Below are 42,173 nucleotides of genomic sequence, written 5' to 3'. Positions count from 1 at the left end.
TTTGAGTAGAAAACTAAAATTAAGAACTTTTATTGTGGAATTTTCTAATTTCTGAATTAAGAGCCTAAATTATTTTTTTATGAATAATTCGGGTAAAACAATTCTTTCAGCAAAGAATAATATGATGAAGTAAAATTATCTCAATAAGGAGACCTTTGTTATGAAATATAAATTTAAAGATTTAGCATTAGGAGATTTAGATGTATTGATAAATAATTATATAATTTACTATAATGATGAAGGTGGAAAATGGACATATGATTTAGCGAAGAAAAGACTTGAACAAATTTTTCTGACTCCATATTTTTATGGTATTGGATTATATAATGAATCTGAATTGGCTGGTTTTGCAGTGGGTTGGTTTAAGCAATTTGATGACATACAGCTTTTTTATATGGAAGAAATACTTGTATTTAAGGAATTTCAAAATAAAGGATTGGGGACTAAAATAGTACAAGAACTAGAATCTATAGTAAAGGAAAAGGGTGCACAAAAAATAGATTTATCTACAACATACGAAGATGAGCACCAAAGATTTTATTCAAGACTTGGTTTTAAAAAGTCTGATTTTCTTATTCCTATGTATAAAAAGATTTGGTAGTATTGATAACACGAGTTTAAGATTCTGCACAAATTAGTTTTGATGTTAGAGGCTACATTTTTGACCAAAGTCATAGAGGAAAAATACTCTTCAAGAAAATCTACGCAAGTCATATAAAAACACACAGTTATTCCGAAGATATTAATTAGCCCATGACTCTAGGATAGATTTGTGGGTTTTATCATGGATGTATAATTGTGAGAATATTCATGAATTTATTGTGGGTATCAACCAAATGTTTTAGAATATAATTTAGAAGAATATTAAGTTTGAGTAGTAACTTATATTGTACGGTGGGGATGATATAAATACAGGGAATTACTAAAGGAGGTATTTATGTATGAAAACGTCCAAGGTTCAATTACTAAGAAACCCCGATATCCAACCGACAAGTGATGTTGTTGCAAAGGCGCTTGGCGAAGCGAACGCGCCATATATAAAGTTCCTAGACGAACTGGAAAATCATGATATTCAATTAGTATGGCGATACTACACTGATGGTAAATCATGGTTGGGAAAAGGACTACATAAGCGGATAGGTGTTCGAGGTGGACAAAGTGAAAAAACTGTTTTTTGGTTATCAATTTGGAATCGTTTTTTTAGAGTGACTATCTATATTCCTGAAAAATTCCGTTTAGATGTCTTTAATCTTCCACTTGATGATTATGTTAAGCAAATGATAACTGATTCCAAGCAAATGGGGAAACTGAAATTTTTCCCTCTTATTTTTGACTTAAATTCAGATGAGATGATTGAAATGGTTTTTGTTCTTATTGATTTTATAAAAAGCATTTAATAGTTGAATTCATTTAAGAATTATAAATGAGCATGGATTAATTTTACAATAACTGAAAGTCATAGCAGATAATGGAAAAAAGTTTTATTAGAATCAAATAATCGAAATTTTAACAGGAGGAATCATAATGGAATTCAGGAAAGAAGAATTAGAAATAGACGGAACATAAAGAAGTATGCAGTAAGGATTATGAGAAAGGTGGTACGGATTATTGAGAGTAAATAAAGTAATTATGAAAATAGGTGTAGTATCAATACTTTCAATTTTAATATGGAGATTTGTCCTATATTTAAATTTTTTATTTGCTGGAGTTGAGTATAATCGTACAACTCATTTCATAATAGCACTGGCAATTACAATACTAAGCTTTATTCTTATTAACACTGCCCGTATAAAAGATAAGATTTCTTGGAAGCAGATTGGAATGAGTAGGTTACGTACGAATACAATTTCGTTTTTAGTAGGCACAGCGATTTGGATTATTCCTGCATCTATAGGTCTGGTGATCTCTCTATTGGCAGGTTGGGCTGAAATTACAATAACAGCAGATTTAAGTCAACTTTTTTTAAGTGTAGTCATACTGTATATAATTATATTTTTGGTTGAAGCATTTCCTGAAGAACTTATTTTTAGGGGATATATCTATAGTCATTTAGATACGTTATTCCCCCACTGGCTAGTAATCATTATGCAGACATTTATTTTTTCATTATTTGCTTATTTTATTGGAGCCATGTACTCTTTTGAACAGATTATGTTTATTCCAGGCTTTGGATTTATGTTGGGTTATTTTAGAGCTAAATCAGGAAATGTTTGGACATCAATGGGATTTCATGCAGCAATTATGACAGCATCGCAAATATTAAGTCCAATTCATGGCAACTTTAATGTCAGTGGTATTTTTGCAGTCCGTTTTTTTGCTTTTAATCTCTTGCCATACATCTTTGGAGCCATTGCATTAGAATACATTTATCCAAAGCATAATTGGAGTGAAAAAATCAATTGATAAAGAATGAGAGACAAGTAATATGATTCAAACGTTGATAGTTGTATAGATAAAGGAGTATATTAATATTCATCTAGAGGATATTTGGGTTGAAAGCAAAGTTGTTAATAATACAATAAACTCATCTCAAAACATGTTGAGACGGTAGCATTGATGTCAAGAAAAACTATCTAATATATCAATGAAGTCATATATGTTGCTAGATGCAAAAAATCTTGAGCCTTTTATGCGTGGAAAAAGGTTTGAAAATTAATAGGAGGATTTAAAAATGGATTACAATAAAATGGCATTGGAGTTACACAAAAAATTGGTTGGAAAAATTTCAGTAACCAGCAAGGTTCCGGTAAAAACAAAGGATGATTTATCAATGGCTTATACACCAGGAGTAGCAGAGCCTTGCAGAGAGATACACAAAGACCCTTTGAAGGTATATGACTATACATCAAAATCAAACCTTATAGCAGTAGTGTCAGATGGTACAGCAGTACTTGGTCTTGGAGACATTGGAGCGGCAGCATCAATCCCAGTAATGGAAGGAAAATGCGTGCTGTTCAAAGAATTCGGAAATGTAGATGCCTTCCCTATATGTCTTGACACAACAGATACAGATGAAATAGTAAGAATAGTAAAGATGATGGAGCCAGTATTTGGAGGAATCAATCTTGAAGATATAGCGGCACCAAGATGCTTCGAAATAGAAGCAAAGCTCAAAGAAATAATGGACATACCTGTATTTCATGATGATCAGCATGGTACAGCAATAGTAACAACAGCAGCAATTATTAATGCCCTAAAGCTGGCGGAGAAAAAAATTGAGGATGTTACAGCTGTAATCAGCGGTTCAGGAGCTGCCGGTAACTCAATAGCAAAGCTTCTTTTAAGCCTTGGAATAAAAGACATATTTATGTGCGACAGGACAGGAATAATAAGCAAAAACAGAACAAACCTTGACAAATACAAGAAGGAGCTTTCAGAAATAACAAATAAAGCTGGAATAGACGGAAGTCTTGTCGATGCCATGAATGGGGCGGACATATTCATAGGGGTATCAGCTCCTGGAGCAGTATCAAAGAAAATGATAGAGTCTATGGCAGAAAAAGCAATAGTTCTGCCAATGGCAAACCCAACGCCAGAAATTATGCCGGATTTGGCAAAGGAAGGGGGAGCCTTTATAATAGGAACAGGAAGATCAGACTTCCCTAATCAGGTAAACAATGTGCTTGCATTCCCTGGAGTATTTAGAGGAGCTTTGGATGTAAGGTCATCAGAAATTAATGAGCCAATGAAGCTTGCAGCAGCACTGGCCTTGGCAGATTCTGTGGGAGAAAATCTTGATGTGGATTTCATACTTCCAAAAGCCTTTGATGAAGGTTATATGGAAAAAGTGGCTGAGGCTGTGAAAAAAGCCGCAATAGATTCAGGCGTTGCAAGGATATAAGCTAATACAAGGTGAAAAAGTGTTACCACAAGCATTTTGTATAAATTTTGGCAAATAATTTTCCCTATTTTTTGGAATATAACTTTCCATAAAATAGGGATTCTCTATTTGCCAAGCGATTAAGAACTTGCTTGAATCTTTTTTAGTACTATCCTAATAACTCCTGCCATTGTTGCTGAATTTAGGTAAGGATGGCCGTAATGATATGCCGTTTTCTTTATCTCTTCACGAAACAATTTTTCAAATTTATAGATATCTTCTATTTTATAAATTTTTAATTCTTCTTCAAAAGACCTACCATATATAAACTCATATTCTTTAAAAGCCTGTAACATCCAAAATGTATCATAGAAAGGTGTTCCATATGAACGAATCCAGTCCCACATTATTTCTGGATCAGTAACATTAGGATTTTCTATATGACATCTAGGACAGAGTAACACTAGATTTGAAGGCAAATCTGTTCCACCTAAAGAGTATGGTATAATATGACATCTTTCAAGCCGAGATTCATATCCACATCTCCAACATCTTTCATGAGCTTCTGCTGCATCTACACTTAATCCACATTCATCAACTCTAGAAAACCAATAATCAACGATTTCTTGATGCTTAGTTTTAATACTTCTCTTCATACATTTTCTCCTTTATCATAGATTTAGTAATAATATATTCTTTAATAACCTCATTATACCTTTTTAGGATTTAAATATCATACTCTTATCTAGTTCTTTAATGAATTTATTTTGTCGGATAATCCTCTCTTTTATATTCAAGTGGTTATTGTAATTTCAATAATTTTTTTACAGCATTTTTTGAAATTAGTAATATACTTTTTTAAAGTCATTGACTAGTTTATACTAGTTTTACAGAGGGGATCAAATTTATTGGTAATTGGGGCCAATATTAAGTGTAAATCAATATTTCCTAAAGATAATTACTGGGGAACTCGTAATATTAGGTATTTACTCAGGAAAAATCTACAAATGAATCAGGATAAAGGATGAAGGCTATACTTTTGAGACAATTTCCCAGCGAAGGCTAGGTAAAGACATAGTTATAATTAGTTTGTTATATAAGTGTTACAAAATTGACTTATAGGGTAGAAAACTAAGTAGCAGATCAGATAAAGCAGAAATGGAATGAGAATTCTTGGAAGCAGGTTATTTGATAAAAAGGAGATTGCTATGTTCAAAAAAGAAAAGATTCCACCAACAACTAAACGAGTCAGGCTAAATACGAGTGACAATTTAAATAAGAAAATTAAAGACAGAACTATCGACAATATAGAAAAATATAAGAATGTTGATGAGGAGGCTCTTACTAATCGTTTAAGAGTGTTAAACAAGGAATGGAATACAGAAAGAGTTCTGGAAGCTAACGCATCGACATTAATCCTAATTAGTACAATTTTAGGTTTACGTAAAAATCGTAATTGGTTTATTTTAACAAAACTAGTAAGTTTCTTCTTATTGCAGCATGCAGTGCAGGGATGGTGTCCACCTCTGCCTGTAATAAGACGCCTAGGAATAAGAACACCAGAAGAAATATCCAACGAGAAGACTGCAGTAAAATATTTACGTGGTGATTTTTCGTTTAAAAGTAATGACCCTGTGGAGATATTAGAGATGATAAGAAAAGACTGATTAAATTTATAATAGAAATTAGATTTTAATATAGGTTTTTAATTTATCCTCAGACATAAGTTTGGGGATTTTTTTTGCAGGCAAATAGCCTAAAAAATTGCTTGAAAATTTCAAAAAAATATAGACTTCTATAAATTATGTTATAATAACAAAGGTAAAGAAAATACTTTTATTATCATGATAAAAAATATTGTAAATGTGTAGGTTATAGGAGGAAATAAATGTATAAAAAGTTTATAAACATATTTTTATTAATGGTATTGCTAACAGCATTTGCTACAGTACCTGTAAATGCAGATGCGGCTGTAGGGGATACTATCATTTCACTTGGGGACAATCTTACTGAAAATGAAAAGCAGGCTATACTTGCAGAATTTAGGGCACCTGAAAATGCTCAGATGATAGTAACTACTAATGCCGAAGAGCACAAATATCTAGGTGATGTAATTCCTGCAAGCAGAATAGGAAACAACGCTATATCATCAATCATGATTACATATACCGAAAAGGGAAGCGGCCTTAGGGTAGAGACTAGTGATAAGATAACCTATATAACAGATGAAAATTATATAAACGCTTTAATTACTGTAGGGATTGAGGATGCTGATATCAAGGTGACTTCTCCTAGAAATGCAAGCGGAACAGCAGCACTTACAGGTATCATGAAAGCCTATGAAGTATCTACAGGAGAAATAATAGATGATGAGCTAAAGAAAGCTGCTAATGAAGAAATCATCCGTACTGTTGAGCTAGGTGAGCAGATAGGAAATGAAAGAGCTATTGAAGTAATAAATGAAATAAAGAAAGAGATTGCAAAAAAGAACCCTCAGTCAACAGATGAAATTAAGGAAATAGTTAATAATATTGTAAATAATAACAATATAAATCTATCTGAGGAGCAGATACAGCAGCTTGTATCATTATTTGATAAGCTGAAAAATCTAGATATTGACTGGAACAAAGTATCCAATCAGATAAGCAACATCGGCAATAAAGCTGCAGAATTTTTATCATCGGAACAGGGGCAAGGATTTTTGCAGAGATTGAAGCAATTTTTTAATGCCCTTATAGATTGGATTGCTTCGTTTGCTAAATAGTCAATTACAAAAAATCATAGAGCACCCTTAAAAGGGTGCTCTAGTTATTTTTAGGATAAATTATTTAGGGTTGTTTTTAATGACAATTAATTTTTAGACTCATTTTATTTAAAAGGATTTGAGTATTGATTCCAATTTTATGGAAAGAGATTTAGCGAGCTCAAAATCATTATCATTTAATGCCATATCAATCTCGATTTCGGCTTCCTTCTTCTTTTTTTCTATTTCCAGATAATCCTTATCGAAATGATTTTTATAGATCATCTGTCTGAATTTCTTCATATTAACTTTTCTAATATTTTTATCTTCAATCAAAAGAACATAATCCATACAATTTGATATAGTATAGAAATCATGAGAGACCATTAAAATAGCTCCCTTATAGCCTTCTATCGCTTTTTCCAAAGCTATCTGTGAGTATGTATCAAGATGGCTGGTTGGTTCATCAAGAATCAGCATATCTGTTTTTTCTTTTGAAAACTTGGCTATCTGAAGTATATTCTTTTCTCCTCCAGATAAAGAACCGATTTTTTTAGTGGCTATTTCTCCATCAAATCCATATTTTCTTATGCAAGATATTATCTCGTCATAAGTCTTGAATCCAGCATTAAAGAATTCTTCATTTACAGTACTTGATTCATCAAGTGTCTCTCCTTTAATCTGGGAAAGATAGGCGACATTGATTCCTTCATCAAACTTGATAGAAGGGTGGTCGTTTTTAGCTATATATTGTAATAAGGTAGTTTTTCCTGTCCCGTTTGGACCTATTATGGCTGCCTTATCGTTGGATTTAATCTCAAAGTTTATATTCTCCAAAAGAGCATCATCAAAGCTAATATTTAAATCACTGACCTCTAGGGCAATTTTTTCTTTATTTTCTATATTAATCTCATTTGAAGGGAATACTATATTTGGTTGATTGATATCTACAAACGGAGCTTTTATCCTTCTAGCAAGTAATCTTTCTTGGATTTTTACTCTGGAATTTACATGCTGACCGATGGAAGCATTGGCATTTTCCCCTGCAGCTGCTCTAAATTTATCGATTAGTAGCTCGTTTCTTTGAATTTCCTCAGTATCGGCATTAGCTAGTTCAAGAGTTTCTATCTTGCTTTGAAGCAAAGAAAATTTATAATCTATATATCTTCCATCAAATTCCTGAATCTCTGTGTTTTCAAGATGGATAATCTTATCAAAACAATGGTTTAGCAGATATCTATTGTGTGTAACTATCAGCATAGTACCTTTGTATGAATTTATAAGTTTTTTAAGGGAATTAAGATTATCAAAATCAAGAAAAACATCAGGCTCATCCATTATCATAAGGTCTGGAAGTGAGAGCATAGTTTTAATAATCTGTATAAGCTTGAATTCTCCACCGCTTATCTGAGAAATATTTAAATCTTTACAATTCATCAGACTTGATAGATTGAGTTTTTTATTTATGATATTTTCATAATTATCTCCTCCGATAGCCTCAAATGCATCAGAGATTTCCTGATATTTTTCCAGTAAAGGTTCCAAATCTGAAGAAGTGACCATCTCGTCACTAATCCTAAGTAGTTCACTCTCAAGATTAATGAAATCCTTGGCTATATATTCAAAAACTGTAAGGGAGCTATTTTTATCTGATTCATAAAACTGACGAACATAACCAATCTTGCAGTCAGGCTCTACTATTAGGCTACCATCAAACAGATATTTTTCTGAATCTATAATCATATCTATAAGTGTGCTCTTTCCAGTACCGCTGGCTCCTATTAAGGCGCAGTGCTGCCCTTTTTTTAATGTAAATGAAATTTTATTATAAAGATCCTTTTCTGGAGTAGAATAGGATAGGTCGTAGACTTGTATCATTTTATCACCCTTCTTCATTTTCTAAATGGATTTTACGCATAGAGCTCATTATATCATAAACTGCTGAGCTTAGGCTTTTTAAAGTTTTTAAAAATATCAGATTGAAAGTGGCAGCGATATTATTGTTCTATTTTAAATCCAAGGGGTATGAGTATTATATGGAAAATATAAATTTTATATAGAGCCGTGCTTTACTGCTAAAAACTATAAAAAAATTAGAATTAATGTCCTCAAATCATATAGTTATATAACTAAATAAAGGGGATTTTTAGTGGAGTGTGGTGAATTATATTAGGAGGATAAAAAATGAGAATAACTATAGGAGATTATCTAATAGCACGACTTAAAGAGCTAAAAATCAAGCATATCTTAGGAGTTCCAGGAGATTTCAATCTACAGTTTTTGGAGCAGATCAGGGCTACAGAAGGCATAGAATTTGTTGGCACTACAAATGAGTTAAATGGAGCATATGCAGCTGATGGTTATGCAAGAAGTCATGGGATATCGGCTCTTTGTATCACCTATGGAGTAGGAGACCTTGGAGCTATAGGCGGAGTTGCAGGGTCTAGTGCAGAGCATATACCTGTATTAGTAATTTCAGGTGCGCCACCTCTTTATGCTATGAAAGGAAACTACAGGGTTCATCACAGTCTAGGAGATGGAGATTTCAGTAATATTGCTGATGTTTATAGAGATTTTACTGCATGCCAAGTGAATATAACACCGGAAAATGCATCTTTTGAAATTGACCGTGCTATCTTAACTGCACTAAGGACCAGAAAACCAGTCAATATACAGCTTCCATCAAATATAACCTACCTTACTATTGAAACAGACATGGAGCATCTTGCTCCAATTATACCTTCCAGTGACCCTGAGCGTCTTAAATCAGCACTTGAAAAGACTATGAATATGTATAGGGCTGCGAAAAGGCCACTAGTCCTAGTGGATATGGATGTAGATAGGCTGCAAATGACGGATAGTTTAGAGGAATGGATTGAAAAAACAAGGGTACCTTTTGCTGCGATGAGTACAGGAAAAGCTATACTTTCGGAGCAACATCCTCTTTTTATCGGGACATACAAGGGAGATGATTCTGATCCTGGAGTTCAGGACCGAGTTGAAAATGCCGATTTTCTCCTTTGCGTATCACCACGATTTATAGAATGGAACTCAGGCCAATACAGCGTTAATCTACCTGAAGATAAGTTGGTAAGGCTTGCGAGAGATTATGTCCTTATTGGTGAGGAAGATTTTGAAGGAATCTATGGTAAGGAGCTAATGGAAGAAATTCTAAAGAATCTTATATCTAAACATGAAGAGGAAACTATTAAAAAGCCAGAAGTTGAAAAATTCCAGATTGAAAAGAATAAAAAGCTAACTCATAAGGATTTTTGGAAACAAATTGGCGGTTTCCTTAAAGAAGGAGATATGATTTTTGGAGAGACAGGTACTAGTAATCACGCTCTTATGGGAATACATCTACCAAATAAGAGCACTTATGTAGGATCACAGATTTGGGGAGCCATTGGTTTTACACTACCTGCATATTTTGGAAGCATGCTGGCTGACCCTAACCGCCGACAAATTCTCTTCATTGGAGATGGTTCCTTTCAGGTCACTGCTCAGGAGTTCTCTACTATTTTACGTCATAAGCAAAACCCTATAATCTTCCTAATCAACAATGATGGATATACTATTGAACGATATATTATGGGCATGGATGCTAAATATAATGATATTGCACCATGGAAATATAGTAAGCTTCATAAAGTGATGGCAGAAAATAGCCAGATAATAACTTTTGATGTGAACTCACAAGGAGAGTTAGAAGAGGCACTAAATAAAGCCGAAAAAGCTACAGAAGGAATCCTTATCGAAGTTCATTTGGACCCTAAAGATGCTCCAGAAGCCTTGAAAAAGTTTGGACCAACAGTTGCAAATTTTAACTTTGGAGAAAGAGGACCAGAGCAAGAAATTCCAAATAAGAAATAGGTCTTTGTGATTTTTCTCAATAGATTTATTAATGCTCAGTATATTTAATATACTGAGCATTTTTTCTAAAATTTTATATAAGGGGAAGTTTTTATGAGAATAGCCATATTTACCATTTAGATGAAGAAAAATAAAAAGACCGCAGATATACAATTCTGGGGATATTTTCATTACTTTTTACATTTATATATTTTTTAGGAATAATTTAGATTTTAAATATGAATTTAATAGTAAAAAAGGAGAGATTACAGTGAAGACAATTGAAGAAAAGCTTGCAAAATCCTTAACTGCTGAATCAATAGAGCTAATTCCTTATCTTCCATATTTATTGCAGGATTTATGGGAGCTAGGCTCATCACCTAGGGATATAATAGGCATGATTATTGATCATATTCTGGTATCGAATCAAACAAAAGTCCTTGATTTGGCATGTGGAAAGGGTGCAGTAAGTGTTAACTTAGCCAGTGAGTTTCGTTTTTTGGTTAAAGGAATAGACATCATTCCGGAATTTATTGATTTTGCAATTAATAAATCAAAAGAGTTTGGAGTTGGTGAACTATGTGAATTTGTTGTTGGAGATATCACAGAGTCAGTAAAGATTGAAAAGGGTTATGACATAGTTATTCTTGGGGCTGTTGGCGATGTACTCGGCAAACCAGAAGAGACGATAATCTTACTAAAAAATACAGTCAAAAAAGGTGGTTATATTATTATTGATGATGCCTATGGAAAGGACAATACAGATGCAAAATATCTCACTAAAAATCAGTGGCTTAAAATTTTTAAAAATACTGGTGTAAGACTTATTGATGAAAAGATTATTGAAGATGATGAGTTAGCTAGCATCAATGATGAACAACAAGAGTTTATAGTAAAAAGAGCCAATGAACTAAAAAAAGAGCTACCAGAAAAAGCGCATCTGTTTGAAAGCTATATAAAAAGCCAGCTAAAAGAATGTGAAGAGCTGGAAAATGACATTTCTGGAGTAACTTTGCTTTTAGGTGTAGATTAATTTACAGACTTTTGCACTCTTAACTAGAGTGCTATTTTTTTACTATTAATACCTCCATTTCTTTTATATTTAATTATAAAATGCAAAAATGCAACATATACTTTACATAAAACAACTTATATATTACAATATGTAATAAGAAGGAGGTTAAATATGAAAAACAAACGCATGAAGATAGCACGTGTAGAATGTGATATGAAACAGGAAGATTTGGCAAAAAAAGTTGGAGTGACAAGACAGACAATTGGATTAATTGAGTCTGGAAATTATAACCCGACACTAAATCTCTGTATCGCAATTTGCAAAGCTTTAGATAAAACATTAAATGATTTATTTTGGGAGGAAGAACAATGAAAAATAAAAGAAATCAAGATGAAAGAATTTTATCTCAAAGACGAAAAATACAAAGTGATGGATTCGGAATTTTATTCTTTGGCTTACTAATTTCGATAGTGCTACAAAAGTTTATATTTGATGCGCCATTTTCTCAGTATGCGTCAGAGTTCATACTTCTCATGATATCAGCAATTTATGTGGAAGCAAGAAACATTATAAACGGTAGCGGCACATATAATATGGATTTCAGTGGACAAATCCTTGTAGTGATTCATAGCGTTGTATCTGGTTTAGCCATTGCTGCTCTAGCAACTACATTCAATACTATAAATCTTGGAATAGAGCAAATGGGAGGAGCAGGAGGGATTGCAGTAGCATCACTTATAACCTTTGCTTTTGGCTCACTAATATCATTTATAGTTTTTCAAATCCTTTTTATGATAAATACAAAAAGGCAAAAACAAATTGATGAAAAGTATATTGATGCCCATGAGTAAAATTAATTATAGTGCATTAAAATTGGTTATAAAGCATTTTTTTATTATGATGGGGGTCTGTCTAATAGTATCTTTAGTTTTATATATATCAAGCCTCAATCAATCTATTAAACTCCATCAAAATGCATATAGAGATATTACAAGAAGCATTATCATTATGTATATTCTTTTCTTTGTTGGTTCCATAATTACTAAATATCTTCTAAATCGCTATATAATTGGAGAGAGTAAACAGGATGAAAAATTTAACATAAAGGAATATTTTGATAGAGTTACTCCGTATGAAACTATAGGTATTTCCTTTACCCTACTAACTATTATTAATAGTATAATGATGGTTACTGGAGTAGATACTCCTAAAGAAGGTGTGTTTGCATATGTGCATTTAATGATGAGACTAAGTATAATTACTTTAATTGTTGTTTTGATATCTTTTAGAGATATAAAAACATCACTCAATGAGTTTAAAATGGAAAATATATCTTTATCAAATATACTGTATGCTCCAAGAAAAGATTCTATTATTAGTATTTCCAAAGCTTATACAAACATATCTATCTTATACTGTTTAACTATGATATCTTTACAAAGAAAATTCACTTCATTGGGAGGAATAAACTTCTATTTGTCTTTGTTGGTTCTTTGGTTAATAATTTCAATACTAAGAATAATAACATCAGGATTTAAGGAACATAAATAAAACTTAAAATTATGATGATTTACCCTTTTCAAGTAAATAATCTGCATAGAGTTTTACTGCTTTAATTATTAATTATAAACAAATATCAGAAATAATATGATGATAAGGAAAGAATTGAAGTCATGCAAAAATTTGAAATATTTAAGAAGCAAAAACTTGTCTTTATTATTGTTAACAGACAAGTTTTTGCTTTTATTACTTTTATTACTTTTATTGCTTTTTACAAAGCTATTGGGCTTTATATTTTTTTATTTTGGCTCAAGAGGATATCCTTCATCTTTCCAAGCATCAAATCCTCCGTCTAAAGCTTTGACTGTTTTGAAGCCCGCATCAAGCATTTTTACAGCAGCACCGCTACTGGAGGCTTCTTTAGGTCATGTACAATAGGTGATCACATCGATATCTTTGTTAAGCTTATTCATTATATCATCTAATGTTTCAAAGGTAGCGCGGATTGAGCCGGTGATTTTTTTATCGCTATTACCATAAGCTTCATCATTTCTGATATCCACAATTTGAATAGGAGTTGCCTTTTCAATCAAATGTGATAATGTTTCAGGGCTAATTCTTTCAACATTTTCTGGTTTCATAATATTACTCCTTTATATTTTATTAAAGATGTCATATGACTCTTTAATATTTATAATACCCCTAGCAGGTATCAGGAAACATAATTGGTATATTTTTACAAGCTTTATATTAATCTCACCTGAATAAAAATCCGATTCACTCATTGAAAAAGGAAGTCTTAACCGATATAATTGATTCACAAAATAAATTAAAGAAGGTATATCATATATGAAACCAATAATAGAAGTAAGAAATTTTACAAAAAAATATGGAAATTTTATAGCTGTAGATGATATTTCATTTACCGTTGATGAAGGATCAGTATTTGCCTTTTTAGGTCCAAATGGAGCAGGAAAGAGTACGACTATAAATACATTATGTACAATATTTGAAAAAACATCTGGAACCCTTTTGATTGATGGAAAGGACGTTACTACTCAAAAAAATGATGTAAGGGCATCGATTGGAGTAGTATTTCAAGATTCGACACTTGATGCGAAAATGACAATAGAGGAAAATCTTAAAATGCACTGCGTTTTTTACAATATCCCCAAAAAAGAAGTAGAAGAACGTATACAATTTGTCCTCACTTTAGTTGATTTGTTAAAGGAAAGAAAAAAGCTAGTAGGCGCTCTATCTGGAGGTATGAAGCGAAGGGTAGAAATAGCTAGAGGGTTGATTCATTACCCAAAGGTACTTTTCTTAGATGAACCAACAACAGGACTTGATCCTCAGACACGAGCTCATATATGGGAATATATATTAAGACTCCAAAAAGAAAGAAATATTACAATCTTTCTTACAACGCATTATATGGAAGAAGCAGAAATATGCAATAAAATTGCAGTAATTGATGGAGGGAAGATAGTCGCCCACGATACTCCATATGCATTAAAAAAGAAATTTACGAAAGATAAGGCATATATATCTACTTCAAATGAATATGAACTAGAGCAGTTGCTTGAGAAATATCAACTGGAATATGTTAAGAAAAAGGGATATTATAAAGTCGATGCTGAAAACACTAATCATCTATTGCAGGTTCTGAGTCTTCAGAAAGAAGCAATTACTGATATTGAAATAAAAAAAGGCACTTTTAATGATGTTTTCATAGAGATAACTGGCAAAACGATTAGAGAGGACGCATAATATGAATACAGTATATGCATTATGGAAAAGAGGATTAAAAGCTTTTATAAGAAATAGGACTGGGCTTGTTTTTTCTCTTTTCTTTCCCTTTTTCTTTGTTTACGTATTTGGAGCAATATTTAAAACTGATTTTATAGAAGATCCAATAGCATATATGCTTTCCGGGATGGTAATAGCTACAGTATTTGAAAGTTCGCTAAATCTAGCTTCTTCAACCGTGGATGATATGGTCAGTGGATTTATGAAGGAGGCATTAGTATCACCAGCAAGAAGGATATCTGTAGCAGTGGGGCAGCTTCTCTCAGCGGCTACCGTGTCAACAGTGCAGGGGGTATTGATATTACTTATAGGTTTTTTTGTGGGAATTAGATTTACAATGTGGACTACTCCTATATTTGTACTTTTAGCGATGATTTGTGTAGGACTTGTTTTTTCTGGAGTAGGACTTTATCTAGCTACGATAGTTAGAAGTGGTCAAACCTTTCAGATTGTAAAAACTGCGGTAACAATGCCTATCACATTTCTCTCAGGAGCCTACATCCCAATATCAATGTTGCCTACTTCACTCAAATATATAGCATATTTTAATCCCATGACTTATGCTACGGCTTTTTTTCGTATGGTTGTTTTGGAAAAAACAAATCTTTCATCAGCAGAGCTTGCACAAGAAGGCTTGGCAATAGATATAAATGGATTTATTGTTACCCCTTTTATGTCATTTACTATTATAGTAGGCATTGGATTGATTTTTTTACTATTATCTACAAATTCGTTTATTAAAACTGATTTTTCACGTATAAGTAGAAGTTCTACTGATGCTAATGATTTGTGGAGTTAGATATACTTTTAATTAATTGGGGACAAGTTTATATAATAAATTTTTTTATGAAAAAGGAGTCCAGAAAATGGGAGATAAAGATAAAAAGATATGTAAGCTTGCTAAAGAAGATTATTTAAAGGACGAATTCAAGAAATATAAAGAGCTAGTAAAAGATGCACGGTATGTATGCCGAAAATGCGGAAGAGTAGCAGTAAAAGAAAAAAGACTATGTAAGCCAGAAAAAATGTAAAAATTATAAATTATCCTAATAAGTTTATTTTAAATTAATCTTAATAAAATTTTAATGTTCTACTAAGCTGTATTTTAGATTCCCTTGCTAATATCAAAGTAAGGAATCTATTATACAGTTTTTTTATTTGGGGGGAATTTATAATGAAACAAACTACAAGATTAAAAAAGATAGCTGCTTTTTTTGCTGGAATTATGGTTTTCAATATTGGTTTAATATTTGTTTCGCAAGCTTTAGCTTCAACACCTGTGATACGGGATGAAAAGGGAGATATACCATCAGAAAGTATTTCAGAGCTTATTGAAATCAAATTAAACGGAAGAAAACAGTGGATTTGTATTAGAGGGGAAGATAGAACTAATCCTATACTCTTATTCTTGGCTGGTGGCCCAGGTGGGACTCAGATGGCAGCAGTTAGACATGAACTTGAAGAACTGGAAAAACACTTTGTTGTTATTGGATGGGATCAACCTGGCTCTGGAAAGTCATACTATGCAGAGCCCATAAAAGATATTACTGCAGAAACATATATTGAGGATGGAAAAGCATTAACTCAGTATCTAATTGATCGTTTTGAACAAGAAAAAATTTATCTAGTTGGTGAATCTTGGGGTAGTGCCCTTGGAGTATTTCTAATTGAAAGATATCCTGATTTATATCATGCCTTTATTGGGACAGGTCAAATGATTGATTTTGCTGAAACGGAAAGACTTGATTATAAAAAGGCGATGGAAATTGCCATTGAAAACAATGATACTAAGATGATAGAAAAACTTGAGAAAAACGGAATGCCCCCATATTATGGGAAGAATGTTACTTTAAAAAGCGCTGTGTATCTAAACTATTTAGGCAATCACATGAATATGAATCCTGGGATAAAAAATTCTGGCTACAATACTTTTAGAGATATTGGATCTTCAGAGTACGGGATACTTGATAAGATTAATTTTATCCGTGGAATAATTAACACCTATAACAATGTATATCAACAATTATACACAATTGATTTGAGAAGAGATTATAAAAATCTTGATGTTCCAGTTTATTTCTTTTTAGGAAGACATGACATCAACGCTCCTACATCCTTAGTGGAAGAGTATATGGAAGTACTTAATGCTCCTAAAAAAGAGATAGTTTGGTTTGAGAATTCAGGACACAATCCATGGATAAATGAAACAAATAAATTTGTAGATGAACTTGTTAAACGTTTCTCTGATACAACTAATTAGAATAGAGGGCTTCATATGAACTGGTTAATTATTAAAAATGATTTCAAAAGAAATAAAGTAATTAATTTGGCATTGCTTTTATTTATAATTTTTTCAGCTAGCCTTGCTGTTTTGTCTGTTATAGTGGCTATGCAAACATTCACATCAATTTCTGCCTTATATGAAAAAGCTCAGCCACCTCATTTTCTTCAGATGCATAAAGGAGAAATTAATGAAGAAGAAATAAATCAGTTTATGTCAAATTATGAAGCTGTAACCTACTGGCAAACAGTTGCTATGATTAATATTCATGGTGAAAATCTTACTGTAAAAGGGAATGAAGAAGCATACAATCTTTCTGATTCTCGTCTTGGCATTGGATTTGTAAAGCAAAACGAAAGTAAGGATTTACTTCTAAATAATAAACATGAAAAAGTGATTCTTAATAAAGGGGAAATTGGGATTCCGGTACTTTTGAAGGAAATATATGATATGAAAATCGGAGACGATGTTATTTTGAACTATAATAACAATCAAGAAAAGTTTATCATTAAGGAATTTATTTTAGATTCCCAGATGAATTCCCCGATGGTCTCATCTACAAGGATACTTTTAAGTAATGAGGATTTTGACATTCTTAAAGACAAGGCTGGAGAGAATGAATATCTGGTTGAGGCTTATTTTTCAAATCCCAAAGACGCTAAAGATTTTCAAACATCTTATGAGAATCAAGGTCTCCCTCAGAGCGGTCAGGCAGTAACATATGCAATGATTTTTTTATTAAGTGCATTAACGGATATTACAACTCTATTTGTTTTACTTTTAGTAAGCATGATTTTAATTATAGTATCTTTTATTTGTATCAAATTTACAATCATGGCTGCTTTGGAAGAAGAAATAGGTGAAATTGGGACCATGAAGGCTATTGGGCTTTCGTTTGACGATATCAGTGATATTTATCTAAATAAATACAAGATTTTAGCTATGTTTGGAGTAATAATAGGATATATTTTAGCATTGTCAACTAGTGGGATATTTACTAATCATATCAGTACTACATTTGGAAATATGAGTATTTTGCCAATTACAATAATATCATCACTCTTTGTTGGATTAATAATTTTTCTTCTTATAAATTATTATTGCAAGAGAGTATTAAAGAAAATTAAAAAGATTACAGTTGTGGATGCATTGGTTAGAGGTAAGGGCTTTGATAAAGAGAAAAGCTATATAAAAGACGGATTATATAAATCAAAGAAACTTGCTGTCAACTCATTAATGGCAATAAGAGAGGTTTTCTACAAGTTTAAAAACTGGATAATAGTATGTACAGTTGTATCAGTTGCTGTACTAATGATTATGATTCCATTTAATTTAATGAATACCTTTGAGGCACCGGAATTTATAACATATATGGGAAGTTCTAGAGAAGATATTCTAATTCAAGTAGAAAATGGTGAACAGCTTGAGACTAACTATAAAAAAGTAATGCAGCTTTTGGAAAGTGATAATACAATTGAAAGTTATTATGAATACAAAAGGGTGAGAATTCAGACTACAAATTCTGCAGGTGAACTTATGAATATACATGTAGACAGCGGATATAATTCTGGAAATGATCTTAAGTATATTAGTGGGAATTCACCTGATGGGGAAAATGAAATTGCGATTTCTTATCTAAATGCTAATGAAATGGAAAAAAGTACAGGTGATAAAATATTACTTTTTTATAATGAAAAAGAAAAGGAAGTTGTGATTTCTGGAATATATCAAGACGTCACTAGCGGTGGCTATACTGCAAAATCAAAATATGATTTTTCAGAAGTGGCGAGTGAAAATTATTCATTTTCAGTTAATCTCAAAGATAATATAGAAATCCTAAAAGTGGCAGATTACTGGACTGAAATTATTGGACCAGGAGAAACAATCGGCCCAATGGAGGAATTCTTAAATCAGACTTTGGGAGGGGTAGTGAATCAGCTTAGGAATATTGTCTTTATAATCATCCTTTTGGGATCGTGTTTAGTAATGCTTATTACTTTTTTATTTTTAAAACTACGTCTTGCAAAGGATTTATCAGAAATTGCCATTTTAAAGGCTATAGGATTTTCTGAACGGGACATAAAAAAACAGTACTTGATAAAAACAGGTTATATTTCCGCAATCGGTGTTTTAGTAGGTATTATTTTAACAAATGCCTTAGGAGAAAAGGTAATTAGTCTTGCGTTAAGTATTTCAGGTCTTGGGGTGAAACATGTTGAGCTTACTATAAATTCTCTGGTTCAGTACATCATGCTTCCATCATTATTACTATCATTGATACTTCTCACTGCATATATTGTTCTTAGAGATGTAAAAAAATACAATATTATTTCTATTATTAATGAATAGTATCTCAGGGAGGATAACATGAAAACAATATTAGAAATCAAAGATTTATACAAAAGCTTTGAAGAAAAAGAAGTTTTAAGCAATATAAATTTAAAAGTTGAAGAGGGTGAATTCATAGCAATCATGGGGCAATCTGGCTCAGGAAAGTCTACACTGCTTTACTGTATTAGTGGAATGGATAGGCCTACTTCTGGAAATGTGATTTTTGATGGGGAAGATATTTCTAAGCTTAATGATGAAAAAATAAGTAAAATAAGACTGAAACAAATGGGATTTATTTTTCAAAATTCTTATCTTTTGAAAAATTTATCTATAAGGGATAATATTATACTACCTGGATTCAAGCTTGGTAATCTTTCCAGAGAAAATGTGAACAAGAATGCCGATGAGCTTATGAAAAAGACATGTATTGATAATATTGCAGGGCATGATATTAAAAAAGTATCAGGAGGACAGCTGCAACGTGCAGCGATATGCCGAGGCTTGATTAATAAGCCAGATGTTTTATTTGGAGATGAACCCACAGGAGCTTTAAATAGTAGTACCTCAAGAGAGGTATTGGATATTATAAATACTATTAATAAAGAGGGTACAACAGTCATCATTGTTACCCATGATGTGAAAGTGGCGGCTAGGGCAGATAAAGTAATTTTTCTTATGGATGGAAATATAAATGATGAGCTTTCATTAGGAAAGCATGAAGAAGATGAAGAAAAAACATTATCTAAAGAGAAAAGATTATATTTGTGGTTAGAAAAACAAGGATTCTAGGAAAAAGCCCATGTCTGAAAAAGTCAGATCATGGGCTTTGAAATTAGTTCATAAGTTTTGATTAATCAATTATTGCAATAAATTCAACTCTTTTAATATTATTATCAGGTTTAAAAGTACCATCTGGATGACCAGAGTCAGCATTTTAAGTTGAAGCCGTTTCTATATATGATTTAGCCACCTTGACGGATAAAACGTTTATTTCGCCATACATCAGGCGTAGGAGATTATTTTCAAGACCCTGTTGATAACGGAAAAACGATGTTAGAATTGATTATGTCAGGCCTAAGGTCGATATTTGTTCCAAGCTTTTTTTACTTCTTTCAAACTAATTTAAGTGTTTATTCCTTCTGCATATTGGTGTATTATTAGAGTATTCCATGGCTCGCACCTTCCTGGAGTTGGGTATTTCGTGGTGATTTAATTATATTACAGTATGGAAAGCTATGGAATTTTTTTATGGTTCAATGTGATTTTACAATTAAGCATTAAAAAAGCTCTTTAGAAAGCAAATGAAAAATTTGGAAAATTTTAAGAATATTGGGGGTGAATATAATAGAGCTTAAACAAATTGAGTATTTTGAGGCTGTAAGTCGATTGAAAAGCTATACCAAGGCAGCAAAAGAACTATTTATAACTCAACCCTCTATAACTGTTGCTATTAGAAAATTAGAAGAAGAGTTAGGCGTTAAGCTAATTGAAAGGGATAATAAGAATCTTTATCTTACAGAAGCTGGAGAAATTTTTTTAATCCATGCAAAAGAGGTACTAGATAAGATGAAAGAGACAACTCGAATAATGGCAGATATTCAATCAAATAATAAAAAAATACTTAAGTTTGCTTTTCCGCCAGCTATGGGAGCATGGTTGTGGTCTGAAATTTATCCTAATTTTACAAATAAATATCCTAATATAGATATTGAAATTGAAGATTTAGGAACAAAGGAAATTATAGATGCAATAAAAGAGGGAAAAATCGAACTAGGATTTGGAGTTCTTGATATGGTGGAAGATAAAGATATGGAGACTATGTTCGTTAAAAAAGGAGAAATAAAAGTCTTAATTAATAGCAATCATAGATTTAAAGACTTAGAAAAAATACCAATTGAATTTTTATATGATGAAACTTATATTCAGTATAAAAGAAATAAGACATTTATTGAGAAAAGAATGCTAGAAGAGTTTAAATCATACCAAATTAATCCTTCTATTATGTATGTAAAGGAACAATCCTCTGCTTATGATTTAGTTTCAAAATGTCATGGTTTTGCAGCTACACTAGATGATTCTATAAGTATACTTAAAAATAATACAAATATAATTTCTAAGCCACTAAAAAAATCTATTTATTTTCAGAGTGGGTTGATTTGGAATAAAGATAAATATTTATCAGAGGCCGCACGTAATTTTATTAAGTTCATAATAAAGTAAATTTATAAAAATTCATTCTATATCTAACTATTACCCCCTAAATCCCGATACGGAATTAGGGGGTTTATTATGTAAAATATTCATTATAGTTTTTGTTTATAGTTCTATACACAATAAATATTATACAAGATTCAGAATCTAAAGTATTATATATCTTAATAATAATGAATAAATATGAGAAAAGTATATTTAAAAATGCATAAATTTTAAGAATGTAAAAAATTAGATTAGCTTTTAAATATATTTATCAAATATCAAAAATTTTTAAAAATATTTGTTAAAAAATAATCAAAAATTAAAAAAGGGGGTGTGAATCTAGACTTTTGTTTTAAAGGAGAGTCTAGATTCAATAATATGAAATATAGCTATTTCCCAGGATGCACTTTAAAAACAAAAGCAAAAGACCTTGAAAAATTTGCAATTGATTCCGCAAATGTTTTAGGGATTGTCCTAGAAGAGCAGAAAGAATGGCAGTGCTGTGGTGCTATATATCCATTGTCAAAAGATGAAATTGCAACAAAACTATCTTCCGTAAGGAGTTTGGCAACTGCTCAGGAAAGAGATCAAAAGCTTGTAACCTTATGTACTGCCTGTCATCACGTAATAAAAAGAGTAAATGAAGATATGAAAACAGATGATAATATCAGGAAGAAAGTTAACAACTATCTCCAGTTACCAAATGAATATAGTGGTGAAGGTGAAGTCTATCATTTTATTGAGATAATTAAAGATGAAATAGGGTTTGATAATTTATCCCAGATGGTTAAGAAGCCTCTAACAGGTCGAAAAATTGGTGCATATTATGGATGTCTTCTCCTTCGTCCAAGCAATGTAATGAATTTTGATGATTCAGAAAATCCATCAGTTATAGAAGAATTTATAAAAGCACTTGGAGCAACACCAGTAAAGTATCCATATAGAACAGAGTGCTGCGGTGGTTATCACTCATTGGATAAAAAAAATATCTCAAAAGAAATGTCCTTAAATATTATTTCATCAGCACATAATAATAATATAGAAGAAATTGTTACGGCATGCCCACTTTGCAAATATAATCTAGAAATCATCGATGAGAAATCTGGAAATAAAATTACTATAAGCTATTTTACTGAGCTTTTAGCAGAGGCTTTAGGTGTTAAATAATATTAAAGGGGAGTTAATCAATGACTAGAATTAAGGTTAGTCCTAACAATAAAACTAAAGAATTAAATCAAATTCTTGAAATAAGTGGGGAGAATATACTTAATTGTATGCAATGTGGTAAGTGTTCAGCTAGCTGTCCAATAGGTAGTGATATGGATATATTGCCTCATCAAGTTGTAAGATTGCTTCAAATAGGAAGTATAGAAAAAATATTAAACAGTAGCTCTATATGGAACTGTGCATCATGTTTTACATGTGGGGCACGCTGTCCTAGAAATGTAGACATTTCAAAATTAATGGAAGGTATACGCCTTACTATTATAAGAAAAAAAGGAAAAAGTGAACTTAAAGTAGATGATATACCTATGAAGATTGATGAGAAAATACCTCAACAAGCTATTGTAAGTGGATTTCGTAAGTACAATAAATGATGGATTAATAGATTATTTTTTAGATTCTAAGTTAAAAAATTAACGTTAAGATTAAAACAATTTATTGTTTTAAGGGGGTATAAAATTGGCAAGGATTGGAGTTTTCGTTTGTTGGTGTGGTAGTAATATTGCAGGAACTGTTGATGTGGAGGAAGTAACAAGAGTTGCATCAAAAATGCCTGGAGTTGTATTTTCTAAAGATTACCAATATATGTGTTCTGAGATTGGACAAAATTTATTAAAAAATGCTATTAAAGAAGAGAGAATAGATAGAGCTGTAATAGCTGCCTGTTCTCCAAGGATGCATGAAGCTACTTTTAGAAAAGCTGCAAGTTCAGCTGGATTGAACCCATATTTAATTGAAATTGCGAATATAAGAGAACATTGTTCATGGGTTCATAAAAATAAGGAAGATGGAACAGAAAAAGCAATTGCCCTTGTAAGAGCTGCTGTAGCAAAAGCTACTTTAAATACTGAACTAATACCTGGTGAAATAGGTTTAGAAAAAAGAGCCTTAGTAATTGGAGGAGGAATTGCCGGGTTACAAACTGCACTTGATATTGCTGATGCAGGATATAAGGTTGATATCATTGAAAAAACTCCAAGTATCGGTGGGAAAATGGCGCAAATTGATAAGACTTTTCCAACACTTGATTGCTCTGCATGTATATTAACACCAAAAATGGTTGATGCAGCTACTCATGAAAATATTAATTTATATACATATAGTGAAGTAGAAGCCGTTAGTGGTTATGTAGGAAACTTTGAAGTGACTATCAATCAAAAAGCTAGAAGTGTAAATATGGATAAGTGTAGTGGATGCGGATTGTGTATAGAAAAATGCCCATCTAAAAAATCAAAAAGTGAATTTGAAGAAGGTCTCATAAATAGATCTGCGATTTATACACCTTTCCCTCAGGCGGTACCTAATGTACCAGTAATTGATAGAGGAGCTTGTATCAAATTTAAAACTGGAAAATGTGGTCTTTGCGAAAAAGTATGTACTGCAGGTGCAATAGATTTTAATCAGGAAGATAAAAAAGTAACTCAAAAATATGGAGCAATAATAGTTTCAACAGGTTATGACCTTATTAATTTAGACAAGTTTGGAGAGTATGGATATGCAGAGCATCCGGATATAATTACATCACTTGAGTTTGAAAGACTAACAAATGCAGCTGGTCCAACATCTGGAAAATTCATTCGACCTTCTAATAATCAAAAACCTAAAAATGTAGTATTTATTCAGTGCGTAGGATCAAGAGATAAAACAGTAAGAGGGAAATCCTACTGTTCTAAAATTTGCTGTATGTATACGGCTAAGCATGCAATGTTAATAAAAGATAAGTATCCTGATGTTGAGGTATATGTATTTTATATTGATGTTCGTACTCCTGGAAAAAACTTTGATGAATTCCAAAGAAGAGCTGTAGAAGAGTATGGAGTAAATTACATAAAAGGTATGGTTGGAAAGGTTTTTCCAGAGGGTGAAAACCTTAAAGTTAATGGAATAGATTCATTAACTGGAGATATTATATCAATTTATGCTGACATGGTTGTTTTGGCTTCAGCAACACAAGCAAAAGAAGATGCAGAAATCCTTGGAAGAAAGCTAAGTATAAGCACTGATACAAACAACTTCTTTACTGAAGCTCATCCTAAGCTTCGTCCAGTGGAAACACATTCTGCAGGGATTTATTTAGCAGGGGCATGTCAAGGGCCAAAAGATATACCTGAAACTGTTGCACAGGCAAGTGCTGCCGCAGCAAAAGCTATAATACTTTTAAGTAAAAATAAAATTGTTAATAATCCATGTGTTACAGAAGTTAATGAAGATATTTGTAGTGGATGTCTTGAATGTTCAAAAATATGCCCATATGAAGCTATATCCTCTAAGGAGACTGAGATAAAGACTCATACAAAATCTACAATAAAAACAGTTGCTCAAGTTAATGAAGCTCTTTGTCAGGGCTGTGGTGGATGTACTGTGACATGTCGTCCTGGTGCTATAGATTTAAAAGGGTTCACCAACAAACAGATTTTAGCGGAGGTGGATGCACTATGTTATTAGAAGAAAATAAAGACTCAAAAGTTGAAAATCAAGATTTCAAGCCATTGATAGTTGCTTTTTGCTGCAACTGGTGCAGTTATGCAGGAGCTGATTTGGCTGGGACGAGTAGGTTGAATTATCCTGCTAATATAAAAATTATAAAAGTTCCATGTTCATGTAGAGTGAATCCAAAATTTGTATTAAGAGCATTTCAAAATGGAGCTGATGGTGTTGTATGTGCAGGCTGTCACCCTGGAGACTGCCATTATTCAACAGGAAACTACTTTACAAGACGCCGCTTAACACTCTTCACAAACTTACTTGATTATATAGGTATAGAAAAAGAACGTTTTAAGGTTGATTGGATTTCAGCTGCAGAAGCTAATAAATTTGCATCAGTAATGAACGAGGTTTTAGAAAAGGTCCATAAACTTGGTCCAAATAGAAAGCTGAGGGATACAAGATGGAAGAGATAACTTTAAAGATTAGAGATATTGCTAAAGAACATCTTTCAAATAGAAAAGTTGATAAAATATTAGGGTTTTCAAAGGGAGATTTTCCTTATGAATCATGTCCTGTATTTATTTCGGATATAGATGAAATAGAAACATTAATTTGGGATTTATTTTGCGTCAATAATTTGAGCAAATATTTAATTGAAGAACTAAAAACAACTGAAAAAATAGGTGTTTTCATAAAAGGGTGCGATTCTTTAAGTTTTAATCAAATAGTTCAAGACAATAGAATAAATCCAGAAAACGTTGTAATTTTTGGAGTACCTTGTAATGGGATGCTCGATCCTAAAAAAATAAAAAAAATGGGATTATTAAAAGGAATTATGGATGTACAAAGAGATGAAGAAAATGTAATCTTTGTTACAAAAAATGGAGAAAATAATATTTCAGCAAAAGAAGTGAAATACGATAAATGTATTCTCTGTGAAAACCCTAATCCTGTAGTTTTTGATGAAATAATTGGAAACAAAATCACTAAAAAAGTAGATCAAGAAGATAAATTTCAGGATGTGGAGGAAATTGAAGCCATGTCTGCAGACGAAAAGTTTGATTATTGGTCTAATCAATTTTCAAAGTGTGTTAGATGTTATGCTTGTAGAAATATATGTCCAGCCTGTAATTGTCAAAAATGTATTTTTGAAAACGTAGAATCTGGAGTATCAAGTAAAGCAAAAGTTGATAGCGAAGATCAGTTTTTTCATATTATAAGAGCTTACCATGTGGCTGGTCGATGTGTGGATTGTGGTGAATGCAGTAGAGTCTGTCCAGAGGGGATTCCTCTTGAAAAACTAAATAAAAAGATAATAAAAGATATAACTCAGCTATATGGTGAATATGATGCGGGTTTAAGTTCAAAAGGGAAATCAACTCTAACTACATATGATTTAGAAGATATAGATCCTTTTGAAATACCTAAGGGGAGGAAGTAATGAAAAAAATTTTAAAAAACAAATTCTCTCAATTGTGCAATCATGTTAGCAAGGATTATGAATTATACGTACCTATTGAAAATGAAGGAATAGTTAACTTTTCTAGATGGGAAGATGAAGTAAATATAAATTTGGAAATAAAAACAAATACATCGCCGAAAAACTTTGTATTTCCTCAAAGTGAGACTTATTTAAAGTTTAAGTCTGAAGGCAAAAAACTTAAGATTGAAAGGGTTGATGAAGAAAGGGAAGATTATGTTCTCTTTGGGGTAAGACCTTGCGATGCTAAAGCATTTAATCTTATAGACCATGTTTTTTTAAGAGAACCGGTAGATAGGTTATACGAAGAAAAAAGAAATAAAGGAGTTATTATTTCAGCTGCATGTGTAGAGCCTGAAGAAACCTGCTTTTGCAGTTCTTTCGACATAAACCCAGAAGAGTTAAAAAATGGTTCAGATATATTTATATGGACTCTTGAGAATTCAATTATCTGGAAGCCACTAACAGAAAAAGGGGAAGAATTAACTAAAAAACTAGAGGATATTTTAGAGGATGTAAATGAGAAGGATTTAAAGGAATTGGAAATAGTAAAAGAGAACATAAGAAAAAAAATTAAGGAACTTCCATTAGCGAGTCTAAATCCCCAAACGATTCAAGGTGATTTAAATGAATTATTTGAATCTGAAGTTTGGGATCAAGTGAGTAAAAGCTGTTTAGGTTGTGGGGCTTGTACATATGTATGCCCAACATGCCACTGTTATGATATTCAAGATTTTGATGGTCAAAAAAATAGCCTGAGATTTCGTTGTTGGGATTCTTGTATGTTTTCTGACTTTACCCTAATGGCTCATGGAAATCCAAGAGTCAACCAAAAAGAAAGGTTCAGACAAAGATTCATGCATAAATTAGTATATTATCCAAATAATCATGGGGAGTATGCCTGTGTTGGATGCGGAAGATGTATAGAAAAATGCCCTGTAAATATGAATATAGTTAAAGTTATTAAAAAGTTAGGTGGTGAAATATAATGGCTTGTGGATGTGATAATCACATAGATCCTTTAATACCAGAGATTGCAGTAATAAAGGATATTAGAATTGATACAAGGGATGTCTCAACTTTTAGAGTTGAAAATCCAAAAAGTGGCAGATGTTTTGATTTTAAGCCTGGCCAATGCGCCATGATATCAATTCCACCTATAGGAGAGGCAATATTTTCCATAACATCTTCTCCAACAGAGAAAAATTTTATGGAATTCAGTATAAAAAGGTGCGGACTTGTTACAGATTATTTGCATGAACTTGAAATAGAAAGTGAAATTGGTATTAGAGGTCCATATGGAAATAATTTTCCTGTAAATGATGAACTTAAAGGGAAGGATATTTTATTTATAGCAGGTGGAATAGGGCTAGCACCTCTTAGGTCGGTTATAAATTATACAATGGACAATAGGGCTGATTATGGGAAAATTGACATAGTTTATGGTGCTAGAACTTCAAAAGATTTGGTACACAGAAAAGATATCTTTGAGAATTGGCCAACTAAAAAGGATACAAAGGTATATTTAACGGTTGATAGAGAAGAAAAAGATTGGGATGGGCATGTAGGGTTTGTGCCTAACTATATAAAAGAACTTAATTTTGATACAAACAAAGTTGTTTTAGTTTGTGGACCTCCAATTATGATTAAATATGTACTTCAAGGGTTAGAGGAATTGGGTTTTAAAAAGGAACAAGTCTATACAACATTAGAATTAAAGATGAAGTGTGGAATCGGAAAATGCGGAAGATGCAATATAGGAGATAAGTATGTTTGCAAAGATGGACCAGTATTTAGATGTGATGAAATACAAAAACTACCTGATGAATATTAATTATCTAGAAAATTATATATTTTAGGATAAATAAGGAGGCAAATAATGTCCCAAAAAGAAATGGTTGATATATATATATTAGGAAAAAAATACTCAGTACCAGAAAGCTTGACAATAATGGATTCTATGGAATATGCAGGTTATAAGCTTACTAGGGGATGCGGATGCAGATCAGGATTCTGTGGAGCCTGCGCAACTATATACAGAATCAAAGGCCAGAAAGAACTAAAAGTAAATCTAGCCTGTCAAACTAAAGTTGAGGATGGAATGTATCTAACACAGCTACCGTTTTTTCCAGGAGATAAAAAAGCTTATAATTTAGAGGAATTAGAACCAAATGCTGATACTATGGTAAAGCTTTATCCTGAAATTTATAGCTGCATAGGATGCAATTCATGTACAAAAGGCTGTTCTCAAGATTTAAATGTAATGCAATATATAGCATATGCTCAAAGAGGAGATTTGGAAAATTGTGCCCATTCATCTTTTGATTGTGTGATGTGTGGAATATGTGCATCTAGATGTCCTGCCAACATAACCCATTATCAAGTAGGTCTTTTGGCGAGACGTCTTACAGGAAAATATATTGCAGCTGAGACAGAGTATTTAAATGAAAGAGTTGAAGAGATAAGACAAGGAAAACATGATGATTCCATTAAAGAACTAATGAACAAAAGCATTAATGAGTTAAAAGAGTTATACAACACTAGGGAGATTGAAAAATAAAATATCTAAATATAGAAGGGGGGACTAGTATGTATACGGCGCAAATGAAGGAGCTTATTAAGAAGGTAGAAGCTACCCGTAGCGAAAGGTTAGGCGTTCAATTTGAAAGAATGACTCCACAGGAGAAAGAAGAAGTGCTGCAAGAAAATCATCCTGATTATAAAGAGGAAAATTTTAGAGAATTAAGACTAGGAAAAAACAAAGGGGATAAAGTTCCTTTAGAACTGGCTGATTTAATTGAAGCTAAAAGTAGACTTGAAAATATAAATATAGATTTAAGTAAAACAAATTATGATGTAGATGTTTTAATAATTGGCGGAGGAGGAGCTGGAACTGCTGCAGCTCTTGAAGCTACTAAAAAAGGAGCGAAGGTATTACTTGCCACAAAATTGCGTTTTGGGGATGCAAATACTATTATGGCTGAAGGAGGAATTCAGGCAGCTGATAAACCAGAGGATTCTCCAGCAAAACATTATATAGACGTTATGGGTGGAGGGCACTTCACTAATATTCCCGAACTTGTAGAAGCTCTTGTAAAAGATGCTCCAGAGGTAATTAAGTGGCTAAATGACTTTGGCGTGATGTTTGACAAAGAGAATGATGGAAGAATGATTACAACTCATGGGGGTGGAACTTCCATAAAAAGAATGCATGCTGCTGCAGATTATACTGGAGCGGAAATAATGAGAGTTCTTAGAGATGAAGCAATCAATAGAGATATTGAGGTAGTAGAGTTTTCACCAGCGGTAGAACTCTTATTGGATGATGAGGGTAAAGCAGCTGGAGCTGTATTATATAATCTAGAAACCGAAGAATACTTAATAGCAAAAGCAAAAACTGTAATATTAGCGACAGGTGGAGCTGGAAGACTTCACTATCAGGGATTTCCAACTTCAAATCATTACGGTGCTACAGCTGATGGCCTTGTACTTGGATATAGAGCAGGAGCAAAACTTATATTTGCAGATACTATACAGTATCATCCAACAGGAGTTGCATATCCTCCTCAAATATTTGGAGCACTAGTTACAGAAAAAGTTCGAAGTATTGGAGCAACCCCTTTGAATATTGATGGTGAACAATTTGTTTATCATCTTGAAACAAGAGATGTAGAGGCATCGGCTATAATCAGAGAATGTCAAATTAGAAAAAAAGGAATTAAAACTCCTAGTGGAGTAGAAGGTGTATGGTTAGATACACCTCTAATTGATATGCTTCACGGAGAGGGTACATTAGAGAAAAGAGTTCCAGGGATGCTAAGAATGTATCAGAAATTTGGGATAGATATGAGAAAAGAACCTATTTTAGTTTATCCAACACTTCACTATCAAAATGGAGGAATTTTAATAAACGAACATGGTGAGACAAACGTAGAAAATCTATACGTTGCAGGTGAGACTTCTGGAGGAGTCCATGGAAATAACAGGTTAATGGGAAATTCTCTTTTAGATATCCTTGTATTTGGAAGAAGAGCTGGAGCTCATGCAGGTGAAAAAAGCAAAAATATAAAAGTTACAGGTCTTAGTCTTGAACATATAAATACTTATCACAAAAGCCTTGAGGAGAATAATATAAAAACCCAGAGAGTAGCTCCAATGTTATTGCCACAATATACTCATAGAAGATAAAAAAATCTTAGTAAACACTTATTGAAGAGATATAATGGGAGGTTGATTTAAGTGGTAGAAACTTTAATAAAAATGGGGGAAAGTATAACAGAAAGTATGGAATTAGAATATAGAAACAATCTTAGTAGCATCATGAGGATAGAAAAAGATTGTTTAGGAAGAATGGAAATACCACAAAATGCTTATTATGGGATACAGTCAAGGAGAGCAAAGGAGAATTTTCCACTTTCAGGTCATAAAATACATAAAAAACTGATTTGGGGTATGGGACTAGTTAAATATGCTTGCATTGAAGCCAATTTAAAAACTAAAAGTATGCCTTATGAAATTGGAAATGCATTAAAAATAGCTTGTCATGAATTTATAGATGGGAAATTTGATAATGAAATTATAGTGGAGTCCATTCAAGGAGGAGCTGGTACCTCAATTAATATGAATGTCAATGAGATATTGGCAAATAGAGGACTAGAAATATTAGGAGAAGAGAAAGGGAGATATGACATTATTTCCCCTAACACCCATGTTAATATGGCTCAATCAACAAATGATGTCGTTCCAACTGCATTTAAAATAGCTGTTTTAAGTATGAGACAAAGCCTTATAGAAAGTCTTGAAAAACTTTTAGGGGCTTTGAAAGAAAAAGAAATTCAATTTGATGATATTGTTACAATTGGTAGAACTCATCTTCAAGATGCTATTCCTATAAGACTTGGACAGGAATTTGGAGCTTATGCGCGTTTAATCACTCGAGATATAAAACGTATAAATCAAGCCATGGAATCTCTAAATAATGTTAATTTGGGTGCTACAGCTGTTGGTACAGGTCTAAATGCTGACCCTGAATACATTAAGGCTGCAATTGAGGAACTTTCAATTATTACAGGAATGGATATCAAATTAGCAGAGCATTTAATGGATTCTACTCAAAATACAGATTGTTACGTACATTTATCAGGATCTATTCGCACTTGTGCACTAAATCTTTCTAAAATGTGTAATGACCTAAGATTAATGGCTTCTGGTCCTATATGTGGTCTTATGGAAATTAAGCTACCTGCAGTTCAGCCAGGTTCCTCAATTATGCCAGGGAAAGTAAATCCTGTAATGATAGAGATGATGAATCAAATTTGTTTTCAAATACAAGGAAATGATCATGCTATAGCAATGGCTTCAGAAGCAGGACAGTTTCAGTTAAATGTAATGGCACCTGTGATATTTAAAAATATGTTTGAATCTATTGAAATTCTTACAAATGGAGTAAAAGTACTGACTGAAAGATGTATAGTTGGAATTTTAGCCAATGAAGAAGAATGCAAAAAACGTGTAGACAATAGTATTGGAGTAGTAACAGCTTTAAATCCTCATATAGGGTATGAAAAAAGTTCAGCAATTGCAAAAGAAGTTTTAGAAACCAGAAGAAGTGTACGGGAAGTAGTATTAAAGAAAGGTTTTTTAACAGAAGAAGAGTTAGACATAATACTTCAGCCGAAAGAAATGACAGAACCAGGAGTTGCAGGGGCAAAAATCTTGGGACTTAGAACTATTTAATTTATTAAAGCTAGTTTAATATTATAATAATTAACAACTTTAAAAACCTCCTCCTAAAATGTGAATATAATTTAAGGAGGAGGTTGATTACTATAAAAAGATAAATCTTTTATCAATATATTTTATTTTGATTTAGTAAGATTTCATTAATGATGAATAATTTTCTTTTGTAATACTTTCTCCATAAAGAATAAAACCAGGTTCAATATTAAAATCATAATAAGACATCGTAAAATGAAGGTGAGGACCAGTTGAAAAACCTGTAGAGCCAACTGTTCCAATCTTTTGACCTCGATTTATTACATCTCCTTCGTTTACAAGTAATTGTTCGAGGTGAAAATAAACACTAAAGAGTCCTTCTCCATGGTCTATAACAATACTATTGCCAGTTAAGGTTAGAAACATTGATAAAGTAACCTTACCAGTATTTGATGCAACAATATCAGTATTAAGAGGGGCTGCAATGTCAATTCCAGCATGTCTGTAAGTCGTTAATGAACCATTTACAGAACGTCTTTCTCCAAATTCAGTAGTAAGTCTACCTTTAGTGGGAAGTAGAAATGATTCTGTATAATACTTTACAGGTGATGAAACTAACCTAGAAGGATTGAAGTATTTCCTATATTGGGCGTATGCTTCATCATTTCTAGTACTAGATTCAATATTTGGATCAACCCTTAGGTTTTGAACTTTAAAACTTCTTGCAAGGATTTCGATGTCTTTTGTTGATTCATTTCCAGTTTCAGAATTAGTAAATCTAAGAGTATATTTTCCTGGTTTTGTATTATAGTTTGTTGGGATATACCCTTGGATAAGGCCTCCTGATTCATACCATCTGAAAGCTGGATACAAGTCTTGATTTAAAGATATTGCTGAAGCACTGGATGCGTGATATATAGTTATTTTTAATAAATCACCCTGTGTAAGGGAATTTTTTGAAAGTACAATATTTTCAGCAAGGTTGGGATTTGTTATAATTCCTAGTTTTACAAGCAGTTTATATGAAAGTACAGAGGCTTGTGCCCTATTGGCAGGCTCTTTAGGAGCAAATGTTCCATCTGGATAACCTGATATGAACTCTAATGCAACAGAGGCAATTGAGTTCTCAAAATAATTAGGCGATACTGTATCAAAATCACTTAATCTTGAACTTGCTTCATTTAGAATTAAAGGATTAATTGAGCCTTCTGATTTAATGTATGCATTGACTACAATGCTTGCCATTTCTTCTCTTGATATGTTTTGATTAAACGTAGATTCATTTATATTCCCATATTCATTTGAAACGATAAGACCGTTTGTTAGAGCTGCTTCGATAAAGGGCTCGCCCCAATATTCACCTTGTAATGAATCTCTTATATCAAGTCCTAGGGAATTAACAATTATTGCAATAAATTCAACTCTTTTAATATTGTTATTAGGTTTAAAAGTACCATCTGGATAACCAGAAACAGCATTGTAAGTTGAAGCCGTTTCTATATATGATTTTGCCCAGTGATTATCTATATCACTAAAACTCGTAGCAAAGGAAGGTGCTCCAACATTAATAGAGAATACAGTAATAATACTAATTGAGAGAATCAAGCTGAACATTCGTTTTATATATTTATAGGACATTTATTGCACTCCTTTCAAACAGTTACAAAAATAAGTCATTAAGCTTTACGCATATTTTCCCAGTTACAATATCTCCTTGCATAGCAAATAACTCTGTAGTTTTCATACCCAATATTTTTTATTTCAATAAAATCTAAATATGCTAATGAAGATCTATTATAACATCATAATATTTTTAATGGGTATTTTAATATATAGTAAATGACATCTTAGCCTTTAATTTTGACCACTTAACGGATAAATATATAATTTTTTTGAAGTGTGAAGTAATATTGGGTTATCCGTTATATAAAAAGAAAGGTGGTCAAATATGAAACTACGATTTAAAATATTAATAGCTATAATAAGTTGTTTAATAATTGCAATTAGCTTCATGCTTTATCTAAATAGACCAATATCTGAAGAGGTAGCTAATGCTAAAATTAATAAACATCTGACAAAAGTAGTGGATGATAATGATTCATTATCCAGTGCTTTAATGACAATATCTTCAAATAAGACAGGTTATTTTGGACAGTTTGCAGTAGGTAAAGCTAATATGTCAACAGATGAACCAGTGAAAAAGACCAGTCAATTTCATTCGGCAAGTATAGGTAAAACTATGTGTGCTACAATATATGGTTTATTAGTAGATGAAGGGAAAATACAGTTTGAGGATAAGATTAGCTCATGGTTGGAAGAAGACCTTGAAGGCTTATTTATTGTAGATGGAATAGATTATAGCGGTGAAGTTACTATTGAACATTTACTTCGCCATACATCAGGCGTAGGAGATTATTTTCAAGACCCTGTTGATAACGGAAAAACGATGTTAGAAATGATTAAAGAGAATCCAGACCTTATGTTTACACCAGAAAACCTGATTGCTTTTACGAGAGAGTATCAAAGGCCTGTTGGAAAGCCTGGAGAACAATTTCATTATTCGGACACTGGATACATTTTGTTAGGGCTTATTTTGGAAGAGATAGAGCAAAAACCTTATTCTGAAATTTTGCATGAGAGAATATTTGAATCTTTGGATATGAATGACAGTTATTTAATGTTTTATGAGGATGAAGAAACTGATATACTGGGTATTTATATTGATGGAATGGATTATAGTGATAAAAATGCATTATCCCTAGATTGGTCCGGAGGCGGTATTGTAACTACTATGGATGATTTATTGGCGTTCATGATGGCTTTGGAAAGCGGTAATTTTTTATCGTACGAAGTATATTCTCAGATGACGGATTTTAAAGAAAAATATGACAAAGGGATTTATTATGGAATGGGTATGATGAGGTTTGATTTTAGTGAATTATCCCCTTTGTTGGGCTTTATGACAGATGTTTATGGAGGCATGGGTACTACAGGCGTGTATATGTTTTATGATAAAGAAAAAGACACATATTTCATTGCCAATTTTGGCTCCATTGAATTTATGGAGAAGAGTATTGAAGAGTTAATCAAAATCAGAATGATTTTTGACAGAATGGTGATAAAATAAACAATTGAGATTATAGGAGAGACAATGATTCAATTGGTGGGTTCTAAAAAAGTTTGTGAAAAGCTGAAAGTAGAGTTATCCAAATATAATATTGAGAGAGATGCAGAGTATGAACTGGTATTAGTTGAAAGAGGCTATGAGATACCTGAGGATAAACTATGTATTGTTTTTGATGCCATTGATTATATGACTGTGGTGAAGCTATTGATTTCAGGTAATAGAAACAATTTACACAAGGATACGGTTACAGGGTTTAGGGAAAATAAATACGTCTTGATAGAACCAAAGGATATTTTATTTGTGGAAGTAAATTCCGACTGTATTGTTGCTCATACAATTTTACATGAGTATAGTATGAAAGAAACCTTACAGTACTATGAAATGCTATGGTCAGAAAAGGGATTTATTAGAGCTAATAAATCCCAATTGATCAACCTTTTGCATGTAAAAGAAATTATTCCTTGGTTCAATTCAAGATATGTACTTAAGATGGCTAATGGTGCTGAATTGGAAGTGTCAAAAATGTACTCAAAAATACTTAGAAATACACTGAAAATATAGGAGGACCAAGATGGAGAAGATTCATTTTAAAAATATCATTAAATCATTTTTTTTAGGGGTATTTATCGGCATCGTACTGCAAATTAATGATAGCGCTGATGCATCGGTATCATATAGATTTTTGATATTAATAAATACCGGAACAATAGGGTTAATAATCGGTTTTATTACAGAATGGATAACATCAAAAATTCCCATTACCTTGGCAAACTCGCGTAATTACTTTTTGATTAATAATATAATTGCTTTAATTGTCACAACATGCATATTGATAGTCACACTAGGGATGATGAAGAATGAAACGAGTGAATTTTTACCAATTCTCAGGATTGTTCTGGGGATTGTTTTGATAGCCAATATTGCAGATTATATTTTTTATATCAGAACTCAGAGGAAGTTGAAGTTGTTTAAAGGCACATTAAAAGAAAAGTAGCTAATTTTCAATCTCTACAATATCCTCTTTTCCACTTACCATATTTTTTATCTTAACTTTTTTATTAATTACTTCTTCTTCACCAATAATGACAACATTTTGAATTCCTAGATTATCTGCATATTTCATTTTTTTCTTCAAAGAGGCTTCTTCGAAATATATTGAAGCTCTGTATCCTTTTTTTAGGAGTTTGTCTAGAACTATAGAGCAATACTCTATGGTGTCTCCAACAGGTATGATTAAATAATCATTTTCAGTACTTAGATTATAGCTATCTATAAAGCCGATTTCTTGAAGTACAAAAAATAGTCTTGTAAGTCCTATTGATATTCCGACACCAGGAAGTATAGTGTCAGTATAGTTTTCGGCTAAATTATCATATCTTCCCCCAGAGCAAATAGAGCCGTAGCTCTCATATCCAATAAGCTTTGTTTCAAATACAGTACCAGTATAATAATCAAGACCTCTTATAATTTTCAGATTAATATCATACTCTTTTTTATCTACTTTTAAAATATCTAGTATTTTTATGACCCTAGCCAGTTCTTCTACCCCTTCTCTATATATATCATTAATATCAAGTTTTTTTAGTTCATTTACGATTTGATTTGGAGCACCTGAAAAACTCATGATTTTATTTATAAAATCACTTTTTTCTTCGCCTATCAAATCTATAAGCTCTCTGTTAAATTCATCTGGCATTACCTTATCGAACTTATCGATTAGGTTCATGACCTGCAAACTATTTTCAATATTTAAATAATCAAATACCCCGCTTAATATTTTTCTATTGCTAATTTGGAATTTGTAAGTTGGGAGAGATATCTCCTTAAAAGCTTTTGATGCAAGACTTATAACCCAAGCATCGTTGTCAACGCTTAGCTTATCTTTATTAATAACGTCTATATCCAGTTGATAAAACTCTCTATATCTACCCCTTTGATTTCTTTCTCCTCTATAAACTTTTCCAAGCTGATATCTTTTAAATGGGAATTCAAGCTCGTTTAAGTGCTGTGCTACATATCTGGCAAAAGGAACAGTAAGGTCAAACCTAAGAGCTAAATTATTCTTTCCTTTTTGAAAGGCATATACCTGCTTTTCAGTTTCTCCACCAGATTTCACAAGAAGTACTTCTGATTTTTCAATTACTGGGGTATCAATGGGAAAACAACCATTTCTTTCATATACATCCAAAATTTTGGATGCAATATCATCAAATATTCTCTGCTCTTTTGGAAGAAGTTCCATAAATCCTGGTAGAATTGAAGGTCTAATAAAACTTTTTTTCATAGCAATATTCCTCCTTTTGTATAGTGAAACTATAGCCTCAATGCAATCAACGATTACTTATGGCAGGTTAAAACTTTCTTTAATATCAATAAAAAAGCTATGGGAGAATTTATATCTCACATAGCTTCTAATAAATAACTAGATTTATTATCATCTCTTGAGATATAGGTCCAAACAGATATAGACCTGTATCTACAGATGTAGACCAAGCCTCTAGGGATGATGATGTAGCCTATTTAGATTTGAAATAATCGATTTTATCATAATGTTCACTCCAAATTGAAATTAGAAATTTACATACTATTTGAAAAACTTATTAAAAGATATTATATATTAACACAATGGAAAATACAAATAAATATTGTATATAAGAGGGAATTTGTTGTAGATGAATTCAAAACACCATATTTTTAAATTCTGTACATAAGGGAAATATTCGTTTATACTAAAATTTGTTCGTTAATAAAAAAATAAAAATTTAGAGTAACTAATAGGAGTAGCTATGAAAATTTTAAAGAAGGATATACATGAAACCTTAAAAAATATAGAACTAGAAGATAAAAAAATCTTAAAACGAATTACAGCTCGTGGGATTATCATAGATAAAGAAGATATTTTATTGATTTACACAAAAAGGTACAATGATTATAGTTTCCCAGGGGGAGGAGTTGATTCCGAAGAGTCTATAATAGACGGACTTAAAAGAGAGTTAGCTGAAGAAACGGGCGCAAAAAATGTAAATGTGCTAGATGAGTTTGGGATTTTTGAAGAAATAAGGACAACGCATATAGAAGGTTATGACTGTATGAATCAAATTTCATACTTTTATTTGTGCTCTGCTGACAGAGAGCTTGGTAAAGCAAATCCCGAGTCATATGAAATAAGCAATGGTTCTAAGCCTGTTTGGGTTAATATTAAAAAAGCAATTAATCACAACCTAGAAGTTATTAAAAATAAAGATGAGAGCATGGGGTATTCTATTCAAAGAGAAACTTATGTTTTAGAAAAAATACTTTCTGAATATATATTAAAATTAGCATAAGAAAAATATTAATTAAAATTTGATTTACGTCTAAGAAGTTCTAAATTACAAGATGAATATAAAGGGCGATTTTACTTTTTATAGTGGAGTCGGCTTTTATTTTAAGTAAAAGATATTTTTAAAACTTTCAAAAATATAAAGTCTGGTATAATTAAACTTAAAAATATAAACAGAAAAGGAAGTTATAAATGTCAAAACAGTTATGGAAAGCAGGAAATATGGTTTATCCTCTCCCAGCGGTTATGCTAAGTTGCGGAAGTATGGAAAATGGAAATATTATCACTATTTCATGGACAGGAACTATTTGCACAAATCCTCCAATGGTATATGCTTCAATAAGACCTACTAGATATTCATATGAGCTTATTAAAGAAAGTATGGAATTTGTAATTAACCTTACAACAAAAGATTTAGCAAAAGAAACAGATTTTTGTGGTGTGAAATCCGGAAGAGACTGTGATAAATTTAAAGAAAATAAACTCACACCGATTAAAGGAAATTTTGTAAGTGCCCCAATGATAGAAGAAAGTCCAGTTAATATTGAATGTAGAGTAATTGAAATTAAAGAATTAGGGTCTCATCATATGTTTATAGCCGAGATTTTAGGGGTTCATGTTGATGAGCAATATATGGATAAAAAAGGAAAGTTTAATCTTTCAGATGCTAATCCAATTTCTTATTCCCATGGAACATATTATGAGCTTGGTAATTCATTAGGTACATTTGGATATTCTGTTGCTAAAAAAAAGAAAAAAAGAAGATAAGTAACTCTATAAAGCCCACATCTATATAAGATGGAGGGTTTTATATTGTAAAAAATTAAAAATAATAGAGTAACTATTGAAATAAAAAAATATTATGATATTATTTTTATAAACATAAGCTTATAAACTAAGCAAAAGTTAAGGAGGGTTTGATGACTAATCGAGAACAAGAAATATTAGAGTTAATAAGAAAAAAACCAATGATTTCTCAACATGATTTGTCAAAAACTTTGGGTATTACTCGTTCATCTGTTGCAGTTCATATTACCAACTTAATCAAAAAAGGATATATTGCAGGAAAAGGATATATTATTAAAGATGAAGAATTTGTAACAGTAGTTGGAGGAGTCAATGTTGATATTGTTGGATTTCCAAGTTCGAAGCTTGTTCAAATGGATTCAAACCCTGGAAAGGTTAAGATTTCATTTGGAGGAGTAGGGCGAAACATTGCAGAAAATCTAGTAAAGTTGGGAATTCATACAAAACTAATTAGTGCAGTTGGGGATGATCTTTATGGACATAAGGTATTTGATGAAGCAAGGCTCATTGGTCTTGATATGCAGGATTCACTAATATTAAAGCAGCAGTCCACATCAACTTACATGGCTATTCTTGACGAAAAGGGAGATATGAATGTTGCTATAGCCCACATGGATATTTTTGAAAAAATTAATATTGACTTTATTAAGCAAAAAAAACATTTAATAGAAAACTCAAAAGCATGTGTTATTGATACTAATATGCCAAAAGAAGTAATTGAATATATACTTACAAATAACAAAAAAAACGATTTTTTTCTAGATACAGTATCTACTGTAAAGGCAATGAAAGTTAAAGATTTAATAGGGCATTTTCACACAATTAAACCAAACAAACTTGAAGCGGAGATGCTTTCAGGAATAAAAATAAGTAGCAAAAAAGATTTTGAGTCTTGTTCTGAATATTTTTTAAATAAAGGAGTAAAAAGAGTCTTTATAAGCCTTGGAGAAGAAGGCCTCTATTATAACGATGGTATAAATAAAAGCCATATATCGGGAAATAAAATAAAAGTTGTAAATGCTACAGGAGCAGGAGATGCTTTTATAGCAGCCTTAGTTTATGGCTACTATAATGATTTTGATATAAATCATAGTGCAAGATTTGCCATGTCAGCTGCAGAGCTTGCATTATCTCATGAAGCCACAATTAATCCAAATATGTCAGTTGAAAATATAAAAAATATAATGAAATAATATCTATCAAATCTAAGGAGGAATTAAATTGTTTGAAAAATATTTAGATATTAATCCAGAGGTTTCAAAAGCTTTGAAAGAAGGAAAGCCAGTTGTGGCACTAGAATCAACAATAATTTCTCATGGTATGCCATATCCTAAGAATGTAGAAACAGCTTTAAATGTTGAAAAAGTAATAAGAGATAATGGAGCAATTCCAGCTACAATAGCGATACTTCAAGGAAGATTGAAAGTCGGTTTAACAACAGAAGAGATTGAATATTTAGGCAAGTGTAAAGAAGTAGTAAAAACAAGCAGAAGAGATATCCCGTTTATAGTAGCGAAAAAATTAGATGGAGCAACTACTGTTGCAACAACTATGATTATAGCTGATTTAGCAGGGATTAAAGTGTTTGCAACAGGTGGAATTGGAGGAGTACACAGAGGAGCTCCAGAAACATTCGATATTTCTGCAGATCTTCAAGAACTGGCTCATACAAATGTAGCTGTAGTGTGCGCAGGCGCTAAGTCTATACTTGATATAGGACTAACACTTGAATATTTGGAAACTCAAGGAGTACCAGTTGTTGGTTTTGGCACAGATGAGCTCCCTGCATTCTATACGAAAAAAAGTGGATTTTCTGTAGATTATAGAGTGGATAGCGCCGAAGAGCTTGCATGGGCATTAAAAGCTAAATGGGATTTAGGTCTAAACGGCGGCTTAGTTGTAGCCAACCCAATTCAAGCAGAATATGAAATGGATTATGATACAATAACAAAAGCAATAAATGAAGCTGTAATAGAAGCAGAAGAAAAAGGGATTAAAGGGAAAGAGAGCACTCCTTTCTTATTATCTAAAGTAAAAGAAATCACTGGAGGAGAAAGCTTAGAATCAAACATTCAATTGGTTTACAACAACGCTAAGGTTGGAGCTCAATTAGCAGTTGAATTCTCTAAGTTGTAATCAAACAATTAAATAATTATAATTAAGGATCTAAATTATATTATCAATATAAGTTTTGCTAATAGATACCTTAAAGCCTTTAAATTCAAAAGTTAAACCCCTATTTTGGAATATATTTTTCCATAAAATAGGGGTTTTAAGTTTAAGTAGGGAAACTTGAGAATAAAAAAATGTATTTATAATTAACTAAAACTTCGCACATGAAATTCTATATATGAATCTTGAAAATTCAATAATAATTGACAATAAAAAAGCATGAAACCATCTGGTTTTGGTATAATTGAATTACCACAAAACAAATATCCCAACCGGAGGTTCATGCTATGAAAATTATACCACAAAACTACGTTAACGATAAGAATGTGAATTCTTCAATTATAAATTTTTT

41 protein-coding genes and 1 pseudogene are annotated in these 42,173 nt (G+C 32.1%); 35 read left to right on the top strand and 7 right to left on the bottom strand.

Going from position 1 to position 42,173, the window contains the following annotated elements:
* Positions 1-160: 160 nt before the first annotated feature.
* The 4 genes from J2Z35_RS10935 (at position 161) to J2Z35_RS10920 (ending at position 3,841) form a co-directional block, all read left to right on the top strand.
* On the top strand, positions 161-601 hold the full coding sequence (locus tag J2Z35_RS10935) for a GNAT family N-acetyltransferase (RefSeq protein ID WP_209661447.1): 441 nt from the start codon (positions 161-163) through the stop codon (positions 599-601).
* A gap of 340 nt (positions 602-941) precedes the next feature.
* Positions 942-1,397, top strand: a complete 456-nt coding sequence (locus J2Z35_RS10930; protein ID WP_209661446.1) for a DUF3788 family protein — start codon at positions 942-944, stop codon at positions 1,395-1,397.
* 211 nt (positions 1,398-1,608) lie between these two features.
* The gene (locus J2Z35_RS10925) at positions 1,609-2,403 is read left to right on the top strand and encodes a CPBP family intramembrane glutamic endopeptidase (RefSeq protein WP_209661445.1); all 795 of its coding nucleotides are present in this window, start codon (positions 1,609-1,611) and stop codon (positions 2,401-2,403) included.
* A gap of 268 nt (positions 2,404-2,671) precedes the next feature.
* Entirely contained in the window at positions 2,672-3,841 is a 1,170-nt protein-coding gene (locus J2Z35_RS10920) for an NAD(P)-dependent malic enzyme (protein WP_209661444.1), read from the top strand.
* Positions 3,842-3,960: 119 nt separating this feature from the next.
* Here J2Z35_RS10920 and J2Z35_RS10915 read toward each other — a convergent pair whose 3' ends face one another.
* Positions 3,961-4,476, bottom strand: a complete 516-nt coding sequence (locus J2Z35_RS10915; RefSeq protein WP_209661443.1) for an HNH endonuclease — start codon at positions 4,474-4,476, stop codon at positions 3,961-3,963.
* Between the two features lie 507 nt (positions 4,477-4,983).
* Between J2Z35_RS10915 and J2Z35_RS10910 the strand changes: the two genes are divergently transcribed.
* Positions 4,984-5,487: a DUF2892 domain-containing protein gene (locus J2Z35_RS10910; protein ID WP_245330865.1), complete on the top strand. Its 504-nt coding sequence runs from the start codon at positions 4,984-4,986 to the stop codon at positions 5,485-5,487.
* A gap of 221 nt (positions 5,488-5,708) precedes the next feature.
* Complete coding sequence (locus tag J2Z35_RS10905) at positions 5,709-6,584, top strand: DUF1002 domain-containing protein (RefSeq protein ID WP_209661442.1); 876 nt, start codon at positions 5,709-5,711, stop codon at positions 6,582-6,584.
* 108 nt (positions 6,585-6,692) lie between these two features.
* Here the strand turns inward: J2Z35_RS10905 and J2Z35_RS10900 are convergent, their stop codons facing one another.
* Entirely contained in the window at positions 6,693-8,441 is a 1,749-nt protein-coding gene (locus tag J2Z35_RS10900) for an ABC-F family ATP-binding cassette domain-containing protein (RefSeq protein ID WP_209661441.1), read from the bottom strand.
* Positions 8,442-8,747: 306 nt separating this feature from the next.
* Here J2Z35_RS10900 and J2Z35_RS10895 point away from each other — a divergent pair, with 306 nt between their 5' ends.
* The 5 genes from J2Z35_RS10895 (at position 8,748) to J2Z35_RS10875 (ending at position 12,981) form a co-directional block, all read left to right on the top strand.
* Entirely contained in the window at positions 8,748-10,436 is a 1,689-nt protein-coding gene (locus tag J2Z35_RS10895) for an alpha-keto acid decarboxylase family protein (protein WP_209661440.1), read from the top strand.
* A gap of 250 nt (positions 10,437-10,686) precedes the next feature.
* Positions 10,687-11,448, top strand: coding sequence for a class I SAM-dependent methyltransferase (locus J2Z35_RS10890; protein WP_209661439.1), 762 nt, complete (start codon positions 10,687-10,689; stop codon positions 11,446-11,448).
* A gap of 153 nt (positions 11,449-11,601) precedes the next feature.
* On the top strand, positions 11,602-11,802 hold the full coding sequence (locus J2Z35_RS10885) for a helix-turn-helix transcriptional regulator (RefSeq protein WP_209661438.1): 201 nt from the start codon (positions 11,602-11,604) through the stop codon (positions 11,800-11,802).
* Positions 11,799-12,281 carry a DUF6773 family protein gene (locus J2Z35_RS10880; RefSeq protein WP_209661437.1) on the top strand — a complete coding sequence of 161 codons (483 nt, stop codon included), beginning with the start codon at positions 11,799-11,801 and terminating at the stop codon, positions 12,279-12,281. Before J2Z35_RS10885 ends, J2Z35_RS10880 begins: the two co-directional genes overlap by 4 nt.
* Positions 12,274-12,981, top strand: coding sequence for a hypothetical protein (locus J2Z35_RS10875; RefSeq protein ID WP_209661436.1), 708 nt, complete (start codon positions 12,274-12,276; stop codon positions 12,979-12,981). The genes J2Z35_RS10880 and J2Z35_RS10875 overlap by 8 nt, the downstream gene beginning before the upstream one ends.
* A 248-nt stretch (positions 12,982-13,229) precedes the next feature.
* On the opposite strand, the gene J2Z35_RS10870 is transcribed toward J2Z35_RS10875, so the two are convergent.
* Positions 13,230-13,319 carry a rhodanese-like domain-containing protein gene (locus J2Z35_RS10870; protein ID WP_209661435.1) on the bottom strand — a complete coding sequence of 30 codons (90 nt, stop codon included), beginning with the start codon at positions 13,317-13,319 and terminating at the stop codon, positions 13,230-13,232.
* Between the two features lie 36 nt (positions 13,320-13,355).
* Positions 13,356-13,571 (bottom strand): rhodanese-like domain-containing protein, encoded by a 216-nt coding sequence (locus tag J2Z35_RS10865; RefSeq protein WP_209661434.1) that lies wholly within the window; start codon positions 13,569-13,571, stop codon positions 13,356-13,358.
* A 208-nt stretch (positions 13,572-13,779) separates the two neighbouring features.
* Here J2Z35_RS10865 and J2Z35_RS10860 point away from each other — a divergent pair, with 208 nt between their 5' ends.
* The 6 genes from J2Z35_RS10860 (at position 13,780) to J2Z35_RS10835 (ending at position 20,140) form a co-directional block, all read left to right on the top strand.
* The gene (locus J2Z35_RS10860; protein ID WP_209661433.1) at positions 13,780-14,700 is read left to right on the top strand and encodes an ABC transporter ATP-binding protein; all 921 of its coding nucleotides are present in this window, start codon (positions 13,780-13,782) and stop codon (positions 14,698-14,700) included.
* 1 nt (position 14,701) lies between these two features.
* Positions 14,702-15,538 (top strand): ABC transporter permease, encoded by an 837-nt coding sequence (locus J2Z35_RS10855; RefSeq protein ID WP_209661432.1) that lies wholly within the window; start codon positions 14,702-14,704, stop codon positions 15,536-15,538.
* A 67-nt stretch (positions 15,539-15,605) separates the two neighbouring features.
* The gene (locus J2Z35_RS10850; protein ID WP_209661431.1) at positions 15,606-15,770 is read left to right on the top strand and encodes a hypothetical protein; all 165 of its coding nucleotides are present in this window, start codon (positions 15,606-15,608) and stop codon (positions 15,768-15,770) included.
* 143 nt (positions 15,771-15,913) lie between these two features.
* Positions 15,914-16,999: an alpha/beta fold hydrolase gene (locus J2Z35_RS10845; protein WP_209661430.1), complete on the top strand. Its 1,086-nt coding sequence runs from the start codon at positions 15,914-15,916 to the stop codon at positions 16,997-16,999.
* Between the two features lie 15 nt (positions 17,000-17,014).
* Entirely contained in the window at positions 17,015-19,369 is a 2,355-nt protein-coding gene (locus J2Z35_RS10840; protein WP_209661429.1) for an ABC transporter permease, read from the top strand.
* Positions 19,370-19,387: 18 nt separating this feature from the next.
* Positions 19,388-20,140: an ABC transporter ATP-binding protein gene (locus J2Z35_RS10835; RefSeq protein WP_209661428.1), complete on the top strand. Its 753-nt coding sequence runs from the start codon at positions 19,388-19,390 to the stop codon at positions 20,138-20,140.
* A 61-nt stretch (positions 20,141-20,201) separates the two neighbouring features.
* Here the strand turns inward: J2Z35_RS10835 and J2Z35_RS14995 are convergent.
* Positions 20,202-20,276, bottom strand: a pseudogene (locus J2Z35_RS14995) (S-layer homology domain-containing protein); the annotation flags it as partial.
* Between the two features lie 410 nt (positions 20,277-20,686).
* Here J2Z35_RS14995 and J2Z35_RS10825 point away from each other — a divergent pair.
* The 11 genes from J2Z35_RS10825 to J2Z35_RS10775 all read left to right on the top strand — a co-directional run bounded on the left by J2Z35_RS10825 (position 20,687) and on the right by J2Z35_RS10775 (position 32,414).
* Positions 20,687-21,571 carry a LysR family transcriptional regulator gene (locus J2Z35_RS10825; RefSeq protein WP_209661427.1) on the top strand — a complete coding sequence of 295 codons (885 nt, stop codon included), beginning with the start codon at positions 20,687-20,689 and terminating at the stop codon, positions 21,569-21,571.
* A gap of 309 nt (positions 21,572-21,880) precedes the next feature.
* Entirely contained in the window at positions 21,881-22,714 is an 834-nt protein-coding gene (locus J2Z35_RS10820) for a CoB--CoM heterodisulfide reductase iron-sulfur subunit B family protein (RefSeq protein WP_330623442.1), read from the top strand.
* A gap of 20 nt (positions 22,715-22,734) precedes the next feature.
* Entirely contained in the window at positions 22,735-23,145 is a 411-nt protein-coding gene (locus J2Z35_RS10815) for a 4Fe-4S dicluster domain-containing protein (RefSeq protein WP_209661426.1), read from the top strand.
* A gap of 85 nt (positions 23,146-23,230) precedes the next feature.
* The gene (locus tag J2Z35_RS10810) at positions 23,231-25,216 is read left to right on the top strand and encodes a CoB--CoM heterodisulfide reductase iron-sulfur subunit A family protein (protein WP_209661425.1); all 1,986 of its coding nucleotides are present in this window, start codon (positions 23,231-23,233) and stop codon (positions 25,214-25,216) included.
* Entirely contained in the window at positions 25,207-25,671 is a 465-nt protein-coding gene (locus J2Z35_RS10805) for a hydrogenase iron-sulfur subunit (RefSeq protein WP_209661424.1), read from the top strand. Before J2Z35_RS10810 ends, J2Z35_RS10805 begins: the two co-directional genes overlap by 10 nt.
* Positions 25,659-26,639 carry a 4Fe-4S dicluster domain-containing protein gene (locus J2Z35_RS10800; RefSeq protein ID WP_209661423.1) on the top strand — a complete coding sequence of 327 codons (981 nt, stop codon included), beginning with the start codon at positions 25,659-25,661 and terminating at the stop codon, positions 26,637-26,639. The genes J2Z35_RS10805 and J2Z35_RS10800 overlap by 13 nt, the downstream gene beginning before the upstream one ends.
* Entirely contained in the window at positions 26,639-27,667 is a 1,029-nt protein-coding gene (locus J2Z35_RS10795; RefSeq protein ID WP_209661422.1) for a 4Fe-4S dicluster domain-containing protein, read from the top strand. Before J2Z35_RS10800 ends, J2Z35_RS10795 begins: the two co-directional genes overlap by 1 nt.
* Positions 27,667-28,512, top strand: a complete 846-nt coding sequence (locus J2Z35_RS10790; protein ID WP_209661421.1) for an FAD/NAD(P)-binding protein — start codon at positions 27,667-27,669, stop codon at positions 28,510-28,512. Before J2Z35_RS10795 ends, J2Z35_RS10790 begins: the two co-directional genes overlap by 1 nt.
* A 45-nt stretch (positions 28,513-28,557) precedes the next feature.
* Complete coding sequence (locus J2Z35_RS10785; RefSeq protein ID WP_209661420.1) at positions 28,558-29,238, top strand: 4Fe-4S dicluster domain-containing protein; 681 nt, start codon at positions 28,558-28,560, stop codon at positions 29,236-29,238.
* Between the two features lie 29 nt (positions 29,239-29,267).
* The gene (locus tag J2Z35_RS10780; RefSeq protein WP_209661419.1) at positions 29,268-30,866 is read left to right on the top strand and encodes an FAD-dependent oxidoreductase; all 1,599 of its coding nucleotides are present in this window, start codon (positions 29,268-29,270) and stop codon (positions 30,864-30,866) included.
* Positions 30,867-30,917: 51 nt separating this feature from the next.
* A complete protein-coding gene (locus J2Z35_RS10775; protein WP_330623441.1) occupies positions 30,918-32,414 on the top strand; it encodes an aspartate ammonia-lyase in 1,497 nt (498 codons plus the stop codon).
* A 132-nt stretch (positions 32,415-32,546) separates the two neighbouring features.
* On the opposite strand, the gene J2Z35_RS10770 is transcribed toward J2Z35_RS10775, so the two are convergent.
* Positions 32,547-34,031, bottom strand: coding sequence for a peptidoglycan DD-metalloendopeptidase family protein (locus J2Z35_RS10770; protein WP_209661418.1), 1,485 nt, complete (start codon positions 34,029-34,031; stop codon positions 32,547-32,549).
* A 310-nt stretch (positions 34,032-34,341) separates the two neighbouring features.
* Between J2Z35_RS10770 and J2Z35_RS10765 the strand changes: the two genes are divergently transcribed.
* Genes J2Z35_RS10765 through J2Z35_RS10755 form a run of 3 tightly spaced genes read left to right on the top strand, consistent with a single transcriptional unit; the run spans position 34,342 to position 36,514 of the window.
* Positions 34,342-35,520 (top strand): serine hydrolase domain-containing protein, encoded by a 1,179-nt coding sequence (locus J2Z35_RS10765; RefSeq protein ID WP_209661417.1) that lies wholly within the window; start codon positions 34,342-34,344, stop codon positions 35,518-35,520.
* A gap of 24 nt (positions 35,521-35,544) precedes the next feature.
* The gene (locus J2Z35_RS10760) at positions 35,545-36,081 is read left to right on the top strand and encodes a LytTR family DNA-binding domain-containing protein (RefSeq protein WP_209661416.1); all 537 of its coding nucleotides are present in this window, start codon (positions 35,545-35,547) and stop codon (positions 36,079-36,081) included.
* Between the two features lie 10 nt (positions 36,082-36,091).
* Positions 36,092-36,514, top strand: a complete 423-nt coding sequence (locus J2Z35_RS10755) for a hypothetical protein (protein ID WP_209661415.1) — start codon at positions 36,092-36,094, stop codon at positions 36,512-36,514.
* On the opposite strand, the gene hisS is transcribed toward J2Z35_RS10755, so the two are convergent.
* Positions 36,515-37,804, bottom strand: coding sequence for a histidine--tRNA ligase (gene hisS, locus J2Z35_RS10750; RefSeq protein ID WP_209661414.1), 1,290 nt, complete (start codon positions 37,802-37,804; stop codon positions 36,515-36,517).
* 502 nt (positions 37,805-38,306) lie between these two features.
* On the opposite strand from hisS, the gene J2Z35_RS10745 reads away from it, so the two are divergent.
* The 4 genes from J2Z35_RS10745 to J2Z35_RS10730 all read left to right on the top strand — a co-directional run bounded on the left by J2Z35_RS10745 (position 38,307) and on the right by J2Z35_RS10730 (position 41,785).
* Entirely contained in the window at positions 38,307-38,846 is a 540-nt protein-coding gene (locus tag J2Z35_RS10745) for an NUDIX hydrolase (protein ID WP_209661413.1), read from the top strand.
* 188 nt (positions 38,847-39,034) lie between these two features.
* Positions 39,035-39,610, top strand: coding sequence for a flavin reductase family protein (locus J2Z35_RS10740; protein ID WP_209661412.1), 576 nt, complete (start codon positions 39,035-39,037; stop codon positions 39,608-39,610).
* A gap of 152 nt (positions 39,611-39,762) precedes the next feature.
* Positions 39,763-40,842: a carbohydrate kinase gene (locus J2Z35_RS10735; protein WP_209661411.1), complete on the top strand. Its 1,080-nt coding sequence runs from the start codon at positions 39,763-39,765 to the stop codon at positions 40,840-40,842.
* Positions 40,843-40,870: 28 nt separating this feature from the next.
* On the top strand, positions 40,871-41,785 hold the full coding sequence (locus tag J2Z35_RS10730; protein WP_209661410.1) for a pseudouridine-5'-phosphate glycosidase: 915 nt from the start codon (positions 40,871-40,873) through the stop codon (positions 41,783-41,785).
* Positions 41,786-42,173 lie beyond the last annotated feature (388 nt).

Origin of the sequence: Acetoanaerobium pronyense (assembly GCF_017874355.1) — a bacterium.
GTDB lineage: Bacteria > Bacillota > Clostridia > Peptostreptococcales > Filifactoraceae > Acetoanaerobium > Acetoanaerobium pronyense.
The sequence above is the reverse complement of the archived record's forward strand: the minus strand, read 5'-3'. Positions and strand labels throughout refer to the sequence as shown.

Coding starts and splice junctions, on each gene's coding strand:
- J2Z35_RS10850 (WP_209661431.1), top strand. CDS start 15,606: ATGGGAGATAAAGATAAAAAGATATGTAAGCTTGCTAAAGAAGATTAT.
- J2Z35_RS10765 (WP_209661417.1), top strand. CDS start 34,342: ATGAAACTACGATTTAAAATATTAATAGCTATAATAAGTTGTTTAATA.
- J2Z35_RS10815 (WP_209661426.1), top strand. CDS start 22,735: ATGACTAGAATTAAGGTTAGTCCTAACAATAAAACTAAAGAATTAAAT.
- J2Z35_RS10900 (WP_209661441.1), bottom strand. CDS start 8,441: ATGATACAAGTCTACGACCTATCCTATTCTACTCCAGAAAAGGATCTT.
- J2Z35_RS10835 (WP_209661428.1), top strand. CDS start 19,388: ATGAAAACAATATTAGAAATCAAAGATTTATACAAAAGCTTTGAAGAA.
- J2Z35_RS10855 (WP_209661432.1), top strand. CDS start 14,702: ATGAATACAGTATATGCATTATGGAAAAGAGGATTAAAAGCTTTTATA.
- J2Z35_RS10780 (WP_209661419.1), top strand. CDS start 29,268: ATGTATACGGCGCAAATGAAGGAGCTTATTAAGAAGGTAGAAGCTACC.
- J2Z35_RS10755 (WP_209661415.1), top strand. CDS start 36,092: ATGGAGAAGATTCATTTTAAAAATATCATTAAATCATTTTTTTTAGGG.
- J2Z35_RS10735 (WP_209661411.1), top strand. CDS start 39,763: ATGACTAATCGAGAACAAGAAATATTAGAGTTAATAAGAAAAAAACCA.
- J2Z35_RS10920 (WP_209661444.1), top strand. CDS start 2,672: ATGGATTACAATAAAATGGCATTGGAGTTACACAAAAAATTGGTTGGA.
- J2Z35_RS10930 (WP_209661446.1), top strand. CDS start 942: ATGAAAACGTCCAAGGTTCAATTACTAAGAAACCCCGATATCCAACCG.
- J2Z35_RS10790 (WP_209661421.1), top strand. CDS start 27,667: ATGGCTTGTGGATGTGATAATCACATAGATCCTTTAATACCAGAGATT.
- J2Z35_RS10870 (WP_209661435.1), bottom strand. CDS start 13,319: ATGCTTGATGCGGGCTTCAAAACAGTCAAAGCTTTAGACGGAGGATTT.
- J2Z35_RS10905 (WP_209661442.1), top strand. CDS start 5,709: ATGTATAAAAAGTTTATAAACATATTTTTATTAATGGTATTGCTAACA.
- J2Z35_RS10840 (WP_209661429.1), top strand. CDS start 17,015: ATGAACTGGTTAATTATTAAAAATGATTTCAAAAGAAATAAAGTAATT.
- J2Z35_RS10785 (WP_209661420.1), top strand. CDS start 28,558: ATGTCCCAAAAAGAAATGGTTGATATATATATATTAGGAAAAAAATAC.
- J2Z35_RS10910 (WP_245330865.1), top strand. CDS start 4,984: ATGAGAATTCTTGGAAGCAGGTTATTTGATAAAAAGGAGATTGCTATG.
- J2Z35_RS10875 (WP_209661436.1), top strand. CDS start 12,274: ATGAGTAAAATTAATTATAGTGCATTAAAATTGGTTATAAAGCATTTT.
- J2Z35_RS10880 (WP_209661437.1), top strand. CDS start 11,799: ATGAAAAATAAAAGAAATCAAGATGAAAGAATTTTATCTCAAAGACGA.
- J2Z35_RS10885 (WP_209661438.1), top strand. CDS start 11,602: ATGAAAAACAAACGCATGAAGATAGCACGTGTAGAATGTGATATGAAA.
- J2Z35_RS10895 (WP_209661440.1), top strand. CDS start 8,748: ATGAGAATAACTATAGGAGATTATCTAATAGCACGACTTAAAGAGCTA.
- J2Z35_RS10800 (WP_209661423.1), top strand. CDS start 25,659: ATGGAAGAGATAACTTTAAAGATTAGAGATATTGCTAAAGAACATCTT.
- J2Z35_RS10795 (WP_209661422.1), top strand. CDS start 26,639: ATGAAAAAAATTTTAAAAAACAAATTCTCTCAATTGTGCAATCATGTT.
- J2Z35_RS10740 (WP_209661412.1), top strand. CDS start 39,035: ATGTCAAAACAGTTATGGAAAGCAGGAAATATGGTTTATCCTCTCCCA.
- J2Z35_RS10745 (WP_209661413.1), top strand. CDS start 38,307: ATGAAAATTTTAAAGAAGGATATACATGAAACCTTAAAAAATATAGAA.
- J2Z35_RS10770 (WP_209661418.1), bottom strand. CDS start 34,031: ATGTCCTATAAATATATAAAACGAATGTTCAGCTTGATTCTCTCAATT.
- J2Z35_RS10760 (WP_209661416.1), top strand. CDS start 35,545: ATGATTCAATTGGTGGGTTCTAAAAAAGTTTGTGAAAAGCTGAAAGTA.
- J2Z35_RS10805 (WP_209661424.1), top strand. CDS start 25,207: ATGTTATTAGAAGAAAATAAAGACTCAAAAGTTGAAAATCAAGATTTC.
- J2Z35_RS10915 (WP_209661443.1), bottom strand. CDS start 4,476: ATGAAGAGAAGTATTAAAACTAAGCATCAAGAAATCGTTGATTATTGG.
- J2Z35_RS10935 (WP_209661447.1), top strand. CDS start 161: ATGAAATATAAATTTAAAGATTTAGCATTAGGAGATTTAGATGTATTG.
- hisS (WP_209661414.1), bottom strand. CDS start 37,804: ATGAAAAAAAGTTTTATTAGACCTTCAATTCTACCAGGATTTATGGAA.
- J2Z35_RS10845 (WP_209661430.1), top strand. CDS start 15,914: ATGAAACAAACTACAAGATTAAAAAAGATAGCTGCTTTTTTTGCTGGA.
- J2Z35_RS10865 (WP_209661434.1), bottom strand. CDS start 13,571: ATGAAACCAGAAAATGTTGAAAGAATTAGCCCTGAAACATTATCACAT.
- J2Z35_RS10860 (WP_209661433.1), top strand. CDS start 13,780: ATGAAACCAATAATAGAAGTAAGAAATTTTACAAAAAAATATGGAAAT.